Annotated in this window: 60 protein-coding genes and 1 other RNA gene (1 of these 61 cut by a window edge); 39 read left to right on the top strand and 22 right to left on the bottom strand. The window is 56.2% G+C overall.

The genetic code is table 11. The features are described from left to right. The 8 genes from C4885_RS01480 to C4885_RS01445 form a co-directional block, all read right to left on the bottom strand. Nucleotides 1-86, bottom strand: the 5' end (the start) of a protein-coding gene (locus C4885_RS01480) for a YodL domain-containing protein (RefSeq protein WP_113998726.1). 490 nt of this gene lie to the left of the window's left edge; 86 of the gene's 576 nt are visible here — the first part of the coding sequence; its start codon is at nucleotides 84-86; its stop codon lies off the left edge, out of view. After that, nucleotides 86-490 carry a hypothetical protein gene (locus C4885_RS01475; RefSeq protein WP_113998725.1) on the bottom strand — a complete coding sequence of 135 codons (405 nt, stop codon included), beginning with the start codon at nucleotides 488-490 and terminating at the stop codon, nucleotides 86-88. Before C4885_RS01475 ends, C4885_RS01480 begins: the two co-directional genes overlap by 1 nt. A 12-nt stretch (nucleotides 491-502) precedes the next feature. Next, nucleotides 503-1,438: a ParB/RepB/Spo0J family partition protein gene (locus C4885_RS01470; protein WP_113998724.1), complete on the bottom strand. Its 936-nt coding sequence runs from the start codon at nucleotides 1,436-1,438 to the stop codon at nucleotides 503-505. Continuing rightward, nucleotides 1,395-2,201, bottom strand: coding sequence for a ParA family protein (locus C4885_RS01465; RefSeq protein WP_113998723.1), 807 nt, complete (start codon nucleotides 2,199-2,201; stop codon nucleotides 1,395-1,397). The genes C4885_RS01470 and C4885_RS01465 overlap by 44 nt, the downstream gene beginning before the upstream one ends. 11 nt (nucleotides 2,202-2,212) lie before the next feature. Continuing rightward, entirely contained in the window at nucleotides 2,213-3,148 is a 936-nt protein-coding gene (locus C4885_RS01460; RefSeq protein WP_113998722.1) for a DUF3991 and TOPRIM domain-containing protein, read from the bottom strand. 817 nt (nucleotides 3,149-3,965) lie between these two features. Next, complete coding sequence (locus C4885_RS01455) at nucleotides 3,966-4,691, bottom strand: YggS family pyridoxal phosphate-dependent enzyme (RefSeq protein WP_199488063.1); 726 nt, start codon at nucleotides 4,689-4,691, stop codon at nucleotides 3,966-3,968. 3 nt (nucleotides 4,692-4,694) lie between these two features. Next, nucleotides 4,695-5,267, bottom strand: a complete 573-nt coding sequence (locus tag C4885_RS01450; protein WP_113998721.1) for a TIGR01440 family protein — start codon at nucleotides 5,265-5,267, stop codon at nucleotides 4,695-4,697. A 168-nt stretch (nucleotides 5,268-5,435) separates the two neighbouring features. Continuing rightward, nucleotides 5,436-6,524: a sugar kinase gene (locus C4885_RS01445; RefSeq protein WP_113998720.1), complete on the bottom strand. Its 1,089-nt coding sequence runs from the start codon at nucleotides 6,522-6,524 to the stop codon at nucleotides 5,436-5,438. Between the two features lie 361 nt (nucleotides 6,525-6,885). On the opposite strand from C4885_RS01445, the gene C4885_RS01440 reads away from it, so the two are divergent. The 10 genes from C4885_RS01440 to C4885_RS01395 all read left to right on the top strand — a co-directional run bounded on the left by C4885_RS01440 (nucleotide 6,886) and on the right by C4885_RS01395 (nucleotide 19,707). Further along, a complete protein-coding gene (locus C4885_RS01440; protein WP_113998719.1) occupies nucleotides 6,886-7,686 on the top strand; it encodes an ABC transporter permease in 801 nt (266 codons plus the stop codon). Nucleotides 7,687-7,699: 13 nt separating this feature from the next. Further along, nucleotides 7,700-8,446 (top strand): ABC transporter ATP-binding protein, encoded by a 747-nt coding sequence (locus tag C4885_RS01435; protein ID WP_113998718.1) that lies wholly within the window; start codon nucleotides 7,700-7,702, stop codon nucleotides 8,444-8,446. Next, nucleotides 8,446-9,465, top strand: a complete 1,020-nt coding sequence (locus tag C4885_RS01430; RefSeq protein WP_113998717.1) for a glycosyltransferase family 2 protein — start codon at nucleotides 8,446-8,448, stop codon at nucleotides 9,463-9,465. The genes C4885_RS01435 and C4885_RS01430 overlap by 1 nt, the downstream gene beginning before the upstream one ends. Before the next feature lie 66 nt (nucleotides 9,466-9,531). Then, nucleotides 9,532-11,337 carry a glycosyltransferase gene (locus tag C4885_RS01425; RefSeq protein WP_158538772.1) on the top strand — a complete coding sequence of 602 codons (1,806 nt, stop codon included), beginning with the start codon at nucleotides 9,532-9,534 and terminating at the stop codon, nucleotides 11,335-11,337. A gap of 48 nt (nucleotides 11,338-11,385) precedes the next feature. Further along, entirely contained in the window at nucleotides 11,386-13,143 is a 1,758-nt protein-coding gene (locus C4885_RS01420; protein ID WP_113998715.1) for a right-handed parallel beta-helix repeat-containing protein, read from the top strand. Nucleotides 13,144-13,160: 17 nt separating this feature from the next. Further along, nucleotides 13,161-15,476 carry a YfhO family protein gene (locus C4885_RS01415; RefSeq protein ID WP_158538771.1) on the top strand — a complete coding sequence of 772 codons (2,316 nt, stop codon included), beginning with the start codon at nucleotides 13,161-13,163 and terminating at the stop codon, nucleotides 15,474-15,476. A gap of 3 nt (nucleotides 15,477-15,479) precedes the next feature. Further along, the gene (locus C4885_RS01410) at nucleotides 15,480-16,457 is read left to right on the top strand and encodes a glycosyltransferase family 2 protein (RefSeq protein WP_113998713.1); all 978 of its coding nucleotides are present in this window, start codon (nucleotides 15,480-15,482) and stop codon (nucleotides 16,455-16,457) included. A gap of 368 nt (nucleotides 16,458-16,825) precedes the next feature. Further along, entirely contained in the window at nucleotides 16,826-17,242 is a 417-nt protein-coding gene (locus tag C4885_RS01405) for a metalloregulator ArsR/SmtB family transcription factor (RefSeq protein ID WP_199488062.1), read from the top strand. Between the two features lie 70 nt (nucleotides 17,243-17,312). Continuing rightward, nucleotides 17,313-17,528 carry a cation transporter gene (locus C4885_RS01400; protein ID WP_113998711.1) on the top strand — a complete coding sequence of 72 codons (216 nt, stop codon included), beginning with the start codon at nucleotides 17,313-17,315 and terminating at the stop codon, nucleotides 17,526-17,528. A gap of 316 nt (nucleotides 17,529-17,844) precedes the next feature. Beyond that, nucleotides 17,845-19,707 (top strand): heavy metal translocating P-type ATPase, encoded by a 1,863-nt coding sequence (locus tag C4885_RS01395; protein WP_113998710.1) that lies wholly within the window; start codon nucleotides 17,845-17,847, stop codon nucleotides 19,705-19,707. Nucleotides 19,708-19,806: 99 nt separating this feature from the next. On the opposite strand, the gene C4885_RS01390 is transcribed toward C4885_RS01395, so the two are convergent. Next, nucleotides 19,807-20,235, bottom strand: coding sequence for a hypothetical protein (locus C4885_RS01390; protein ID WP_113998709.1), 429 nt, complete (start codon nucleotides 20,233-20,235; stop codon nucleotides 19,807-19,809). A gap of 534 nt (nucleotides 20,236-20,769) precedes the next feature. On the opposite strand from C4885_RS01390, the gene C4885_RS01385 reads away from it, so the two are divergent. Then, complete coding sequence (locus tag C4885_RS01385) at nucleotides 20,770-22,005, top strand: 6-phosphofructokinase (protein WP_113998708.1); 1,236 nt, start codon at nucleotides 20,770-20,772, stop codon at nucleotides 22,003-22,005. Nucleotides 22,006-22,624: 619 nt separating this feature from the next. Here the strand turns inward: C4885_RS01385 and C4885_RS01380 are convergent. From C4885_RS01380 to C4885_RS01350, 7 genes are all read right to left on the bottom strand, one after another. Beyond that, nucleotides 22,625-25,624, bottom strand: a complete 3,000-nt coding sequence (locus C4885_RS01380) for a phospholipid carrier-dependent glycosyltransferase (protein ID WP_113998707.1) — start codon at nucleotides 25,622-25,624, stop codon at nucleotides 22,625-22,627. 119 nt (nucleotides 25,625-25,743) lie between these two features. After that, nucleotides 25,744-27,138: a cysteine--tRNA ligase gene (gene cysS / locus C4885_RS01375; protein ID WP_113998706.1), complete on the bottom strand. Its 1,395-nt coding sequence runs from the start codon at nucleotides 27,136-27,138 to the stop codon at nucleotides 25,744-25,746. Between the two features lie 105 nt (nucleotides 27,139-27,243). Then, nucleotides 27,244-27,819 (bottom strand): CDP-diacylglycerol--glycerol-3-phosphate 3-phosphatidyltransferase, encoded by a 576-nt coding sequence (gene pgsA, locus C4885_RS01370; RefSeq protein ID WP_113998705.1) that lies wholly within the window; start codon nucleotides 27,817-27,819, stop codon nucleotides 27,244-27,246. A 3-nt stretch (nucleotides 27,820-27,822) separates the two neighbouring features. Further along, entirely contained in the window at nucleotides 27,823-29,163 is a 1,341-nt protein-coding gene (gene rimO / locus C4885_RS01365; protein WP_113998704.1) for a 30S ribosomal protein S12 methylthiotransferase RimO, read from the bottom strand. Nucleotides 29,164-29,312: 149 nt separating this feature from the next. After that, a complete protein-coding gene (locus tag C4885_RS01360; protein ID WP_113998703.1) occupies nucleotides 29,313-29,954 on the bottom strand; it encodes a regulatory protein RecX in 642 nt (213 codons plus the stop codon). A gap of 73 nt (nucleotides 29,955-30,027) precedes the next feature. After that, nucleotides 30,028-31,098, bottom strand: coding sequence for a site-specific integrase (locus C4885_RS01355; protein ID WP_158538770.1), 1,071 nt, complete (start codon nucleotides 31,096-31,098; stop codon nucleotides 30,028-30,030). Between the two features lie 209 nt (nucleotides 31,099-31,307). Beyond that, a complete protein-coding gene (locus C4885_RS01350; RefSeq protein ID WP_113998701.1) occupies nucleotides 31,308-31,643 on the bottom strand; it encodes a helix-turn-helix domain-containing protein in 336 nt (111 codons plus the stop codon). A gap of 259 nt (nucleotides 31,644-31,902) precedes the next feature. Between C4885_RS01350 and C4885_RS01345 the strand changes: the two genes are divergently transcribed. The 28 genes from C4885_RS01345 to C4885_RS01220 all read left to right on the top strand — a co-directional run bounded on the left by C4885_RS01345 (nucleotide 31,903) and on the right by C4885_RS01220 (nucleotide 53,523). After that, nucleotides 31,903-32,088, top strand: a complete 186-nt coding sequence (locus tag C4885_RS01345; protein WP_113998700.1) for a helix-turn-helix domain-containing protein — start codon at nucleotides 31,903-31,905, stop codon at nucleotides 32,086-32,088. Between the two features lie 15 nt (nucleotides 32,089-32,103). Continuing rightward, on the top strand, nucleotides 32,104-32,319 hold the full coding sequence (locus C4885_RS01340) for a hypothetical protein (protein ID WP_113998699.1): 216 nt from the start codon (nucleotides 32,104-32,106) through the stop codon (nucleotides 32,317-32,319). Nucleotides 32,320-32,321: 2 nt separating this feature from the next. Continuing rightward, nucleotides 32,322-32,495: a hypothetical protein gene (locus tag C4885_RS16365; protein WP_158538769.1), complete on the top strand. Its 174-nt coding sequence runs from the start codon at nucleotides 32,322-32,324 to the stop codon at nucleotides 32,493-32,495. Then, nucleotides 32,470-32,691 carry a hypothetical protein gene (locus C4885_RS01335; RefSeq protein ID WP_113998698.1) on the top strand — a complete coding sequence of 74 codons (222 nt, stop codon included), beginning with the start codon at nucleotides 32,470-32,472 and terminating at the stop codon, nucleotides 32,689-32,691. Before C4885_RS16365 ends, C4885_RS01335 begins: the two co-directional genes overlap by 26 nt. Continuing rightward, nucleotides 32,691-33,089 (top strand): hypothetical protein, encoded by a 399-nt coding sequence (locus tag C4885_RS01330; protein WP_113998697.1) that lies wholly within the window; start codon nucleotides 32,691-32,693, stop codon nucleotides 33,087-33,089. The genes C4885_RS01335 and C4885_RS01330 overlap by 1 nt, the downstream gene beginning before the upstream one ends. Further along, nucleotides 33,082-33,531, top strand: coding sequence for a hypothetical protein (locus tag C4885_RS01325; RefSeq protein ID WP_113998696.1), 450 nt, complete (start codon nucleotides 33,082-33,084; stop codon nucleotides 33,529-33,531). The genes C4885_RS01330 and C4885_RS01325 overlap by 8 nt, the downstream gene beginning before the upstream one ends. After that, nucleotides 33,518-34,687: a DUF2800 domain-containing protein gene (locus tag C4885_RS01320; RefSeq protein ID WP_158538768.1), complete on the top strand. Its 1,170-nt coding sequence runs from the start codon at nucleotides 33,518-33,520 to the stop codon at nucleotides 34,685-34,687. Before C4885_RS01325 ends, C4885_RS01320 begins: the two co-directional genes overlap by 14 nt. A gap of 23 nt (nucleotides 34,688-34,710) precedes the next feature. Further along, a complete protein-coding gene (locus C4885_RS01315) occupies nucleotides 34,711-35,268 on the top strand; it encodes a DUF2815 family protein (RefSeq protein ID WP_158538767.1) in 558 nt (185 codons plus the stop codon). A 20-nt stretch (nucleotides 35,269-35,288) separates the two neighbouring features. Then, nucleotides 35,289-37,280: a DNA polymerase gene (locus tag C4885_RS01310; protein WP_113998693.1), complete on the top strand. Its 1,992-nt coding sequence runs from the start codon at nucleotides 35,289-35,291 to the stop codon at nucleotides 37,278-37,280. 663 nt (nucleotides 37,281-37,943) lie between these two features. Next, on the top strand, nucleotides 37,944-38,543 hold the full coding sequence (locus C4885_RS01300) for a hypothetical protein (protein WP_113998691.1): 600 nt from the start codon (nucleotides 37,944-37,946) through the stop codon (nucleotides 38,541-38,543). A 1-nt stretch (nucleotide 38,544) separates the two neighbouring features. Then, a complete protein-coding gene (locus C4885_RS01295; RefSeq protein WP_113998690.1) occupies nucleotides 38,545-38,805 on the top strand; it encodes a hypothetical protein in 261 nt (86 codons plus the stop codon). Then, nucleotides 38,802-38,966, top strand: coding sequence for a hypothetical protein (locus tag C4885_RS16360; protein ID WP_158538766.1), 165 nt, complete (start codon nucleotides 38,802-38,804; stop codon nucleotides 38,964-38,966). Before C4885_RS01295 ends, C4885_RS16360 begins: the two co-directional genes overlap by 4 nt. After that, nucleotides 38,963-39,292 (top strand): hypothetical protein, encoded by a 330-nt coding sequence (locus tag C4885_RS01290; protein WP_113998689.1) that lies wholly within the window; start codon nucleotides 38,963-38,965, stop codon nucleotides 39,290-39,292. The genes C4885_RS16360 and C4885_RS01290 overlap by 4 nt, the downstream gene beginning before the upstream one ends. Continuing rightward, the gene (locus tag C4885_RS01285; protein WP_113998688.1) at nucleotides 39,255-39,548 is read left to right on the top strand and encodes a hypothetical protein; all 294 of its coding nucleotides are present in this window, start codon (nucleotides 39,255-39,257) and stop codon (nucleotides 39,546-39,548) included. The genes C4885_RS01290 and C4885_RS01285 overlap by 38 nt, the downstream gene beginning before the upstream one ends. 12 nt (nucleotides 39,549-39,560) lie before the next feature. Beyond that, the gene (locus C4885_RS01280) at nucleotides 39,561-41,972 is read left to right on the top strand and encodes a virulence-associated E family protein (protein ID WP_113998687.1); all 2,412 of its coding nucleotides are present in this window, start codon (nucleotides 39,561-39,563) and stop codon (nucleotides 41,970-41,972) included. A gap of 234 nt (nucleotides 41,973-42,206) precedes the next feature. Then, nucleotides 42,207-42,533 carry a VRR-NUC domain-containing protein gene (locus C4885_RS01275; protein ID WP_199488061.1) on the top strand — a complete coding sequence of 109 codons (327 nt, stop codon included), beginning with the start codon at nucleotides 42,207-42,209 and terminating at the stop codon, nucleotides 42,531-42,533. After that, on the top strand, nucleotides 42,526-43,938 hold the full coding sequence (locus C4885_RS01270) for a DEAD/DEAH box helicase (protein WP_242979444.1): 1,413 nt from the start codon (nucleotides 42,526-42,528) through the stop codon (nucleotides 43,936-43,938). The genes C4885_RS01275 and C4885_RS01270 overlap by 8 nt, the downstream gene beginning before the upstream one ends. Beyond that, nucleotides 43,935-44,099 carry a hypothetical protein gene (locus C4885_RS16355; protein WP_158538765.1) on the top strand — a complete coding sequence of 55 codons (165 nt, stop codon included), beginning with the start codon at nucleotides 43,935-43,937 and terminating at the stop codon, nucleotides 44,097-44,099. Before C4885_RS01270 ends, C4885_RS16355 begins: the two co-directional genes overlap by 4 nt. Nucleotides 44,100-44,519: 420 nt before the next feature. Continuing rightward, entirely contained in the window at nucleotides 44,520-45,251 is a 732-nt protein-coding gene (locus tag C4885_RS01260) for a DUF4417 domain-containing protein (RefSeq protein WP_113998684.1), read from the top strand. A 78-nt stretch (nucleotides 45,252-45,329) separates the two neighbouring features. Continuing rightward, a complete protein-coding gene (locus C4885_RS01255) occupies nucleotides 45,330-45,827 on the top strand; it encodes a macro domain-containing protein (RefSeq protein WP_113998683.1) in 498 nt (165 codons plus the stop codon). A gap of 66 nt (nucleotides 45,828-45,893) precedes the next feature. Further along, nucleotides 45,894-46,595: a hypothetical protein gene (locus C4885_RS01250; RefSeq protein ID WP_113998682.1), complete on the top strand. Its 702-nt coding sequence runs from the start codon at nucleotides 45,894-45,896 to the stop codon at nucleotides 46,593-46,595. Next, nucleotides 46,595-46,891 (top strand): hypothetical protein, encoded by a 297-nt coding sequence (locus C4885_RS01245; RefSeq protein WP_113998681.1) that lies wholly within the window; start codon nucleotides 46,595-46,597, stop codon nucleotides 46,889-46,891. The genes C4885_RS01250 and C4885_RS01245 overlap by 1 nt, the downstream gene beginning before the upstream one ends. Further along, complete coding sequence (locus tag C4885_RS16350; RefSeq protein ID WP_158538764.1) at nucleotides 46,888-47,046, top strand: hypothetical protein; 159 nt, start codon at nucleotides 46,888-46,890, stop codon at nucleotides 47,044-47,046. The genes C4885_RS01245 and C4885_RS16350 overlap by 4 nt, the downstream gene beginning before the upstream one ends. 208 nt (nucleotides 47,047-47,254) lie before the next feature. Further along, complete coding sequence (locus tag C4885_RS01240) at nucleotides 47,255-48,508, top strand: DNA modification methylase (protein WP_113998680.1); 1,254 nt, start codon at nucleotides 47,255-47,257, stop codon at nucleotides 48,506-48,508. Between the two features lie 65 nt (nucleotides 48,509-48,573). Further along, nucleotides 48,574-49,017 carry a hypothetical protein gene (locus tag C4885_RS01235; RefSeq protein WP_113998679.1) on the top strand — a complete coding sequence of 148 codons (444 nt, stop codon included), beginning with the start codon at nucleotides 48,574-48,576 and terminating at the stop codon, nucleotides 49,015-49,017. Further along, entirely contained in the window at nucleotides 48,935-50,236 is a 1,302-nt protein-coding gene (locus C4885_RS01230) for a PBSX family phage terminase large subunit (RefSeq protein WP_113998678.1), read from the top strand. The genes C4885_RS01235 and C4885_RS01230 overlap by 83 nt, the downstream gene beginning before the upstream one ends. Further along, nucleotides 50,233-51,813, top strand: a complete 1,581-nt coding sequence (locus C4885_RS01225; protein WP_158538763.1) for a phage portal protein — start codon at nucleotides 50,233-50,235, stop codon at nucleotides 51,811-51,813. The genes C4885_RS01230 and C4885_RS01225 overlap by 4 nt, the downstream gene beginning before the upstream one ends. Nucleotides 51,814-51,939: 126 nt before the next feature. Continuing rightward, a complete protein-coding gene (locus C4885_RS01220) occupies nucleotides 51,940-53,523 on the top strand; it encodes a phage minor capsid protein (protein ID WP_113998676.1) in 1,584 nt (527 codons plus the stop codon). Between the two features lie 231 nt (nucleotides 53,524-53,754). On the opposite strand, the gene C4885_RS01210 is transcribed toward C4885_RS01220, so the two are convergent. From C4885_RS01210 to C4885_RS01185, 6 genes are all read right to left on the bottom strand, one after another. After that, nucleotides 53,755-54,663 (bottom strand): ADP-ribosylglycohydrolase family protein, encoded by a 909-nt coding sequence (locus tag C4885_RS01210; protein WP_113998674.1) that lies wholly within the window; start codon nucleotides 54,661-54,663, stop codon nucleotides 53,755-53,757. 24 nt (nucleotides 54,664-54,687) lie between these two features. Then, nucleotides 54,688-55,155: a gamma-glutamylcyclotransferase family protein gene (locus C4885_RS01205; protein WP_158538762.1), complete on the bottom strand. Its 468-nt coding sequence runs from the start codon at nucleotides 55,153-55,155 to the stop codon at nucleotides 54,688-54,690. A 2-nt stretch (nucleotides 55,156-55,157) separates the two neighbouring features. Next, entirely contained in the window at nucleotides 55,158-55,394 is a 237-nt protein-coding gene (locus tag C4885_RS01200) for a hypothetical protein (RefSeq protein WP_113998672.1), read from the bottom strand. 19 nt (nucleotides 55,395-55,413) lie between these two features. After that, nucleotides 55,414-55,478: hammerhead ribozyme type II (locus C4885_RS01195), an RNA gene on the bottom strand. Continuing rightward, nucleotides 55,478-55,693, bottom strand: a complete 216-nt coding sequence (locus tag C4885_RS01190; protein ID WP_113998671.1) for a hypothetical protein — start codon at nucleotides 55,691-55,693, stop codon at nucleotides 55,478-55,480. Before C4885_RS01190 ends, C4885_RS01195 begins: the two co-directional genes overlap by 1 nt. Nucleotides 55,694-55,811: 118 nt before the next feature. Continuing rightward, on the bottom strand, nucleotides 55,812-56,135 hold the full coding sequence (locus C4885_RS01185; protein ID WP_113998670.1) for a hypothetical protein: 324 nt from the start codon (nucleotides 56,133-56,135) through the stop codon (nucleotides 55,812-55,814). Nucleotides 56,136-56,269 lie beyond the last annotated feature (134 nt).

Genomic DNA, 56,269 nt, shown 5'->3' with positions numbered 1-56,269 from the left:
CTTGTGTAAGGAACGATTTCACCGATCATCCCGCCTGCACCGAGATATTCGATGTAGCCGACTACTTTATCTGTCTTTTCTTCCATTATCTTTCCAACCTTTCCCAAAAAGATAGTTTGTTCCCGTAGCGTTCATCCTGCGGGCGTACCTTTGCGGCGGGCAGTTCACCGCTTGCCATATCTTCGACTTGCGGTAGAAAAAGTAGACGGCTGTATCGGTCTGCTTGGTCTTTGGATAAGCCCACGACTTTATCACCATTTAGCCCGCAGATGAGAAATCGCCCGCGCACGGTAATTCCCTCGTCATTGACCTGTCTGTTATATTTCAGCTGGCTTTGCGATTTACTACATATCAGCCCGATGCGAGGTGTGCCAAACGGTTTTAGAATTTGGCTTTCACCCTCGATTACCTCGGAAACCGCAGTCGCCGCACTGGAAAAACCCGCTTGATAAGGGCAGTAGCTGGGTTCAACAACTAATAATCTCGTCATCAGTGTCCCCCCTCATCTGCTGCCGTGCTGGTGGGCGCGGGCATAGTTTTCCAGCAGTTTTACGATAACCTGCTGCATCTGGTCGCTCGTAAATCCTTTGGGAAAATAGCGCTCAACTTTAGCAACTGGAATCATAAGCTGCGGGTCACGCGGCTTTACACTTGGCGGTTTGGCGGCCATAATATGCTGGATTTTTTCTGGTGTCAGTACGCTTTCTTTGCTGGCTTCTTTGAGCTTTTGCGCCTGTGACAGCGATGGTGTGCAACCCTCGGATTCCATATAAGAGAGGAAGTCCTCTTGTTCTTCTGGGGTAAGGTAGCTAAGTTCCACGGCGGGAGTGGTTTTTAGCTTGCCATCATCCACCATTTTCATAAGTTCGGGGGTGAGTTTGTTCAGACGGATGAAGCGCTGGACTTGCCGCCCGCTTTCGCCGCTTGCTTGACCGACTAAATCGGCGCTTTCAAAATCCCCGACAACTTGTCGGGAATTTTCTTTTGACGGTCTACCGGCTTTTCTACGAATAGCTTCCAACTTCATTTCATAGGCTTTCGCCTTTTCGCTCGGCAAAATATGCTCTCGTTGGCAGTTACTGTCCACCATCAGAATAATAGCAGTATCGTCGTCCATATCCCGTACAATGCAGGGCATGGTCTCCACGCCCGCCCGCTGACTGGCATGGCAGCGACGGTGGCCCGCTACAATTTCATACCCACCATCTTTCCGAGGGCGGACAATGGCAGGGGTCATGACACCGTATTCCTTGACACTGTCCACCATTTTGTCCATCTCGTCATCGTCACGAACTTGAAAAGGGTGATTCCGAAAGGGATGTAATTCCGTCAGCGGCAAAATTTGGATTTTCTCTAATTTTGCATCCTGCCGTTCCTGCTCACTCGAAAACAGATTATCGAGCGAGGGCAGATTGATGTTGCTGCCGTACTCTCTCATTCTCCGTCACCTCCTTGGCAAGCGCTTTGTATGCCAAACTGGCCGGGCCGTTGGCATCGTAGGTCAGCACGCTATGTGTACTGGCGGCGCTTTCTGCTGTGCGCGTACTGACCGGGATTTCTGCACGGTAAATTTTCAGCGCGTGACCGTAGGCGCTGCGCAGGGCAGCACACACATCTTTGGAAAGGTTGGTGCGCTTGTCCACCATCGTCAGCACAATGCCGTCAATATCCAGCCGGGAATTGATACGGCGCTTCACTTGGTTGACGGATTTGAACAGGGACACCAGACCTTTGAGGGCGAAATGCTGCGCCTGCACAGGAATCAACACCCTGTCAGCCGCAACAAGCGATGCTACGGTGATGATGCCCAGCGAGGGCATACAGTCGATCAAGCAGTAGTCGTATTTATCCTTGAACGGCTCCAATGCCTGTTCCATGATTTTCTCGTGCGCCATAACGTTTACAAGGCTCACTTCCATATCGGACAGACCAATGTCGGAAGGAATGAAATCCACCTTTTCTTCATGGTGAATTACTACTTCTGGCGGCTTTTCGTCCTTGATAACCGATTCCATTAGGTCGCTGATTGTTGCGCCGTTTTCGGTGCCCTCATAGCCGAGATAGCTGCTCAAATCGCCCTGCGGGTCGGCGTCCACCAACAGCACCTTGTAGCCCATAGCCGCAAGTGCTGTGCCGAGGTTTACTGTGGTGGTCGTTTTGCCCACACCGCCTTTTTGGTTTGCAACTGCAATAGTTTTCATGTTCCACTCCTTTACCGTTCCATGCTGATAAGTCTACGAGCCGCCAGCAGATAGTCGTTATAATCCTTGCCTATGGCTGGGGGCGTGTCCTGTACGATATATCCGCGTTCTGCAAGCCGTTTCGCAACAATTTTTGTGAAGTTCCGTCCGGGGTCGTCACGGTCAAAGCAAAGCGACACGCGCTTTACTTCTGGATGCTGCTGCAAAAAGTAGTCAATCGGCTGATGGTTCAACCCGCCCAGCGCCAAGTAGTGGACGCTGCGCCACGGGGAATCATGTTTGTACTGCCGCAGCGTTGCGCCGGACATGGCATCAATAGGAGCTTCGTAGATCTCAACGGTATCGCAGTTTTCCGATTCGGCGGGAATCAGAAAGCCATACTGTTTTTGGCTGCCCGCGACATCTCCGCGAAAGCTGCCTTGACAGCCGCGCTGAAAAGCAGAGCGCGGTACGCCGTTTTCATCTTTGCCCACAAAAACGCAGTTGCGATAGTTGCCGCGCGTAGTTTGGTATAGGATTCCACTACCCACACAGTAGCGCAGCACTTTCGGGCTGATACCGCGCCGCATCAGATAGGCCGTTGCAGCTTCGGCGTTCCTGTCCGCAGGCGGCAGCACAAAGGGGCGGGATGTCTGCTGCTGCACAGGTGCTGCCTTAGCCGTCTGAACAGAGACCGGCATCGGTGTCATTTCGTTCAGCAACCGTACCGCTGAGACAAAATCCATGCCCTCGACCTTTACCAGATAGTCGAGTGCATTGTTGCCACCCTTGCTCTGCGAAAACCAGTGAAACAGCCCATTTGCGGGCGTGATAACAAGGCTGCTGTGCGTCTTGGTGCAATACTCCTTGTCCGTTTTGCGAACCAGTTCGCCGGGGTGATAGGCTTGAAGATACTGCATCACGCTGATACGCCGCGCAGCTTCGATATTTTTCTGATATTTGCCCATGATGACCTCCGATTTTTGAAATAAAAAAGCACCTTGCCTGTGTGACAGGTAAGATGCTTACAAGAGCCGATATTCTCTTTTTCAGTTGGCTGCTTCTTCAGCCAGCTGGAGAGGGGGTGTGGGGGAGAGGAACGCGCCGCAGCCCATTCCTATAAAAAGATACAGTTTCCCCTTGGATAGTTTTGACAAGTGTAACAAAGTGGCAGAATGACAGTTTTTGAATAATAGCGGGTCGCCAAACCGTTAGATAGTAGAAAAATGTCCGCTATTGGGTACTGCCGTTTTTTATGTGCCTCTACTTTCCGAATGCGGTGGTTTTTAGTCTGCCATTTTTGAAAGATTGTCCACAAAGCGAGAGTGATTTCTCAACTACGTTGGTCTGCCAGATTTCCAATCGTAAGTACGTCCGAAAATCAAAAATTGTATCGTGGATAGGTGCTTTTTCACTAAAAAGGGCAGGAAATAAGTTCCTTGAAATTCCTAAAAAATCCACCAAGTTCTTCTCACTTGGGCCGACTCAAAATCCGTTGGTGGTGACACCGTGTGGGTTCGACCCCCACCACCGGCACTGATATAAAACCCCAAAAGGCGCAGAGCTTTTTGGGGTCTTTTTTTGGCATGGTCATGGGGGGCGAACAGGGCGGCACGGCTAAGCCGCGCACAAAAGTCTCCGGTGGAGACTTTTGAGGCCCACGCCCCCACCACCGCTTAACAAAACAGCCCGGAACTGCCGCCTGCATTTGCGGTGGTTCCGGGCTGTTGCTTTACCTATTCACCTTGCAGCTGTCAACGTGCAGGTATGGGTTCCTGGAATGCCTTATGCCTTTTTGCTGTAATCGCGTGCGCCGTAAATGGCGGTGCCGATGCGCACAATGGTGGCACCCTCGCGGATGGCATCGGGGTAATCTCCGCTCATGCCCATGGAAAGGATATCCATTTTGGCGTTCTCATAATGGCGGTCAGCAGCTTTTGCCAGCAGTTCCCGCATTTGGGCAAAGAACGCGCGGGTCTCATCCGGGGTTGCAGCTGCCGGCGGGATGGCCATCAGGCCGCGCAGGCGGATATGCGGCTGTGCGGCTGCCATATCCAGCAGGGGCCACAGGCTTTCGGCAGAAATGCCAGACTTGCTCTCTTCCCCGCCGATGTTGATCTCGATCAAAATTTCCTGGGTCAGGTTTGCGGCGGCAGCGGCGCGCTCCACCTTTTGCAGCAGATGCTCGCTGTCCACGCTTTCAATCAAAGCAGCACGGCCCACCACTTTGTTGACCTTGTTGGTCTGCAAATGGCCGATAAAATGCCCCGGCTTACCGCAATAAGCGTTGGCGTCGGTCTTTTCCACCAGTTCCTGCACATGATTTTCGCCAAACAGGTCAATGGGCAGAACGGCGCTGGCAATCACCTCTTCCACGGTGCGGGTCTTGCAGGCGGCGCACAGCAGAATATCTGCCGGGTCGCGGCCGGCTTCACGCGCAGCGGCAGCCATATTTTCACGGATGCGGGCCACATTTTCGGCCATCATTGTCAGTTGTTCCTGTGTCAGCATGGTTCACATCTCCTGGTAAACGGCGCGGCTGCCGCCGATGTATTTGGGGCGGGTGCGGGCGCAGATGATGGGCGCAGCGCCGATCTGCTTGATGGTCAGGCGCACCGGCACGGCCACGCGCTTTAAGTGCATGCCAATCAGCGTACCGCCGATATCAATTCCGGCAGCAGCACGCACTTCCTCCACCAGAACCGGATGTTCAAACGCCTGCCAGCAGTTGGTTGCCCAGCTGCCGCCCGCATGGGGCTGCGGCACGGCGTTCACCTGTTCATAACCATACTTTTCGGCAGCTTCCTGCTCGATGACAATGGCGCGATTCAGGTGTTCGCAGCACTGGGCCGCCAGATAGACGCCCTGCGCTTTGAGCACCGGCAGAATACCCGCCAGCACAGCCGCGGCGGCTTCCATGCTGCTGTCCTTGCCAATATGCCCGCCAACGATCTCGCTGGAAGAGCAGCCGACCACAAAAATATCCCCGGCGCGCAGGTGTGCAGCCGCCAGCAGTTCTTCCGCTGCCTGGCGTGCCTGCGCCGTAATGGCGGCGCAATCCGGTTTTTGAACGGTGTTTTGTTCCATAATCTACCCACCTTTTTCATTTACTGATTCGGCATTATTATAACACGGGATGCAAGGTTTGTACATTCTTAAACGGTTCTAAACCAATCTTACCCCCATACAAAAACGGTGCAGCAAAGCCGCAGCCTGCTGCACCGTTTTGGGGCACTGCTGAAAACAAACTTATTCTCAGCGCTTGATATCGTAATTCATGTCCATCAGGTTGCGGATGGTGGAAACATCATCGGTGATGTTGGCATCGCCATGGATGGTGTGCTTGATGGCGGAGCTTGCCACCGCAAAGTTGACCATATCCATCGGCTTGTAGTTGTGCAGCATGGCGTAAATCAGGCCGCTGGCAAATGCATCACCGCCGCCTACACGGTCCAGAATATTAAAGGTAAACAGCTTGCTTTCAAAGGTATGGTCCTCATACCACATAAAGGCTTTCAGGCTGTTCTCGGAGCCGGAATGGGCATAACGCACATGGCGGGCAATGCACTTGATGTTGGGGTAACGCTCCACAAAGCGCTGGAAGATCTCATCCTGCTGTTCATAGCTGGGCTGTAGGGGCACGCCGTCTTTCCAGTCGCCCTGGGCGTGGTCGGCATCGTCTTTCCACAGGTGGTAAGGCTCAATGCCAAACAGAACATCCACATAGGGCAGGCACTTGGTGCAGTAGTCACGGGCTTCTTCCCAAGTCCACAGGGTGGAGCGGAAGTTGCCGTCGAAGCTGACGGTCAGGCCCTTTTCCTTGGCTTTTTTCAGGCAGGCCATCACAAAATCGGCGCAGTTCTGGCCCAAAGCCGGGGTAATGCCGGAAAGATGCAGCCAGTCAAAGCCGTCCAGCAGGGCGTCCAGATTCACTTTGGAAAGGTCATACTCCGTAAAAGCGGAGTGCTTGCGGTCGTAAGTAACCTTGCTGGGGCGGATGCCGTAACCGGTTTCCAGGTAATAGGTGCCCAGACGGTGGGTCGGGGTTTCCTCCGGGGTGGAAAGGATCATCGGGGTACAGTGCACATCATTGGAGCGCAGCCAGCGCACCGCACTTTTGCCCAAAGAGTTGTTGGGCACCACGCTGAAAAACGTGCTGTCCACACCCAGGTTGGCAAGAGCCAGGGCAATGTTGGCCTCGCTGCCTCCATAGCTGGCTTCAAAGTTGGAAGCCATACGGATCTTTTCATAGTTCGGCGGGGTCAGGCGCAGCATGACCTCACCAATCGTAATAAATTTAGCCGGGCTGTCGTTATGCAGGAGCAGGGGGTTAAAATGTTCCATAACATCTACCTCTCTTTTCTGGCCCCACGGGCAAAACCAGGTCATGGCCCGCCGCAGAGTTTGTTATGTCATATTTATTGTACCGTATTTTCGTCCCGGTTTCAACGATTTTTACACAAACTGCGCTCATATTTTGCGTTCCTTTTCACTGTTGCACAAAAAGGGCGGTACCGGGCGGCAAAAAACATCGCACACCCATGATTTTTTGCTGCCCGGTTCGAATTGCATTTTAATGTCTTTTATTGTATAATAGTAGAAATTGTGCCCTGGCGGCGGCTGCCGCGCGGGGTGTTGATACAAGTGCCGCACAAAACAGCGTTCTGACGTTTTATGCGGGCCATAAATCTGGAGGGAGCCAAACATGGCCGAAACAATGCAGGTCTCCGCGCAGCGCGCCTGGACCCACCTGAAAAAATACCAACCGCTGATCCATGAACTTGTCAGCCGCGATCTGAAAGTCAAATACCGCCGCAGCTTTCTGGGTTACATCTGGAGCATTTTGAACCCGCTGCTGATGATGCTGCTGCAAAGCATCATCTTTTCGTACATGTTCCGCAACGATATCCCAAACTTCCCGCTTTACCTGATCTGCGGCAACACTCTGTTTACCTTTTTCAATGAGACCACCAGCATGGGCCTGACTTCTGTTATTCAGAACGCCCCGCTGATCAAAAAGGTGTACATTCCCAAGTTCATCTTCCCCATCAGCCAGGCGGTTTCCCGCTTTGTCACCATGCTGTTCAGCTTTGGTGCGGTTCTGCTGGTCATGATCTTTACCCGTGCCACCTTCTATTGGACCATCTTTTTGAGCTGGCTGCCACTGGTGCTGCTCTTCTTTTTCAGCTGCGGGCTGGGGCTGCTGCTTTCCGCGCTGGCGGTGTATTTCCGTGATATGATGCACCTGTACAGTATCCTTACCATGGGTTGGATGTACGCCACCCCGCTGTTCTACCCCATCACCGCCCTGCCGGAAACCCTGCAGAAACTGATGAAGCTGAACCCGCTGTACCACTACATCAACCTGTTCCGCAACCTGATGATGTACGGCAACATTCCCGGCCCCAACACCTGGATTGCCTGCATTTTTTGCGCCGTTGCCTCTATGGCTATTGGCCTGTTGGTGTTCCGCAAGCTGCAAAAGAACTTTATCCTGTATATCTGACGTGAGGTAACGTATGGACGAGATTATTAAAGTCAATGACGTTTCCATGCGCTTTAACCTTGCGCAGGAAAAAACTGAGACCCTGAAAGAATACACCGTAAAACTGCTGACCCACAAGCTGTTTTTTAACGAATTTTACGCACTGAAACATGTTTCTTTTAGCATGAAGCGCGGCGAATCCCTGGCGCTGATCGGGCGCAACGGCAGCGGCAAAAGCACCATGCTGAAAGTGATTTCCGGCGTGATGTACCCTTCCGGCGGCAGCGTTGCCGTCAACGGCGAAATTGCCCCCATGATCGAGCTGGGCGCCGGTTTTGACATGGATCTGACCGCGCGGGAAAACATTTTCCTGAACGGCGCGGTGCTTGGCCACGACCGGGACTATATGATGGAGCATTTTGACCGCATCATTGAATTTTCGGAGCTGAAAGATTTTGTGGATGTTCCGGTCAAAAACTTTTCCAGCGGCATGATCGCTCGTTTGGGCTTTTCCATTGCCACTGAAGTACAGGCCGACATTCTGGTTTGTGACGAAGTGCTGGCCGTTGGCGACTTTATGTTCCAGCAGAAATGCCACCGCCGCATGGAAGAGATGCTTTCCAACGGCACCACGCTGCTGTTCGTCAGCCATGATATCAACCAGGTGCAGCAGCTGTGCCAGCGCTCCATCTGGTTGGATCACGGTGTTCTGCGCGGGGATGGGCCATCGCGTGAAGTCTGCGCGGACTATGTGCGCGCTATGGAGGCCGGTGAAACCTGATGGAAAAGCTGCTGACGGTTTCGGTTGCCGCCTATAACGGCGCTGCCACGCTGCAAAAAGCGCTTGAATCCTGCCTGGTGGCGGATGAAAGCCTGCAGGCGCTGCTGGATGTGATCATTATTGATGATGGCTCCACCGATGGCACCGCCGCGCTGGCGCAGGCCTTTGTGCAGGCACACCCCGGCAGTTTCCGACTGGTGAGCAAGGTGAACGGCGGGTACGGCTCCACGCTGAATACCGCGGTAGAGCTGGCCTCCGGGCGGTACTTTCGCACGCTGGACTGCGATGACTGGTTTGACACCAATGCTTTGCAGACCCTTTTGCGCCGCCTGCAAAGCTGCACGGCGGATGCGGTATACACCAACTACCGCACCGTGCAGGAAAACGGCAGCGGAAAGGCCTTTGATGTCTGCTGCAAATTTGATACAAACCGTGTGTATGCTGTGGGTGAAGTGCAGCAGGCCACACCTGATTTGTGCATGGAGATGCACGCGCTGACCCTCTGCACCAAAACTCTGCGCGCCGCATGGCGCCCCATGCCGGAGCATTGCAGCTACACGGATATGGGCTATACGTTTGTTGGCATGGCTGCGGCGCAGACCATCTGCTTTGTGCCGGTGGTTCTGTACCAGTACCGCCTGGGGCGGGATGGCCAGAGCGTGAGCATGGCCAGCTACCGCGCCCACACGCAGGATTACATCCGCGTAGCGCGCATTCTGTTGGATGCTGCCGAACCGCTGGCCGCACAGCCTGCCCCCGCCGGGCGGGACCTGCTGCTGGTGCAGCGGGCGCGGGATGTGGCGCAGTACCTGATTGAGCTGTACCTGCGCTTTCCCCCCGACCGTGAAACCGGCCTGGCCCTGCGCCGGTATGACGAGATGCTGTGCCAGACTTACCCACACATCGCTGCCATGATGACCAACAAAAACACCCGTCTGCTGCGGGCCGGGCGTTACCTGCCCTACCGCACATTGAGCGCATGGGCGCGCGGAAAACAATCCAACGGCGGCATTTTATAATGCTGTGCCGGATACTTGAATACTTTGCCGGATATGATAAGGCAAAAAGTGAAAGGAGAATACCGTATGCTGCTGCAAAAGCTGCTTTGGCCCCGCGTGGGCATATGCACCGAGGACCGACTGTATTACCGTATGAAAGCCCCCAGCTTCCGCGATGAGGGGGATATCCTGCGCATTGAGCAGGGCGAACGTGTCTGCTTTGATACCTACTTTAACAGCGTCAGCGCAGACAAATGGCGCCGCTACACCGCCGCGCAGAATTTTTCGCTGCGGCTGAAACTGAGCGGCAAGCTGCGCGTTGTGCTGTGCAGCCGCCATTTCATCAACAGCCAGAGCGTGCGCGCCGTGCTGGCCGAAAAAGTAGTGCAGGCGGATTCCGTGCAGGAATTCTGCTTCGATTTTCCCAAGGGCGCTGACGGCATGCTGTTTTTTGAGCTGCAGGCCCTGAGCGGCAATGCCGCCTATTGCGGCGGCGCTTATGAGTGCGATGCCGCTGAAAAGGATGTGCAGCCCGTCAAAATCGGCGTGGATATCTGCACCTTCCGCCGGGAGCCGTTCGTTATGGGCAACATTGCCCGCATGCGCAGCGATATTTTGGAAAACGCCGCCAGCCCGCTGCACAACCACCTGGAAGTGTTTGTTTCCGATAACGGCCAGACGCTGGATTACGATAAGCTGAACAGCGATACCGTGCATGTTGTGCCCAACGCCAATGTGGGCGGTGCCGGCGGCTTTACCCGCGGCATGATCGAGATCCTGAAAGCCAACGAAAATGGCGCAGGCGTTACCCATGTACTGGTCATGGATGATGACATTGTGCTGGATACCGATGTGCTGCTGCGCACCTACACCCTGCTGAGCCTGCGCAAGCCGGAATATGCGGACGTATTTGTCGGCGGTGCCATGCTGCGGCTGGACCGCCCTAACATTCAGGTAGAAAACGGCGCCGCCTGGAACCAGGGCCAGTTGATCAGCCACAAAGCCAACTTTGATCTGACCAAGGTTGACCTGTGCGTTGCCAATGAGCTGGAAGAACGCCATGAGTATAACGCCTGGTGGTATTGCTGCATCCCCATTGCCGTTGTGCGGCCGGACAACCTGCCCATGCCCATCTTTATCCGCGGCGATGACATTGAATACGGCCTACGCAACTGCAAACGCCTGGTCACCCTGAACGGCATCTGCGTATGGCATGAGCCGTTTGAGAGCAAGTATTCTTCCTCGATGTACTACTACATCCTGCGCAACCAGTGCATTGACAACAGCATGCACTGCCCCGGCTATGATGCCAACGCCCTGAAAGCCGACCTGCGCAGCCAGGTGATGGGTGAAGTGAACCGCTACCGCTATAAGAATGCTGACCTGCTGATCCGCGGCGTGCGCGACTTTTTGAAAGGCATTGACTGGCTGGAACAGACCGATGCCGAAGCCCTGCACAAAGAGATTATGGCATATGGCTACAAAGCCCAGCCGGTGGACCAGCTGGATGTTCCGTTTGATTATTCCCGCTACCTGTACGCCACCAAAGAGGAAGAAAAAAACAAGGGCAAGCTGAAAAACCTCAAGGTCAAGCTGACCCGCAACGGCTGGCTGGTGCCCCCCACCCGCGAAAACACCGTTGTGAGCATGATGCACATGACCGCCTACAATGCTTACCGCGTGCAGAAGGTGCTGAACTATGATTCCAACTCCCAGAAAGGCTTTGTGACCGAGCGCAGCAAGGAAGAATACAGCCGCTGCGTGCGCGAGATGAAAGCCTGCATGAAGGAGATCGACGCCCAGTTTGACGCTGCCGCCCAGAGCTACCGCGAGCGCTGCGGCGAAGTGCGCAGTCTGGACTTCTGGAAAAAGTATCTGAACCTGGACAAATAATTTTACCGGGCCTATCCCCGGTTTTCCCTGGAAAGGAATCTTACACTTATGGCCAAAAAAAAGGCAAATTCGTTTGTTCTTACCATTGCGGGCATTGCTGCTGCCACCGTGATCGGCGTGGTCGGGGTCAAGCTGACCCCTGCCCCGCATGTGATTTTCAGCCTGGCCCCCAGCGCAGAACCACAGGCTACCGCTGAGCCGGAGCCCATCAGCTGCGTGCTGGCCGGTACCGGGCAGGTTGTGGATTTTGCGGATCCCGGCGCAGAGGAATATGTTTCCCTGCTGGATACCGACAGCCAGAGCCTGACCGAGCGCTATGCCCTGCCCGCTTTGGAGCGGATGACCCAGTCCGACACCGAAAGCCTGATTGCCCCTTTGCAGGTCATCCAGCGCATTCAGACCCTCGGTATTGACCCTGCCACCTTTGATACCCCGGAGGCCAACTGGAAAAACCTGTACAACTCTGTCATGACCCAGCTGGCCCCCCTGGCCATCGCCGAAACCGCCCAGGCTGTGAATTTTACCGGTTCCAGCCTGGCAGAACTGAATGACTTTCTGGCAGCCAACCCCGGCAGCACGGTGGAGGTCATCTCCCCTGCTCTGGTGATGGATGCCACCCTGGTGGTCCCCACTGGTACGATCCTGCACGGCAACGGCGCAGTGCTGACCCCCGACAATGAAACGCTGGACAAAGCCATTGTTCTGGACCAGGCGGAAAATACCGCCGTGACCGGCTTTGTCATCAACGGCGGGTGCAATTACGGTGTGTATGTCAAGAATTCCAGCAGTTTCTATCTGGCTGACCTTGACATCAGCAATGTTTCCTTCAAGGGCCTTTGCGTTATGGGGGAGAACACCAGCTTTGCACTGGTCAATAACAGCATCCATGAAAACCAGAATGGTGCCATCTTCCTGAACGGCGGGATCAGCAATGGCGTGATCGAGGGCAACCGCATTGAAAATAACTCTGGTGCCCGCAACCTGACCGCCGGGCTGGTGCTCTGCTCCATGCCCATTGAGGACATTGAGACCGCCTACAATCCGTTCCCAGATGAAATGCTGTACGATATTTTACAGTCTCCCCATCAGCTGGTTGTGCGCGGCAACACGGTTGCGCAGAACCATTCCTCCGGCATTTATTCGGAAAGCGGCTACCTGAACTATTATGTAGAGAACACGATCTACAAGAACGAAAAAGAGGGCATGTGCCTGGATTACGGCTCCTTCGGCAACTACATTACCGGATGTGAGATCCGCCAGAACGGCGGCCGCAACCGCATGAGTGATGAGGATCTGGAAGCTGACTTTATTCTGGAGCAGGGCCGCATGGCGGATGGTTCCTCCCCCGCCAAGCTGCCCGGCATCTCGCTGGATAACACCGCCTACAACACCATTTACGGCAACATTGTGCGGGACAATTACGGTTCCGGCATCAAGGCTGTGCGCTCGGCGTTCAGCAACACCATTCTGTGCAACCAGATCATTGACAACAACCGGGGTGCCAGCGATACCTTCCACTTCTTTGGTATTGAGCTCAGCACTGACCTGAACGCGGATGAAGCCGTGCAGGGCCTGGATTTTACCCCCTGCTATGAGAACATCATTGCCCGCAACACCATTTCCGGCGGGCATTACGCCGGGGTGTTTATGGGCGAAGATGCGTTCATGAATGATATTTTTGACAATACCTTTATGGACTGCACTGACTGGGCTATGGAATCCCTGAGTGAAAAATACAACTCTACCCTGAACAATATGGCAAACATGCCCACCCGCGGGATCGAACTTTCTAACGGTCAGGGCTGATGCCGCGAGGCTGCTACATGAAACAAACACTGCAAAACCGTTTCCCGCGCTGGTGGCTGCTGCTGGCTTTTGTGCTGAACTTTGCCATTGCCGCGGCTGCACTGCTGCCCTACATGATACGGGACGGCGGCCTGCTGTTGGTTGCGGCGGATTTTGACGCAGAACAGCTCTCCTACAACATGCTGTGCAACAACGCCATCAAAAGCGGCGAGGTGCTGTGGAACTGGCGCATTGATATTGGTTCGGACTTTGTATCCTCGTTCAGCTTTTACACCCTTGGCAGCCCGTTTTTCTGGCTGAGCTTCCTCTTCCCTGCCAGCGCGTTTCCCTATCTGGTCGGCTGGATCTATATGCTCAAATATGCTGTTGCCGGGCTGACCTCGTTTGCCTACTTCCGCCGCAGTGCCAGCGAGAAAAGCGCCCTGCTTGGCAGTGTGTTGTATGCATTTTCCGGTTTTTCCTGCATCAACGTGGTGTTCTATCACTTCCATGATGTGATTGCCCTGTTCCCGCTTTTGATGCTGGGGCTGGACAAACGCATGCAGGAGGGCAAAAAAGCTCCGTTCCTGTTTGCCGTTACCATCAACGCGCTGGTCAACTATTACTTCTTTATCGGGGAAGTTTTCTTCCTGGTGTTTTACTATATTACGCGGTATCTTTTTGGCGGCGAGGACGCACGCCCCGGGGCGGATCTGCGCAAAAATGCCCGCAAAATTCCGGCCTGCATCCTGGAAGGCTGTCTGGGCGTCGGCATGGCGGGGGTACTGTTCATCCCCTCCATTGCGGCGGTGCTCAATAATCCCCGCGTATCGGATCACATCAGCTTGAGCCAACTGACCTTTGACTGGCCCAATTACCTGCAAATGCTGCGGGCGCTCTTCTTCCCGGCGGAGAATATGTTCAATTTTTCCGCTGTGGTGCATGATAACTGGTATTCCATCGCGGCGTACCTGCCCTTGGTAGGCGTCTGCCTGGTTCTGGCTTATCTGCTGCGCTGGAAGTGGGACTGGCTGCATGTGCTGCTGGTGGGGCTGTTCCTTGTAGCAGCCAGCCCGGTCAGCAACAGTCTGTTCGTCATGTTCACCAGCGAGCCGTACCGCCGCTGGTATTACATGCTGGTGTTCCTGCTGGTACTGGCCACCATCAAGGTGCTGGACCATCTGCAGGACTACCCTTGGCGTGCGGGCTGCGGTATTTCGGCTGCAGTCATCGCCGCTATCACGCTGTATCTGTACGTCAAGCGCGATACCATAGTGTACCGCAAATACTGGCTGGTTGTGTTGACATTGATTGCCATCGGCGGCGTGGTTCTGCTGTTTGCTGCCCTGGGCGGGGTGCGGCGGCTGCGCCTGCGCCGCCCCATGGCTGCCCTGACGGCCTGCACTGCTCTGGTTGCTGCACTGACCACCGGTTTTACCGTGGGCACCTATCAGCGTGCCTACACCCAGACGATCGGCCTGACCACCACAGAAATTTATGGTGACGTTATCCACAGCGGCGACGGCTTGCCTGATGCCCTGCCCTACCGCTATTATTTCTGGGAGCCGTATTCCAACCGCGGCATGGCGGCTTACCTGCCGGACCGTACCTCCTTTTTGAGCACGCTTTCCCCCTCCATCTTTACACTGTATGATGCCCTGGGGGACGAGCGCCACGCCATTACCCCCGCCGGGCCGGAGGGCACCAACGAGCTGCTTTCCGTTGGGTATTATATCCGCAACAACTCCGACTGGCCGGATGAAATCTACACCAGTTTTTCCAACGGTCACGAGCAGATCAACGTCTATCAGGATTCCCACGCCCTGCCCATCGGCTTCTGCTATGATACCTACATGACCCGCAGTGAGTTTGACGAGATTGACCCCGCCGAGCGCGCCCACTCCATGTTAAAGACCCTTGTGGTGGCAGACGAGGACGAAGCCACGGTTTCCACCATACTGCGCCACTATGATGCCGCGCTGGATGGTAAGATCAGCCAGGAAAACAAGTATGCCGACATGGACAAGCGCCGCGAAGCCTGCACCGATGTGTTTGATTATGGCACAGACTATTTTTATTCCGAAATCACATCCGGCAGCGAGCAGTACGCATTTTTCAGTGTTCCCTATGACAAGGCGTGGAGCGCCACGGTCAACGGCGAATCTGCAGAGATCCTGAACATCAACGGCCTGATGGCCGTCAAGGTGAATGCCGGTAAAAACTGCATTCGTTTCCACTATTCCCCCACCCCGCTCTGGTGCGGGATCGGGGTCAGCGCCATTAGCATTCTGCTGACGGCAATTTACCTGCTGGCCGGGCGGCGCAGCAGAAAAAGCAAAAAAGAGGTGCTGTAAACCATGAAGGCTACCCGCGAAAATCCGATCCTGTACATCGTGATCCCCTGCTATAACGAGCAGGAGGTTCTGCCCATTACCAGCAAGCTGTTTTTGAAAAAGATCACCGACCTGGTTGCCGCCGGTAAAATCAGCGATGACAGCCGCGTGCTGTTTGTCAACGATGGCTCCAAGGACAAAACCTGGTCCATCATCTGCGACCTGGCCAAGAGCGACAAGCACTACATCGGCATCAGCCAGAGCCGCAACCGCGGTCACCAGAACGCAGTGCTGGCCGGTTTGATGGAAGCCAAGGACAAGTGCGATATCACCATCTCCATTGACTGCGACGGTCAGGACGATATCAACGCCATGGACGCCATGGTAGATGCCTATGTGAACGATGGCTGCGAAGTTGTGTACGGCGTGCGCTCCAAGCGCGATACGGATACCTTCTTCAAGCGCTTTACGGCAGAAAGCTTCTACAAGCTGCTGAACGCCATGGGGGCCGAGGTTGTTTACAACCACGCGGACTACCGCCTGATGAGCGCCCGCGTGCTGCATGAGTTTGCCAATTTCAAGGAGGTCAACCTGTTCCTGCGCGGCATGGTGCCGCTGGTGGGCTTTAAATCCACCAGCGTTGCTTACGAGCGCCACGAGCGCATTGCGGGTGAAAGCCACTATCCCCTGTCCAAAATGCTGTCCCTTGCGTTTGACGGCATCACCAGCCTTTCCGTCAAGCCCATCCGGTTCATTACCGGGTTTGGCGTTATTGTGGCGCTCATCAGCTTTATCGGCGTGATCTGGGCCATTGTGGAAGCGCTGCTGGGTGCCACCGTATCCGGCTGGGCCAGCATGACCAGCATCATCTGCTTTGTTTCCGGCGTACAGCTGATCTGCCTGGGTGTGATCGGCGAGTACATCGGCAAGATCTACATGGAAACCAAGCGCCGCCCCCGCTATATCATCAGTGACCGCACGTGGGATGAGGATGAGAAGTAATCGGCTGGGCAGAGTTACGCCTGTTTGCTTTACCTAATATAGCACCAACAAAATAAATTTGTGCCGCGCGTTTTGCCCCTTGTATGGGGGGGGACGCGCGGCTTTTTTGTTGTTTCGGAGGTTTCCATGCTCACGGTTGACTCATTTTGCAGGAGAGTATTTGCGCCGCGGCCCACCGACATGATTCTTTATTATTTATTCATTCTTCTTTCTCATCCCCCACCCCCGGCCCCTCTCCTTCCATAAAAAATTTCCCGATATTTTTTGCCTTCCCTTATTGACAAACGCCCCTGTCGGCAGTATTATAATGTTAACATATGAGCAATCATTCATATGATAAAATGTTTGATACCGAGGTGATACTCCCAATGCCTGATACCAAAAAGTTCCCGCAGCCCGCCACAGCACCGGATGGCTTAGCCAACGCCCTGCCTGATGTTCCGGTATGTGACCCAGACTGCCACGGTGAGCCGGATATCGTTGCCAGGCTGCGCAGCGATCTGCCGGACGACGAGGTTCTGTATGACCTTTCGGAGCTATTCCGTGTGTTTGGGGATACCACCCGCATCAAGATCCTGTACGCGCTGTTTGAGAGCGAGCTGTGCGTAGGCGATTTGGCCCAGCTGCTGGATGTTTCCCAAAGCGCCGTCAGCCACCAGCTGCGGCTGCTGAAAGCCAGCAAACTGGTCAAGTTCCGCCGGGACGGAAAAACGGTGTTCTATTCCCTAGATGATGATCATGTGCGCAGCATGATTGCGCTTGGCATGGAGCATGTGGAGGAATAAAACGCCCCCAACTCTTGTTACCCCTTATTTTTCAAAAAATATTGATCATAAAACCAAAGGAGATATTATCATGCAGAAGAAATTCAAAATCGAAGTTGATTGTGCAAACTGCGCCGCCAAAATTGAAGATGCCGTTAAAAAGCTGCCCGGCGTGAACAGCGCTTCCGTCAGCTTTATGACCCAAAAGATGGTTCTGGATGTCGATGATGATAAGTTCGATGCCGTGCTGAAGGATGTTGTTAAGACCGCCAAGCGTGTTGAGCCGGACTTTGAGATCGAGCTGTAAGCTCCTTGCATCAGCATTTTCGGACGGTTTCCAACCGCCTGAAAGTTTCGGAATCCATTCCAAGCGGCGGACATGTGCCGACGCTTGGAATACCTTGCAAGCAAAAAAGCAGGTCCGAGTGCCGTCCAGGCATGAGAACATGCTTCTTTGCGGCAAGGTGGTTCCAAAGGAGGGGTGCAGGAGCGTGGCGCAGCCACACTGCGGCGAACCCCACCTTTGTAGCGTGGAGCTTTTGTGACACGCTCAGGGCGGTTTCCAACCGCCCTTATTTTTGCCCCTTTTTCCTGACGAACACCCAAAAGAGAGGTCTTATCTTATGACAAAGAAGCAGAAAAAGACGCTGAAACGTATCATTATTTCAGCGGTGCTGTATCTGGCCATTATTCTGGCTTCCAAACTGGTGGCTATCCCCTGGTATCTGGAGCTGGTGCTCTTCCTGGTGCCGTACTTCATCATTGGCCACGATGTGCTGCGCAAAGCTGTGCTGGGCATTGTTCACGGCGAAGTTTTTGACGAAAACTTTTTGATGGCCGTTGCCACTGTGGGAGCGCTCTGCCTGGGTGAGTTCAGTGAGAGCGTTGCCGTTATGCTGTTCTACCAGATTGGCGAACTGTTCCAGAGTTACGCCGTCGGCAAAAGCCGCAAGAGCATCAGCGATTTGATGGATATCCGCCCCGACAGCGCCAACCTGGAAACTGCCGACGGCACGGTAAGTACCGTTGATCCCGACGATGTGCCCATCGGCTCTGTGCTGGTCGTGCGCCCCGGCGAGAAAGTTCCCATTGACGGCGAGGTCATTTCTGGCGAAAGCACGCTGAACACCGCCGCCCTTACCGGCGAAAGCAAGCCTCGCTTTGTGCATCCCGGCAGCGAGATCATCAGCGGCTGCGTGAACGGCGACGGCCTGCTGAAGCTGCGCACCACCAAGCTGTACGGTGAATCCACCGTTGCCAAGATCCTGGACATGGTGGAAAATTCCAGCCTGAAAAAGGCCCGCGCTGAAAACTTTATTACCAAGTTTGCCCATTATTACACCCCCGCCGTCTGCATCGGCGCTTTGGTACTTGCCATTTTACCACCGCTGGTGCTGGGCGGCGGCTGGCTGACCTGGATCAGCCGTGCGCTCACCTTCCTGGTTATCAGCTGTCCCTGCGCGCTGGTCATCAGCATTCCTCTGAGCTTCTTCGGCGGCATCGGCGGCGCTTCCCGCTGCGGCATCCTCATCAAGGGCGGTAACTATCTTGAAGCACTTGCCAACACCTCCATTGCTGTGTTTGATAAAACCGGCACCCTGACCAAGGGCGTTTTTGCCGTCAGCCAGGTCAGCCCGGCCAACGGCTGCACCGAAAAAGAGTTGCTGGAACAGGCTGCTTTGGCCGAAAGCTTTTCCAGCCATCCCATCAGCAAGAGTCTGCGCGAAGCCTGCGGCGAGCTGGATGCCCGCCGTGCGACCGATGCTCAGGAAATTGCTGGCCACGGTGTCCGCACTATGGTAGACGGCCATGTGGTGCTGGCAGGCAACGCCCGCATGATGGACGACAGCAAGATTACCTACACCAAAAATACCGGCACCGGTACTGTGGTTTATGTGGCGCGTGACGGCCAGTTCCTTGGCTCTGTTCTGATCGCGGACGAAGTGAAGGAACACTCCAAACAGGCCATTGCCGCCCTGAAAGCCCAGGGCGTGCGTACCATCATGCTGACCGGCGACAGTGAAGCCGTTGCCAGCGAGATCAGCGGCCAGCTGGGGCTGGATGAATACCATGCCCAGCTGCTGCCCGCCGATAAAGTCAACCGCGTAGAAGAACTGCTGGCCACCAAGGGCAAGAACGATATCCTGACCTTTGCCGGTGATGGCATCAACGACGCCCCCGTGTTGATGCGCGCCGATGTCGGCATCGCGATGGGCGCCATGGGAAGTGACGCTGCTATTGAGGCCGCTGATGTTGTTCTGATGGATGACGACCCGGCCAAGATCAGCCTGGCTATGAAGATTTCCCGCAAGTGCATGAGCATTGTGTACCAGAACATTGTATTCGCCCTTGCCGTCAAAACCATCTTCCTGCTGCTGGGTGCCTTGGGCATTGCCAACATGTGGTGGGCTGTTTTTGCCGACGTTGGCGTTATGATTCTTGCCGTGCTGAACGCCATGCGTATGCTGATTGTTGAAAAGAACTAATTTCTCCTTGCCGCTGTCATGATAAAAACATCCCGGAATGGTTTAACCGCCTGCTGCAGTTCCCGTCCCAGGATGTTTTTTGTTGTAATATATTACTATCTATTCTTTTGGAGAAATCCCATTAGCTTCCTTGATTACTCCATCTAGGTAATCGGTTGCTGCTTCCAACCCTCCACATGCTTGGGCCAGCCGAATCGCACCAGCAATATCCTCTTCACTGAATCCAGCTTCCTTCATTTTCTTTCTTAGTTCTTTATATTCCTCATTATCTTCATTCTCCTCTTCCTCATCCAAAATTCCTGCATGTAAAAGCGCCTCCACATCATTTCCCGCACAAGAAAAACAGAGATCTTTTAATTCCAGTGCTTTTTTCGTGTCACAGCCAATCTTCTGCGCAAAATCAACAAAAAATGCCGCCATCCCATAACAAAAATCCTGAATATTTTCCGATAGTTCATTTTCCAAATCTTCATCTGAAAAAGTCAATTTTATGGTTTCCATATCTTCTGTGTCAAGTTGGAATTTCATAACGTTCTTCTCCTTTTTGTCAATTTATTTTATACCATATACAAATTATTTATATATTTTAGAATAAGTTACTCGTCTAAAAAAGTCAACCATTTAGATAAAATCCTAACATAAAAATCAATTTCAATTCATAAAATCAACTCCCGTTGTACCATCACATACAAATTTTGCACTTATTACGGTATAAAAAGTGTTCTTTCCGCCTGCCGTTTTTTCGTTATTTTTACACGTATATGCAATTTTTGCAATGTTTTTAGGCGTTTTCTCGCAGTTACTTTTTTCACAAGGCTATGTAATTCCGCTGTATGGAATCATTTTCCTCAATACGGAAAGCGCAACGCTTTGCAGGTTCCGGCAAGCGGAACAAAAATAGTGCTAAATATTCTTTCTTATTTTTGTCAACCCCTGCAATGGTATCCCATATTAAAAATATGTTACACTAACTATGACATAATTGTGCATAGGGCGGCCCGCCTGCCGCACGGCACACAAACAGCAGTGCGCACGGCACTGCCGAAGAGAAGGAGATATTTTATGGCAAAAAATGCGATCGTCGGTCAATCCGGCGGCCCCACCTCAGTCATCAATTCCAGCCTGGCCGGCGTTTATGAAAGCTGCAAGCGCCGCGGTGCAGGTAAGGTGTACGGCATGATGCACGGCGTGGCCGGCCTGTTGGAGCGCCGCGTCTGCGTACTGGATGACAAGTTGAAAAGTGCCATGGACATTGAGCTGCTCAAGCGCACACCGTCCAGCTATCTGGGCAGCTGCCGCTACAAGCTGCCCGACTGGCACACCGCCGAGGGCGAAGCCGTATACCGGAAGCTGTTCGAGATCCTGGGCGAACTGGATATCGGCTATTTCTTCTACATCGGCGGCAATGACAGCATGGATACCATCGGCAAGCTGGCTGATTACGGTGCCCATATTGGCAGCGATATCCGCTTTATGGGCGTTCCCAAGACGATTGACAATGACCTGATGGTGACCGACCATACTCCCGGTTACGGCAGCGCCGCCAAGTACATTGGCGTTGTGATGAAGGAAATCATCCGCGATGCCACCGTATATGGCACCAAGTACGTTACCATTGTGGAGATTATGGGCCGCAATGCCGGCTGGCTGACCGCCGCTGCCTCCCTGGCAAAGGGTGAGGACTGCGAGGGCGTGGATATGATCTGTCTGCCCGAAGTTCCCTTTAATGTAGACCGCTTTGTGGAAAAAGTGGAGCGGATGCAGAAAGAAAAGCCTTCCATCGTGATTGCTGTTTCCGAAGGCGTTAAACTGGCTGATGGCCGCTATGTCTGCGAGCTGGCCGACGATGTGCACGCAGTTGACGCGTTCGGCCACAAAGCCCTGACCGGCACGGCACGCTTTTTGGCCAACACCGTTGCCCGCCGTCTGGACACCAAGACCCGCTGCATCGAGCTTTCCACCCTGCAGCGCTGCGCTGGCCACCTGACCAGCCGTACCGATATCACCGAGGCATACCAGGTGGGCGGTGCTGCCGCCAAGGCCGCTTTTGAGGGCCACACCGGCGAAATGGTCGCACTGGACCGCATTTCCAACGCACCGTACCAGTGTACCACCAGCCTGCACCCCATCAGCGAGGTTGCCAACCTGGAAAAGAAAGTTCCGCTGGATTGGGTCAACGCCGACCACACTGCCATGCTGCCGGAGTTCCTGGCTTATGCTATGCCGCTGATCCAGGCCGAGCTGACCCCCATCTATGTTGAGGGCTTGCCCCACCATATCTACCTGCCGGAAACCTGATTTTTGCCGCGTAAGCCTCTACCTTGCGTGAAGATCGGTACTTATCGCATATAGAATATTGATTGGCCGCCGCCCTGATTGGGGCGGCGGTTTTTGTTTGGGGGATCTTCTAAAGTGTCAGTAGGGCGGCCAAGTCGGAGCGCCAGGTTAGAGATGCACTCTAAAAATATTTCTTTTTCTTCAAATTCGCCTGCACACAAAAATGTGCGGCCCCGCTGCATTCACCGCCCGGAGCCGCACATTTATTTTATATAGGCAACACCGCACAATTCCCGCCTAGCGGCTTAAGCACCGCTTCGGCGGCTGCGGCACGGCATCTGCGTTGCCAAAATGCTCGATAATGTCGGGTTGCGGTACCCGCATCGTGCTTCGGGGGCAAAAGCCCCTCGCACTCTGCGACCGCTGCCCCTGCTTCGGTTCGCTGTTTCCGCCACTGGCGGCGCTCACCTTTGCAGCATCCAGTATTATCTGCGCTTTTGGCTTAGCAGCTGCCGCACCTTGCTCGCCGTATCGGCACTTAGAATTATGCGGTATTGCCTATAATGCAATTCGTGAAAATAATTAAAGTTTTTCGCCAGGCCTTTTTTCAAAAAGGCCGAAAAGACTCCCCGTAACTGCCTTAATAGAACCCGTAACTCGGCAAAATCTTGGTGCTCTGCGCCCACAGGGTCGGCACGGGCAAGCCGGACAGAACGGGATAGAACCAGGCAAAGCACACCAGCGCCGCAATGCACAGCCCCGCGCCAATCTTTTTGGCGCGGTCCTGCCGCTTCATCTGCGTTAAAACCAGCACAATGGCCGTCAACGCAAAGACCGAACTGGGGAAGTAATGGTACATGAAAGTGCAGCGCGATACCAGCATCCAGGAAAGCAGCTGGCTGGCGTACAAGATCAGAACGCCCGCTCCCTTTGCCGTGCCGCGAGCCGAAACCTGGCGCCACAGCAGCAGCAAAATGCAGAACAGCCCCGCCCAGCAAATGATCGGGTTATAAAAACCCGCAATGCTGCCCTGAAGCCCAGCTTCCAGGTAAGAATTTTTGTAATACCACACTGGGCGCAGGTCCAGCAGCCAGGTGTACCAGCGGCTTTCAAACGGGTGGGTTGCTTTCAGGGTGGAATGGTACCAGTACATGTAGGTTTGGCAATCCCACCAATCCCGCAAACCAAAGGTAGGGTCTTTCCACCAATAAGGCAGGTAGGATGCAAGATAGATCAGGAACGGCACAACGATGTAAAACGCCACACCGCCCACAGCAGCTATCCGGAATTCTTTCCAGAAGCCCGGCTGTTTTTGCTTCCAGCGGGCATACAGCACACCCAGGTACAATACCGCAAGCCCTGCCCCGGCATAAATTCCGGTCCACTTGGATGCACACCCAAGCCCAAATGCCACGCCGCCCAGCGCCATGGGCAGCAGCGAGCCGTTTACGCCGTTTTGCAGCACGCTCTGGCAATACCATACCATAAAATATGCGCCTAACAGGATAAAGAACGTACCGTAAATATCGATTGTGGCAATGCGGCTTTGGGAAAATCGCATGAACCCAGCGGCAATCAGCGCACCTGCCATGGCCCCGGCCCAGCGTTTGTGGGTCAGACGGCGGGCAAAGCACCACATCAGCGGCACCAGCATCACGCCGAACAGCGTTCCGGCACAGCGCCAGCCAAAGGCTGTCATTCCAAAAATAGCAATGCCCAGCATGATAAAATCTTTGCCCAGCGGCGGGTGGGTGGTTTCGTATGCCGTCATGCGGTGCAGCATTTCGTACCCAGTACGGCCATGATAGATTTCATCGAAATACATGCTGTTCAGCTGGCTGATGGTATCTGGCACTTCGCTCTGCTCATCAAACAGGGCATCGCCGCCCGTTACCGGCACCAGCGCACCGGTGGCATCCCACAGGGCCAGTTCAAACATCTGCGCATTTTCAATCGTTGCGGTCAGGGTCTGCCCTGCCGGAGCCGTGATGGCCGTTTTGGTCCAGCAGAACGGCGTTGCATAGCTCAGTTCCTTCTGGTACAGCTCATTGCCCGCTGCATCCGTGATGCGCAGGCTGCCGCCGGTGGAAATGCCGGGGTACACCCAGATTTCCACCGCGTCCTGCTGCGGGGTAAAGTCGCTGGTTGCCGTGCTGTCCGTAGCATCCACAGGGTTCTGCGGTGCTTTCATGCTGCCAAGGTAGGCAAAGCTCACCACAGCAACGATCAACGTCAGCGTTGCCAAGGCTTTCTTCTCTTTAGCCGTCCAGGCAGGCTGCGGATCAATGCACAGGGTGCACAGTTCCAGCTTTTTCTGCACTGTTTTTGTTTTATCTTTTTCGATGGTTTCCACTTTTGCCAGTGGAGAAATCGCTCCATGGCGGCAGATGGCCCACGCGGTGAAAGCCAGCAGCACAAAGGCTGCCGTTTCGGCAAAGCCGACTGCCATGGCAAACTCGCGGCTGGTATCGCTGCTGAGCCACTCGTCATCGCTGCCTACCAGAGTATACACAGTTTCCAGGTTCAAGAAGCCCGTTATCGACAGACCAAACCCGGCGCCATACAGACGGATGTCATTCCAGCGCGCCGCGGCAAGCAGTACCAGCAGCATGCCCAGCACCAGGTAACGCTCGTGCATGCAATGGGCAAAGGTAAAAATCCCCACCGTGTAAAACGCTGCCAGCAGCAGTGGGGAAAACTGCCGCGCCCGCCAGCTGATGACCGCCAGCACCACAAGCAGCACCGTGATAACAGCGATGTTGAAAATGCCCAGCACTTTCCAGCTCAGGTTAAACACCGGGCAAGCATCCAGCGCCTGCCAGTTGCCGCCCAGCGCTGCAAACCAGTTGAACGCATTGATGGTGGCATACTGGTAGCCAGACGCCGTGGTGATGTACTTATCGATCAAGGACGGCACCAGATTTTTTGCCCCGTAAAACGGCAGGCCCGCCAGCAGCGGCGGCAGCAAAGCCAGCGCAGCACCGCCAAAAATCTGGCCGACCGATTTCAGCGGGCTTTTGCCATCCCGCACGGCATCCGCAATAGCCACCAAAAAGCAGACGGCCAGCACCGGCCCAGCCAACAGTGCCTGCGGCTTGATGGCCAGCGCCACGCCGTACAGCACCGCAGCGAGCAGGTAGCGGCGCTCTTCCAGCAGCCAGAAGCAGAGCAGCAACGGCAGCGCAAAAGCCCCATCAATCTGCTTCCAGATGCCGGTATCAAACAAGGTCAGCGGGCAGAACGCCGCAAACAGCACCAGGCAGCGCTGTGCCCTGCCCTGCCCCATATACCGGCGGCTGATATGGTCCAGCAGCACCACGGCGGCACAATCACAGATTGCGGGGATCAGTGCCAGCAAAAAATAGGTCCAACGGGATTCATAGCTCAGTTGGAGCGCCTTGCGCACCAGGCTGACCAGCCCCAGCACAAGGATGTAGCCGGGCGGGTAGTCCGCAAAATAATCGGCGCTGTAAAAGGCCGCAGGACCTTCGCTGGCCAGCTTATCCCCCCAGGCCACAAAGCAGCTCATATCATAGGTGTAGCCTTCAGTAACAAGGGCCAGCAGCAGGCGCGCGGCAAGCGCTGCGGCCAATATAATATACAGCGTTCGCTCTTTCTGTTTGGTTCTGGTATTTGTCATTCTGAACTCTCCAGATAATGCAGCGTATTTGCCGCTGCAATAAAATAAGGAACTGGAAGCAGAGGCAGATGCTTCCCTGTTTCCAATTCCTTTGTTTTGCCGTGATAGTGCAGTAATAATTATAGCTTGGTCAGCTGCGGGCCCTTGGCGGTGTCCATCACATTCCAGCCCAGCTCAGTGATTTTGGCGCGCAGAGCATCGGCGCGGGCAAAGTCCTTGGCCTTTTTGGCTGCGGCGCGCTCTTCCACCAGCTGCTTCACTTCGTCGGGGGCTTCCTCGGCCTTGCGGTTGTACATCAGGCCCAGCACACCGGTCAGCTCGTCAAACGTGGCGGCGGCCTTTTCCAACGTAGCCTTATCGGCAGCATCGGACATGGTGTTGATGTCCTTGACGAACTCAAAAATGGCGGCCAGAGCATCGGGGGTGTTCAGGTCGTCATCCATGGCGGTCTTGAACTTTTTGCGTGCTTCTTCGCACTTTTCAGTCAGGGCAGTGTCAGTGCCATGGGCATTACGGATGGCAAAATCCAGGTTATCGCGGCAGGTGTACAGGCGCTCCAAGCTGTTCTTGCAGCTCTCGATCAGGTCCACCGTATAGTTCAGCGGCATGCGGTAACCAGCGGTGAGCATAAAATAACGGATCGGCTCATAGCCGTACTTATCGGCAATTTCACGCACGGTAAAGAAGTTGTTGGCGCTCTTGGACATCTTCTGGTTGTTGATGTTCAAAAAGCCGTTGTGCATCCAGTAATGGCTGAAGGTGCAGCCGTTGGCGCACTCCGACTGTGCAATCTCGTTTTCGTGATGGGGGAAGATCAGGTCCTGGCCGCCTGCATGCAGGTCGATGGTCTTGCCCAGGTGCTTACGGGCCATGGCGCTGCACTCAATGTGCCAGCCCGGACGGCCCTGGCCCCAGGGGCTGTTCCAAGAAGGCTCGCCCGGCTTGGCGGCTTTCCAGACAGCAAAATCTGCGGGGTCTTCTTTCAGGTCGTCATCCATCTGGCTGCGCAGTTCGCGGTTGCCGCTTTCCAGATCGTCCAGGTTCAGGTGGCTCAGCTTGCCGTAACCGGGATCAGACTTAACGCGGAAGTAGACATCGCCGTTGTGGGCAACGTAAGCATGTCCGGATTCGACCAGGTCCTTGACGATCTTGATGATCTCACCGATATGCTCGGTTGCGCGGGGGCGCACGGTGGGGGTCTTAACGTTCAGGCCCTCGGAATCTTTGATGTACTCGGCCTCGAACTTGCGGGCAACCTCCTGCATGGTGGTGCCGTTCTCCTGGCCTTTTTTGATCAGTTTATCGTCAATATCGGTGATATTGGAGACATACAGCACCTTGTTGCCAAGGTACTCCAGATAGCGGCGCAGCGTGTCAAACACGATCATGGGGCGCGCATTGCCGATATGGATATAGTTATACACCGTAGGGCCGCAGACGTAAATGCGATAAACGCCCGGCTCCTGCGGGATAAAATCTTCCTTTTTGCGGGTCATGGTATTAAAAATCTGCATGGACAGGAACTTCCTTTCCCAACTTTGCTGGTACGGCGCGGCTAAACCTGCAAACCGTTCAGATTTATTATAGCCGCCCTGATAAGCGGTTGCAAGGGGGCAGCATCATTTTGCCTGCATAAAGCAGGAACGATTCTGCCACAGGTAGATGCAGCCGGAAAGTGCGGTAACGGCAGCAACGGCCCAACACAGCACCTGGGTGGTAAAGCTGATAACCCCAACGCCGTCCGCCGGGGCGAGCGCCATGGCAAAGTAATAGAAGATGATGGTGACCATCTGCAGCACGGTTTTGACCTTGCCCCACATGTTTGCGGCAATGACGGTACCGGACTCTGCCGCAATCATGCGCACACCGGCCACAGCAAACTCGCGGAACATGATGATGGCCAGCACCACGGGGGAGCAGACACCGTCCACCACCATATAAATAATGGCGGCGGTGGTGAGCATTTTATCAGCCAGCGGATCCATAAACTTGCCAAAGTCCGTTACCAGGTGGTTTTTGCGGGCCAGGTAGCCATCCAGGAAATCCGTAAAGCTGGCCACAGCAAACAGAATGCCCGCTATCAAGGCATACGTTGCGTTGAACCGGAGCGTGCCCATATGGCTCATGGCAGCAAATACCATAAAGAACGGCACCATGATGACACGCATCATCGTTAATTTGTTAGGCAGATTCATGGTTTATTCCTCCACTTTGCTTTCCGCATAACCATAAAGATCATAAGTATCGGCATCGGTGATGGTAACGTTATAGAACGCGCCGGCTTCCAGCGGGGTATCTGCCGGGGTCATGATGCTGCCATCAATTTCCGGGCAGTCTGCTGCGGAGCGCAGCAGGTACATGCCGGTTTCATCGTCCACGCCATCGCAGATGCACTCATAGGTCTTGCCGACCTTTTCTGCTTCCTTTTCCGCGCTGATCTCGGCCTGCAGCTCCATAATGTGGTCTGCGCGGCGCTGCTTGACTTCCTCGTCAATCTGGTTGTCCATCTTGGCGGCCACGGTGTTTTCCTCGGCGGAATAGGCAAAGCAGCCCAGGCGGTCAAACTTGACGGTTTTGACAAAGTCGCACAGCTCGCTGTACTGTTCCTCGGTCTCACCAGGGAAACCTGCAATCAGGGTGGTGCGCAGCGTGATGTTGGGGATGGCCGCGCGCAGGCGGCGGATGGCATCTTCAATTTCTTTGCGGCCGCCGCGGCGGTTCATGTTTTTCAGCACCTCGTCATCGCAGTGCTGGATGGGCAGATCGAGATACGGCACAACTTTATTGTTGCGCACAAGGGCTGCGATGAATTCATCGGAGATACGCTCCGGGTAGGCGTACAGCACACGGATCCAGCGGATGCCCTCAATGGTGTTCAGCTTATCCAACAGTTCGCAAACTGCGCCGGGTTTGCCCCAGTCCTCGCCGTAAGCGGTGGGGTCTTGCGCCACCAGGATCAGCTCTTTCACGCCCTCCCCGGCCAGCCAGCGAGCTTCGGCAACACAATCGTCAATGGGGCGGCTGCGCAGCGGGCCGCGGATGAGCGGGATGGCACAGTAATGGCAGCGGTTGTTGCAGCCTTCGGCAATTTTCAGGTAAGCATAGTGGCGCGGCGTGCTGATAACACGGGCACCGCCCAGCTCCATATCGCATTTGGGGCCATAGCTTTCCACCTGGCCCGCGCCGTTGGCGGTCAGGCGCTCCACAATGGCGGGCAGAGCGGCGTTGGAGCCAATGCCCACAACGGCGTCCACTTCCGGCATTTCGCTCACAATCTGGGTTTTATAGCGCTCAGCCAGGCAGCCGGTCACGATCACCTTCAGGTTGGGGTTCTGCTGCTTATACTGGCAGGCCATCAAAATGTTTTCAATGGCTTCCTCTTTAGCGGACTGGATAAAGCCGCAGGTGTTGACAATAATAATGTCCGCCTGTTCGGGGTCCGCAACCGTCTGGTGGCCCGCCTTGATCAGCGCGTGGCAGAATACATCAGCATCGACCTGGTTTTTGGGGCATCCAAGGGAAATAATTGCAATATTCATGTATGGTTGTTCCTGTCTCTCTTTTCAGTATGTTATGTTGGGCTCTGCCGCTTGCTTGGGCAAAATTCAGGCAAAGTTATCCGTTCGGTGCATTGATACCACAATGCCGCAGGAGCATTTTTTGCCCCTGCGGTGTGTACTTTTTTGTGTTACGCTTCGGTTTCTTCTGTCTCGGCATCTGCCAATGCCTGGCGGATCACGCTGTGGGAGAACCCGCGCCGTGCCAAAGCGGCAGCTACCTGCTGCCATTTGCCCTGTGCCAGCTTTGCGGCATAGTGGCGTTCCACCAGTGCACGGGCATTGGCCAGCTCCGGGTTTTCCTCCCCGTCCTCCTCGCTTTGGGCAAACAGAGCTTCCACCGCTTCGGCGGCCGCGCCGCGGTCAATGCCTTTGGCGTGCAGATCATCCAAAATTGCACGGCGGCTCTTGCGCTTGCGCAGCAGCTCCGCCGCACGGCGGCGGGCAAAACCGGCGTCATCCAGCAGGTTCAGCTCCTGCATTTTTGCCACGGCGGCGGCAGCGCTGTGGGGGTCAAAGCTGCGGCAGAGCTTTTGATAAAGCTCCCCGGCTGCATGGTCCCGCAGGGCCAGCAGGTCCATGGCTTTATCCACAGCCTTGCGGGTGTCGCTTTTGGTCTGCAGGTCATGGATCTGCCATTCTTCCAGCTCATCCCCGGTATGCAGCCCCGCCATGGCAAAGGTGTCCTCGTCCAGCGAAAAGGCAAACTCGCCGTCAAAGAACAGCGCATAGCGGCCTCTTTTTGTTTCTTTTACCTGTGTCAGCTTCGGCATCGCTTACTCGTCAACCATTATTTTAATAACGTTGTATCGGTTCATTTTCAGTACCTCACGACCTTTATACGACCTACGACCCGGTCGAGATAAAATCATTCAAGCGGTCAGCAGCCGCAGAAAGCTGGGCTTGCCGCAGGTGGGTATACACCTCATGGGTGGTGGTGATGGATGCGTGACCAAGAATTCTCTGCGCTTCCATTTCGCCAACGCCCGCAGCATACAGGGTGGAAGCCATACCGTGGCGGAACTGATGCGCAGACACATCCGCATCCCACGCCCCAGAGCCGTCCGAATGATAATAGCCCAGGGAGCGCCAATATGCGGCCCATCTGCGGCGATACTCAGACGAGGTAAAGGGCGTGGCCCGCCCAGAGGTAACATAGTCCGTGGGCGCTCCCTGATGCTCTAGCAGCAAGGGGCGCAGCACAGCGAGAATAGGCACATCACGAATGGCATTCTTGGTTTTGGGGGTGGTAATAACTGGGTTGCAGTTGCGCCACCATACAGATTTTGTGATATGGATAACCCCTGCATCAAAGTCCACGTCCTGCCATTGCAGCGCCATGCACTCACCCAAACGAATACCCGTATACATGAGAAGCCAGGCCACAAAACCAAAGCCCTCCGGGTGTGCTCTTACTGCGGCAAGCTGCGCGTCAGTGGGTGGCATGCGCACTTTCGTGGAGAGGTTACGCGGCACATCAACATAAGGGCAAGGATTAAAGTCGCCGCCAAAGTAGACAATCCAATGCCGGAACACGCTGGCAAGGATATCCTGATGGTTGCGCACGGTGCCCTTTGCATAGCCCTGATCCCCCAAGCGCTGATACCAGGCGGCAATGCGCGTTGGCGTTATTTCTTTCATTCGGTAGTCTGCCCATTCCTCCCGCGTGCGGGCGCAGGCTGCGAAGGAGCAGTACAGCGTGGAGGGTTTAATCTGCGTGCGGCGGAGTTTCATCCAGTCATCGTAGACGACCGAGAATTTCTCACCCTGGGCTTTCGTTTCAACCAGGGCGGCTTTGTAGTCGTCAATTTTTTGTTCAACCTCGGCCAAAGTATGCCCGTAAAAATGCACGACCTTGCCGTCAATGGTTCGCTTGCGTTCCAACAGGCCATCGGCCCGGCGTTTACGCTGTCCCATACAGACACCTCCCGTCATACAATAACTCGGACTTTTAAGCACATCTTTCCTGATTTGTGCAAATTGCTAATTGAATTACAACCATAGGTTTTGTATAGTTGTATCAAAACAACCGATTCACACCAAAAAGGGAGCGGATATCATGCAAAAACTCACCGACCAAGAAATAGTGGAATTGCTACACAAGCTACCAAATAAAGCAGAATACCTCAAGTATTTGCAAGACCTCGAAGCATCGCAATCGCCGCAGAATATTTCTCCGGCGGGAGATGATGAATAATATCCAAGATTTCCGCGTCCGCTTTATCCAGCCCACCGGCCACAGTGCCGGTGGGCTTTTCTTTTTCGTCGGTTTCCCCCAGCAGATAGGCCGGAGTTGTATCCAGTAAATCTGCGACGATAGCAAGATTCTCCGGCGAGAGCCTATCCGCGCCACCCGCACAGTTAGACAAGTAATTCTTTTCACGGCCCAACTGGTCGCACAGGTATTTATACGTGCGTCCTTTTTCTTTTGCGCGGGATTTCAAACGTGCAAAATCTACCAATTTCTACCCTCCTATCTTGTGCAAAACGTAAAAGCTGAACTTTTATTCAGAAATCGCTTGCTTTCTGAATAAAGGTTCAGTAGAATAGAAGGCGTTCCAAGACCAAACAAGACGAAATAAGGCACAAGGAACAAGAACAGGACGCAATGCAGCCTTGTAAAGCATCACAGAACCTATTCAGACCTAGACACACTGAATATAACATAGTTTTCCCTGCTTTGCAAGTCCGCGTTGCCCTTAATAAGGAAGGAGGGCGCAAATGGAACTGATTGAAAGCCGGGTCTACACCCGTGAGCAAGCGGCGGACGTTTTGCAGGTAAGCATTGCAAGCATCGACCGCTACATCCGAGAGGGCCGGCTGCCCGCCGCCAACCTTGGCGACGGACGAACCATCCGAATCACAGGCAAAGACATTGCAGCTTTCATCGAAAGCTGCAAGCAGTAAAAGGAGGACACCGAAATGCGAGAGCCCGAGGGTTACAGAGATGCGCTGGAGCGCGTCCGCCGGGAGGCAAAAGGCGAGCTAGTAACCATCACCGAAGCAGCAGCCATTACCGGGCTGCCCGTCAAGCGGGTCAGCTACGTCATCAGCGGCTGGATCGGTGAACACAGGGGCCGCGTCATTCCGGCAACAACGCTGGCCCGACAGTTGGTCAGCACAGAGCGGAGGTACTAACGATGGCACACATTCTCAAGCTGGCGGGCACCGCAACCCTGGTTTACGGGATTGCATCGCTCGGATCCCTGAACATTCCCGGCGTGATTGCCGCCGCGTTGGCCCTGAACGTCATCTGCGGTGCGCTGCTCAAAACAACGGAGGTCAAAAATGGAAAAGTTCATTCTGAAAAATAAGAACGGTCGTCCGGTATTCATCCAGCAGAAAGGCAACCTGACGAAGCCGACAGTCCGGCTCACCCCCACGACATTCCAGTGGATCAAGATGCTTTCGAGCATGGCCGACACCGACATGGGCGACATTGTCGAACAGTGCGTCGCCTACGCCATCAGCAACATGGCCGCGCTTGACGAGAACGAGGAGGTACAGTGATGGAAATTTGCATCAGCATCAGCGCAAGCACCCCGGCAGAGTACCAGGATGCCCTGAACGCCCTGAACGCAGGCATTCAGGCTCCGGCAGTTCCCGCCAAGCCCTCCCCTGCCCCGCAGGCAGCCCCCGTACAGGCACATGTGCCCACGGACGGAGAGATTCCCTTCACCAAACCGCAGGCCCCACAGCAGCCCGCTGCGGCCCCCAAGGAAGAAACCGCCGCTAAGCCGGTAACCCTGGAAGACTTGCAGACCACGGGCCGCAAGCTCGCACTGGCGGGCAAGCAGGATAAGCTCGGAGAGATTCTGGGCAAGTACAGCGTCCGCAAGCTTTCTGACATCCCCAGCGAACACTGGGCTGAAGCACTGAACGAAATGGAGGTAAACCTCAATGGTTAAGACCGGAGATCGCGTCCGCGTAGCGGACAACAAAAACACCCGGATGATGCACGAAGTGATGCCTGAGTTTTACCCGGAGCCGGGCAGCCTCGGCACGGTAGATAAGCTGGCCTCCACCAACAACGACATCTACTGGGTCAAGTGGGACAACCTCCAGGATGATCACCCCTGGGCTTTCCCCGAGCGCTGGCTTGAGGTGGTGGAAGAAGAGCTTCCCGTCATCACCGCAACCGTAAAGATCACCCGCGACAAGAAACGCACACGAGTGGAGGTCGATGGCGAATGCGGGGAGGTTTTGAAAGCACTCGCTTTTGCCACTGTAAGCGCTATCCGCAACAGTACACTTACTAATGTTGGCCCCGACTTCTTACTGGGCTACTTCAAAGCCGCGCTGACGGATGCGTTCGCAGACACGCAGGAGGCATACGATGGCACCAAGTAAACACGCTTTGCTGGGACCCTCCAGCAGCGCCATGTGGCTGGGCTGCCCGCCCAGTGCAAGGCTTACCGAGCACATGCCCCACGAAACCAGCGTCTACGCGGAGGAGGGCACCAAGGCCCACTACCTATGCGAGCAGCTGGTCCGCCGCAGCGTTCCCGCCTGGATGGGGCTGCCAGCAGCACCCACGCAGGACCTGCTGGACAACCCGGAGTACCCCACCGAGATGAAAAACACCGCGGAACTGTACGCGGACTTCATCCACACCCTCTGGGTTGGCTTCCCCCACACACCCACGGTATGTGTAGAACAGCACGTCAAGATGACCCGCTGGGTCCCGGAGTGCTTCGGCACCTGCGACTGCCTGCTGATCGGCGACGGCCTGCTCCATGTAGTGGATTTCAAGTACGGCGCAGGGGTTCCGGTCAGCCCGGTGGAAAACACCCAGATGATGCTGTACGCCCTGGGGGCATGGCAGCTCTTCCAGAGCACCGATGACATTCAGACCGTGCGCATGACCATCGTACAGCCTCGCATCCAGAGCGAGCCAGAGACCTGGGAGACCAGCGCGGAAAGCTTGCTCGACTGGGCCGAGAACACCCTGCGACCAACGGCTAAGCTGGCGTGGGAGGGCAAGGGAGAGCTGAACCCCGGCGAGAAGCAATGCCGCTGGTGCCGGGCGAAGGCACAATGCCGGGCATGGAGGGACAAGTACGGCCCGCTGGCTGACTTCATGACCCAGACCCCCGAGGCCAGAGACCCGCGTCTGCTGACTGATGAGGAAGTCGGAATGTGGCTGATCGCGGCACAGGGTATTGCGGAGTATGTGAAATGTCTGGAGGAGTATGCCCAAAAGCAGCTGCAGCAGGGACACGCAGTCCCTGGCTGGAAGCTGGTCGAGGGACGCAGCACCCGCCGGTTCACCGACCAGGATGCCGCATTCAAGGCCATCGAGGCCGATGGCATCAGCGAGGCCATGCTGTACGAGCGCAGTCCCATCAGCCTGACGGCAGCCGAGAGGCTGCTGGGCAGGAAACGTTTTGCAGAGGTCTGTGGCAACTGGGTGGAGAAGCCCAAAGGCAAGCCCACACTGGCCCCGGAGAGCGATAATCGGCCCGCCTATGATGCCGCTGAAGGATTCACCCCCGCCAACGAATGAAAAGAAAGAAAGGACAAAACACCATGAACTCGAACGAAATTATTCTCCCCTGCCGCCTGAGCTACGCCAACATTTGGGAAGCCCGCCAGAGCATGGAGGGCGACAAGATGCAGTACAGCTGCTGCCTGCTGATCCCCAAGACGGACACTGCCACCATCCAGCGCCTCCAGAAGCTGATGACCAAGATCGAGAGCGAGGCAATCACAACCAAGTGGGGTGGCAAGAAGCCCGCCAGCTACGCGCACCCCCTGCTCCGCGATGGCGACACTGATCCGACCAAGGGCGGCGATTCCAACTACGCTGGCTGCTACTTCCTCAACGCCAAGGCCAATGCCGACCACCCGCCTAAGATCATCGATGCCCGCTGCAACCCGGTCATGGACCGCGACGAAGTGTACAGCGGCTGCTACGCCAACGTCAAGGTGAGCATTTATGCCTACAACAACCCCAAAGGCGGCAAGGGCATCTCGGCGGGTCTGGTAGCTATCCAGAAAACCAAGGATGGCCCGCGCCTGGGCGGCGACACTGGCACGGACGGTTTCGAGCCGCTCTCCCCGGAGGTTGAGGACATGCTGGGCTAATACCCGGCACGGAGGCAAGTATGATACTTACGATTGACTTGGAGACCTATAGTCCTCAGGACATCGGCAAGGTAGGCGCATACCGCTACGCCCAGGACCCGGACTTTGAAATTCTGCTTTGCGGCCTTGCCGTGGACGATGGCAAGGTGCGGATTTACGACCCCGCCTACGCGGAAAGCTGGTTCGAGCTGAAAAATCTCCAGAACATATTCTTTGACCCGCGCTACACCAAGCGAGCCTGGAACGCCGCCTTTGAATGGTGGTGCCTTAGCGAATACTTCCACCTGACCCAACAGCAGCGTGAAGATTGGCTGGAACAGTGGGAAGACAGCATGGTTCACGCCATGTACTGCGGCCTGCCCGCCAGCCTGAAAGACGCTGGCAAGGCCCTCCAGCTGCCCGACGATAAAGCCAAAATGCGGGAGGGCAAGGCTCTGATTCGCTACTTCTGCTGCCCCTGCAAGCCGACCAAGGCCAACGGTGGCCGCACCCGCAACCAGCCGTGGCACAACCCCGACAAGTGGCAGATTTTCAGGCAGTATAACATCCGCGACGTTGAGACCGAAAGACACATCGACCACCTACTGGAGCCTTTCAAGGTGCCGGATTTCATCTGGCGGCAGTGGCGGGACGACGTGCGGATGAACAGCCGCGGGATTGCCACCGACCATGAGCTGACCAGCGGCGCACTTTGGTGCGGTGCCCAGTATGGCTCAGAGCTGTACCAGGAAGCCAAGCAGATCACCAACCTGGGCAATCCCAACAGCCCCGCGCAGCTCCTGGGCTGGCTGGAAGGCAACGGCGCAAAGCTGCCAGACCTGCAAAAAGCTACAGTGGCCGAAGCCCTGAAAGCCCCCCAGCCCGCGAACGTGCGCCGGGTTTTGGAGCTTCGACAAGCCCTGGGGAAATCCTCCCTCAAGAAATATGATGCAATCCAGACGGCCACAGGCCCCGATGGGCGCATTCGAGGAACGCTGCAGTTCTACGGCGCCACCCGGACAGGGCGCTGGGCAGGCAGACTGCTCCAAGTGCAAAACCTGCCCCGGACTTACCTCAAGCACCAGGATGAAGTGCGCGAGCTCATCAAGGCCAAAAACCTGACCGCGCTGGAGATGATCTACGGCGACGTCAGCGACGTATTGAGCCAGATGATCCGCACCGCACTGATTCCAGAGCCGGGCAAGGTATTCATCGACGCAGACTTCTCCGCCATCGAAGCCCGGCTCATTGCCTGGGAGGCCAGGGAAGAATGGGTGCTGGATGTGTTCAGAACCACGGGCAAAATTTACGAAACCACAGCAGCAAAAATGTTCGGTATTCCGGTGGAAACCATCGTCAAAGGCAATCCGAACTACAGCTACCGGCAACGCGGCAAGGTAGCCACCCTGGCCCTGGGATACCAGGGAGGGGTTGGTGCCATGAGGCGGATGGACACCAGCGGCGCATTGAAGGATCTGCCCGATGAGGAAATACAGGACATGGTCACCCGCTGGCGGCAGCAGAACCCGCGCATCGTCCAGCTCTGGAGGACCATGGAGCACGCGGCTAAATTTGTCATCAACAGCAAACGCGGCTGCCTGGCTATCCCTGGCGTCACCTTCCGCATGGAGGCTAGCACGACCTGCCCCTTCCCCTTCTTGACCATGAGCCTGCCGAGCGGCAGAAAGCTCTACTACGCAGACCCGCGCATCACCGATGACGGACACATCCACTACCGCGAACAGACCAATGCAGGCTGGCAGGACAGCGAGACCTACGGAGGCAAGCTCACCGAGAACCTGACACAGGCCATAGGGCGGGACTGCCTAGAGTTTGCCCTCGACAACTTGAAAGCGGCTGGGTACAAGGTAGTCTTCCATATTCACGATGAAGTGGTGGTGGAACACGGCACCGAAAACCCGGAAGCTGATCTCCAACGCATCCGAACCATTATGAGCCAGCCTGCACCCTGGGCAAAGGGCCTGCCCCTCAATGCAGAGGGCTGGGTCGGACAGTTCTTCACCAAGGACTGAACGGCGCAGGCAATGGTCCGAGCGGATAAGCGCCGGAGGAGCCGAACGGATAAGCGCCGGAACCGCAACGATTTGACTGGTCCCGCCGCGCGTGGGCAAAGCAGTACATGGCTTTGGCACCGTTCGCTTAGTGAGGGCAAAGCGGGGCAGTGCAAAGCAATGAAATGCCCCGGAATAGCAGCGCGACGTTCCGCACCGGAAAAGCTTGGACCAGCGAAGCTGAGGATACGCCTTGAGAAGCATAGCTGCGGCAATGCTTGTACCCGCAACGCGCCGGAAAAGCAAAGCCCTGTGCGGCTAAGGCATGGATATGCCAGGATTTGCATGGGAAACGCCACGCCTGCCCAGGCACCGCAACGCGCCGGATTGGCACAGAAAGGCAAGGGCAAGGGCTGCATAGCAAAGGCGAAGCAGGGCAAAGCCGTGGCGAAGAAGTGCAGTGCAAAGCACTGGAATAGCAGAGTATGGAGACGCTGTGGCGTGGCGATGATATGAGCTGCACCGGAAAAGCTACGCCTGCCCCGGACATGCATAGGCGAAGCATGGCTGAGCCAATCGTTGCTCCGCCAAGAGCATTATTAGAAATGCACTGAAAATCCCGGCTACGAACCGCAAGGGCAATGCACAGCAACCGATTTTACAAAAAAAAGGAGACAAATAAAAATGAAAGTACGTATTAAATTGTTGGAAGAAGCCCTGGGCAGCAGCCCCAGCAACGAAGACCTGATGGGCACTTACATCGCCAGCAAAGCCCCCACGGCGGACCTTACCTCGGAGGAAATCGACAACATCAAGGCCCAGAACGCCGAGGACCGCATCACAGTATTTCCCAAGCAGGCGGATGGCACACCGTTCATTTATGACTACCAGATCAAGGGAATGCTCAAGGATTCCTGCAAGGCGCTGGCGGCAGCTGGCAAGGCTGGGTACCCCGGCGGCAAGGCCTGCGCGGGCCTGAAAGCCTACAAAAAAGCCATCGACGGCCTGATTTTTGTGTACCCCCGCGAGATTCCCTACGACCTTCACGGCCTCAAGATGGGCTACTGCGAGCGCCCGCTCCGGGCCAGCACCCCGCAGGGCGAGCGTGTCAGCATCGCCAAGAGTGAGAGCGTGCCCGCAGGCAGCACCGCAGAGTTTGAGATTGAGTGCCTGGATCCCGGCCTGGAAGCTATGGTGCGCGAATGCCTGAACTACGGCACCAAGCGCGGACTGGGCCAGTGGCGCAACTCCGGCAAAGGCCGCTACGAGTGGGAGGAACTGTAAAATGACGAAACTTCCTGAAATCCATCCTTGCATCTGCGGCCAAACAGCCGGCCCTTTGCTGAACTGGGTACACCCTGTACATACCAAGGGATACCTGGTCGCCTGCACCCGCTGCGGGCGGGCCGGACACCTGGGCACCACCAAGGCACAGGCCATTGAGCGCTGGAACGCTGCAACTGACCCGGATAATACCGATAAACCCTGGCCCCATTTTGAAGATTTCCCGTTCCTGTATGAGGCCTACGAGGAGGACGGCAAATGACCTGGCAAGACTTCGCACGAATCGCTACAGCCCTTTACAACGAGTTACGCAAGCGCGGCTTCCATGAAAGTGACATCTGGACTTTGATCAATTTGTACTTCACCAGCGACGCATATCGCAATGTGCCGGAACCCAAGCCCGGCGAGGAGGACGACGCATGAACATAGTCGAAACCATCGGCACCGCCGCGGTGTTGGAACAGCTGGCGGAGGAATCCGCCGAGCTGGCCCAGGCGGCCCTTAAACTGGCCCGCAAGCTGCGCGGGGTTAACCCTACCCCAAAGACCGAGCAGGAATGCTGGAACGCTCTTCTTGAAGAAATAGCAGACGTTCAGGTTGCCGTGGAACAGCTCCAGCTCAAAGGAAGCCAAGCCTTTGCTATTGAAGAGACGGTCCGGGCAAAAACTCGTCGCTGGAAACAGCGCCTGCTGGCAAGGGAGGAAAACAACGATGAAAGCACATATCCCGGTAAACCGGAAAACCCGTGATGAACTGGAGGCCATCGGCCAAAAAGCCGTTGAACGCGAACGGCAGGACATTGCCACGCGGTGCCTGTACATTGTTTTGCTGGCCTGCTGGCAGACCGGACTAGCCCCGCGCACCATGCGCCGGATCAAGGACGCCATCCCAGTAGTTACCGAGAAATTCGCAGCCTACCGCACGGAGCAGCTGGCGGACCTCTGGGCCAAGACATTGCTGGACGACGCAGGGGTAGACGTACCGGAGACCACAGAGCCGTTATAGGAGGAACACAGCATGCGATTGAGCATCGGCACAAGCCGAACAGATAAAGTATGGAAGCAGGTGGACTGGACCTGGCCACGGTTCATCGAGGAGGCCCGCAGGCACCGCACCGTGGGCACCGAGACCCATGCAGAGTACATGGCCATGCCCCGCTCCAAGCAGGACCTGCTCAAGGACAACGGCGGCTTTGTGGCCGCTGCCTTGGCAGAGGGCCGCCGCAAGCGCGGCTGCTGCCAGACGCGCAGCATGGTAACCCTGGATATCGATAACGCCCCCAGTGGCACCACAGAGGAGCTGTGCCAGACCGTGGCGGGGCTCGGCTGCGACTACCTGATCTACAGCACCCGCAAGCACAGCCCGCAGCACCCGCGCATCCGGGTCATCATTCCCATCGACCGCCCGGTCAGCGCCGATGAATACCAGCCCATTGCCAGAGCAGCGGCGCAGACCATCGACCCGCTGATGAGCACACTGGACCCGACAACCTTTGAAGCTGAGCGCCTTATGTACTGGCCAAGCGCCAGCAGTGACAGTGAAACGGTCTTTCTCGGCGCCAGCCAGGGCAAGGCGTTGCCTGCGGATGCCCTGCTCGCTACCTACGCGGACTGGCACGATGCCGCCACTTGGCCCCTGTGCCCCTCTGAGCGCACGCCAAAGCGGCCAGGCGGCAAGCAGGCCGACCCCACCCAGAAACAAGGCCTGGTGGGGGCTTTCTGCCGGGTTTACGACGTGCCTGCGGCGATGGACAAGTTTCTGCCGGACACCTACGCCGAAGCCTCCTCCGGGCGGTACACCTACACCAAAGGCAGCACCACCGGCGGCGCGATTCTGTACGATGACGGCAAATTCCTGTACAGCCACCACAGCACAGATCCCGCGGGTGGCAAGCTGGTTAATGCCTGGGACCTGGTCCGTATCCATTTGTTTGGCGAGCAAGACCTCGACGCGCAGCCGGATACCCCCGTGACCCGGCTGCCCAGCTACGCTGCTATGGCTGAACTGGCCATGCACGATCCGGTCGTCTACGGCACGCTATCCGAGGAAAATCTCCAACATGCCATGGAGGGATTCACGCCGGTGGAAGATGACGAGGCGGAGGATTGGCACAGCAGGCTGGAGGTAAACGCCAAAGGCCAGCTGCTCTGCACCAGCCAGAACATGCGATTGCTGATCCACAATGACCCGTTGCTGGCAGGCAAGGTCTGGGATGATTTGTTTGCCCAGAGACGCAAATGCACCGGTCCCCTGCCCTGGGACAAGAACGCCGAGGAACGCTGGTGGACGGACAACGACGATGCCGGGCTGCGGTGGTACTTTGAGAGTGTGCACCATCTCACCGGCACGGCCAAGATTGCGGACGCCATCGCGCTGGAAGCGTCAGCGGCAGCTCGGGACCCGGTGGTTGATTACCTCAACAACCTGCGCTGGGATGGAATCCCCCGCGTGGAAACCTTGTTCATTGACTACCTGGGCGCAGAGGACACCCCCTACACCCGCGCCGTGGCCCGCAAATGCCTGGCCGCAGCCGTGACCAGAGCGTTCCATCCAGGGGCAAAATACGACCAAGTAGTTATCTTTTCGGGCCCTCAAGGGATCGGTAAAAGCACTTTAGTGGCCCATTTGGGGCAAAAATGGTTCTCTGACAGTCTAACTTGCTTCGGAACCAAGGACGCCAGAGAGAGCATCCGCGGGGTTTGGCTGGTCGAATTGGGCGAGCTGACAGCGCTGGACAAAAGCGAGAACGAAGCCGCCAAGCAGTTCATCAGCCAGCGCGAAGACGTCTACCGCCCCAGTTATGGCCGGAATACAGTCAATTACCCACGCCGGTGCATTTTCTTTGGCACCAGCAACAAGATCGAATTTTTACGTGACCCGACGGGCAATCGCCGATTCTGGCCCATTGATACCTACAAGCACACCCCAGAGTACGACATCAAGGTTCTGGGCGAGGATCACTGGCTGCCGCAGACCGCCGTGGACCAGATCTGGGCGGAGGCAGTCGAGCTTTACCGGCAGGGCGAGCCGCTGTACTTTAAAGGCGAACAGGTCGAACAGGCGCAGGAAGTGCAACAGGAACACATGGAAGCCGACCCCTGGCAGGCCAAAATTCAGGCTTTTCTGGAAGCCAAGGTGCCCGTCGATTGGCGCACCGGATGGAATGCCGAGAGGCGTGAGCAGTGGTATGCAGGTACTCTCGTGGACAAGGCTTCGATCAACACGGCACCGAGAGATTATACCTGCGTGGCAGAAATCTGGGAGGAATGCTTAAACGGTCGGATCGAACGAATCACCACACGGGAGCAAAGACGCATCACGGCCAGCCTGGAGGCCCTGCCAGAATGGGAGAAAACCAACACAGTACAGCGCTTTGCCCCCTATGGCAGGCAGAAAGCATGGCACAAAAATCCATATTCCGTCGGTTGACGCGGAGGGGTCAAAAGTTGGTTGACATGGTTGACGCGGTTGACGCACTCGGTTGACGCAAATTTTACGATTTATCGTTCTTATATTACTATGTCAACTATGTCAACTAAATATTACTATAAAATATAAATAATAAATTAAAGAAGGATTATACCCGCGTATACACACGTATAGGGTCTAATAGGGAAACTGGTTGCCACGGTTGACAAAATACCGAGGGAGAAAGAAAAACACATGCGAGAAAACGTCATAGAGCGAGCGCTCCGGGATGCCATCAAGAAGCAAGGCGGATGGTGCCTGAAATTCGTTTCACCAGGCACAGCAGGGGTGCCTGACCGAATTTGCCTGCTGCCCGGTGGGGTGATTGCCTTTGCGGAGCTCAAGGCCCCCGGCAAGCACATCAAGGATGGCAGCCTGCAAGAGTTCTGGGGCAAAGAGCTGGACCGAATGGATTTCCACTGGTGCGAAATCAACACCACGGAGGATGCCAAAGCTCTGGCCCGGTACCTTGGCAATTTGTCAAGGCTGCGCACCGGAAAGGAGGTCAGCCGGCGTGAATAACTTTATCCCCCACCCTTACCAGCAGGACTGCATCAACGCGGTCATTGAGCGCCCCGGCGTGGCGCTTTGGCTGGAAATGGGCCTGGGCAAGACGGTGGTCACCCTAACCGCCATAGCCACGCTGCTGCAACTGGGCGAGGTCAGCAAAGTGCTGATTGTTGCCCCCAAGAAAGTGGCAGAAGCAACCTGGCAGGACGAAATCAAGAAATGGGAGCACCTGCAATGGCTGCGGACAAGCACAGTACTGGGGACAGCACAGCAGCGCGAGCGGGCCTTGTTAAAAAGAGCCGACATCTACATAACCAACCGGGACAGCGTCGTCTGGCTGGCGACGCGCTACGGCAGGCGATGGCCCTTTGACATGGTAGTCCTGGATGAAGCGTCGAGCTTCAAGCACCACAGCACGCAGCGGTTCAAAGCCCTGCGCAAGGTTCGGCCATTCATCCACCGGGTGGTGGAGCTCACTGGCACCCCCGCGCCGAAAGACTACATGGACTTGTGGGCGCAGGTGTACTTGCTGGACCAGGGACAGCGGCTAGGCCAGCGCTTCACCCAGTACCGGGACAATTACTTTCAGCCGGACAAGCGCAACGGGATGCAGGTGTACAGCTGGCGGCCCCGCAAAGGTGCCGAGGAGGTCATCCAGGCAAAGCTGGCGGACATTGCAATCAGCATCCAGGCAGCTGACCACCTGCACCTGCCGGACAAAATCATTGAGGATATCCCGGTGGTCTTCCCCGACAAGGACTGGCAGACCTACCAGGAGATGCAGACCGCCAAGCTGCTGGAAGTGAACAGCGAAACCATCACCGCGATGCAGGCGGCCACCCTGACCGGCAAGCTGCTCCAGTTGTGCAACGGCGCAATGTATGACGCGGAAAAGCAGGTCCACCAGCTGAACCACTGCAAGCTGGATGCCTTCATGGAGCTCATCGACGCGCTGGACGGGCAGAAAGCCCTCGTTTTTTACGGTTTTGACTTTGACCGGGAACTTTTACAGTCAGAGCTGAAAACGCGCGAGAGGAGCCTCAGATTTGCCGTGCTGGCAGGCCGTGAGGAAGCTGATGCCTGGAACCGCGGCGAACTGGACATCCTGCTGGCCCAGCCTGCCAGCTGCGCCTACGGGCTGAACCTCCAGGCAGGTGGGCACCACCTGATCTGGTACAGCCTGCCGTGGAACCTGGAACTGTACGAGCAGGGCAACGCGCGGCTGTACAGACAGGGGCAGCAGCACCCCGTCATCATCCATCGGCTGCTGGTCAAGAACGGTGCGGATGAATTGGTAGCCAGAGCGCTGGAGCGCAAGAGCGCCTGCCAGCAGGGGTTGATTCAGGGCATCAAGGCTCTGGCAGAGGAGGCGCGTCGCCCGAGCAACGCACCCGCAGAGAAAGGTGGTGGTGATTGATGGATATCCTGCTCTCGATCATCGGCAGCGCCATTCTGGCTGCGCTGCTGTCTGCCGCCTACACCGCCGGGGTCTGCGCCGGGAAAGCTGCTGCCCACCTGGAAGAGGACGACGAACCGAAAATCTACATGGATCATACGCATGGAGGAGAGGACGCATGACAATACGCCAGTTCCGGCGGTTAAGCCGAGCGCGTCGCCGCCAAATCATTGATAGCATAGAGGATCCGCTCACCCAGCGGGTCCTCCGCTGCGCTTTTCTGGGGCCTGGCAAGCGCAGCTGGGTGCAGGTAGCCCTCATCATCGGCGGAGACAACACGCCGAACACGGTCTGCCAGATTGCCCACAGAGGGCTGAACTCTGTCACATTTGCCCGCGAAAATCATGATACAATAGAACCATAGGTCCGACCACGTCTCTGGCAGAGCACTCCCCACTCCCCCAAGCGTACCATGGCGGGCCACTCTCCCGGCAGCCTCTCAACGATGCGCAACCGCCGGGCGTTTTGATAACGAAACCCGGCGAGCCTACCAACGGTGCGTAACCTGCCGGGTGCTTTGAGATTTACGGAGGAGAGCACTCATGGCAAACGGAGGCAAGGACAACGGGCGGTTCAGGACCGCCACGCTGGTGAACTGGCACCTGCTGCCGGAGGTCGAGCTCACACCGGGCGGATTTGCCAAGATGCAGGCGGCCCCATGGCCGGAGGGCGTGGATACCATGGTGCGGTTTAAGGACGCACTCAGCTGCGACTTCCGGGAAGCCCAGGGCCTGCACTTTTACAGTGACGATTACCAGTTTGAACGGATCTGGACAAAGCCGGAGGTGTACCTGGAACTGCTGGAGCAATTCGCCTTCGTGGTCGAGCCGGACTTCTCCATGTACCTGGATTTCCCGGAGCCACTCCAGAAATGGAACCACTACCGCAACCAGCTGCTGGGGGCCTGGTGGCAGGCACGCGGGCTGAACGTGATCCCCAGTGCCAGCTGGGCAGACAAAGCAAGCTTTGCCTGGACCTTTGAGGGACTGCCGGAGCACAGCACCGTGGCAATCAGCACGGTAGGCTGCGTCAAGGGCCGGGAGCTGTACGGCTACTTCATGGATGGTGTACGCGAGCTTTTCCACCAGAAGCAGCCCACCGGCCTGCTGGTGTATGGCAAGCTCACACCAGACATCGAGCAGGTGTGCAAGGACGCAGGCATCCAGTACAAGAACTTCCCGCACACGATGATGGGTGCGAGGTTCCTGACCAAGCAGTACGCCGGGAAGCTGGCGCAGGCGGATAAAAACAGACGTAACTGTGCGCAAGATTGACTTGTCCGCCAGAACGTGGTATAGTGAAGCCAGTCTGGTGAACCCGCAGCGGTTCCCAAAGAAAGCGAAGTGAAGCACATGGCAAAAATCAGCGTCCTGCGCGGTAGCGTAGTCTACGCCGACACCGACGCCATCGTGAACGCCGCCAACGCGCAGCTGGTTGGCGGCAACGGGGTATGCGGTGCCATTTTCACCGAGGCAGGCTGGGATGACATGCAGCGCGCCTGCGACCGCATCGGCGGGTGCCCCACCGGGCAGGCCGTCGTCACCCCAGGGTTCCGGCTCAAAGCCAAGTACGTCATTCACACGGTCGGCCCGATTTATTCAGGCACAACGAAAGACGCAGAACTCCTACGCAGCGCCTATCGCAGCTGCCTGAAACGGGCAGAAGAACTGGGCCTGCGCAGCATCGGATTCTGCTCCATCAGTACTGGCATCTACGGCTACCCGCTGAATGAAGCAGTGAAGATTGCAGCGGATACCCTGCGCAGTTTTCCAACCAAAAACCTGACTGATATCCGCGTCTACTGCTACGGCGAGCGCGAGTACCAGGCATTCACCAAAGAGCTCGGATAAACCTGTCACATTTGCCCCTAAAAACCATGATACGATGAACCCAGTAACTAACTGGGAGGGTCGATCATGGGCAGAGGGTCACTGGGAGCACAGCAGGGCATGCGGGCGGCTACCGCAACGCAAGCGGAGGAAGCCGCACTGCGGAACCACCCGGAAACAACCACCCACATTGCCGACCACGAGCTGACAGGTAAACAAAAACGCGCCTGGGTAAGAATGGCCTGCCCCGGACTGACCGATGCAGAACAGACAGCAGCGGTTAAAGCGCTGGAGCATTACTCAGAGCTGGGCTTCCACGCAATTCATAACAACAACCCCGACAACAGCCCAAAAGTAGCGAGAGAAATCGAGCTCATTGACCGGGTGCTGAGCGGAAAGAACGCCCCTATCTACAAGGGCGCAATTTACCGTGGAGTTAAATGGGGCAACGGCGAAAAAGCCCTAAAGAACCTAATATCAAATGGCACCTGGACCGAAAAGGGCGTCACCAGTATGTCCAGCAACCCAGAGGTAGCCCGTGAATTTTCAGGTTTAACTGCAAACTACGGCGATTTCATCTCCGTCATTCTCCGCGAGGCTCCGGGCAAAAACATTTCTGGTGTGCCTTTCAGACATCTGTCAAAGATTTCTAGTGAGCATGAGGTTTTACTGCCCTCCTCGATCAATCGTCGAGGATTCAGCATTAAAAAAGCCACCTGGACCAAGAACAACCACGGTGCCACGGTTGTCTACCTTGACGTTGAAGAAAACCTACGGAGGAAAAAGTAATGGATTTGTATAGACCTCTTTGCGAAATCAGCGATAATGATTTGCTTTCTCGCCTGAAAGCGCTGAGCGCACAAGGGATGACAGAAGACGAAATCGCCAAAACCCAAGAGGGGCAGGAGCGTTACTTCCGCTCGCTGACAGACATGCAGATTATCGACATTTGCAACCAGAAAATGAGCCAACCGGGGATGACGCTCTCTGACATTCCCGAATTCAGCGAGCGTGTACGTCGTCGCAACCTCCCCTATGAGGAGGCCTGTGCGCAGCTTTTCAACAAGCAGGAGGATGAAGAATGAACCACAAACCTACCCGTGCAGAGTTCGAAGCTAACGTGCGGATGAAGGGCGAGGGCCCCAGCAAAGCAGATCTTGCCAAGCTGTACCCGGATTTGTTCGGCTCCAAAACCAAGAAAAAGAAGCCCGCCGCAAAGGCTAAGAAGAAAACCAAATAAACCTGTCACATTCTCCACTCACCCGGATGGTATGATTATACCGCCGGGTGATTTTTCATTTTTGCGCCCTGCACCTCCGTTTTATGGCCCCGTGGTTTTCGGCCTCCCTTTCCCACGGGGCCGCTTTTTTATGCCCAAAAATCCCGTCACATTTGATGCTTGAAACCATGGTACGATAGAGGGAGAACCTATAAGCGGAGGACAAAACATGGAAGTTCAAACCTGGAAAATTGGTGACGTACACCCCTACAAGAACAACCCGCGCAACAACACCGCGGCAGTCAAGCCGGTAGCCAACAGCATCAAAGAATTTGGCTTTCAGCAGCCTATCGTAGTGGACAAGGACGGCGTGATCATCGTCGGGCACACCCGCTACAAGGCCGCCAAGATGCTCAAGCTGAAAGAGGTTCCGGTCGTGGTGGCGGCCAACCTTACCCCTGACCAGGTCAAGGCATACCGCGTGGCCGACAATTCCACCGGTGAGGTAGCGGTCTGGGACATTCCCCTGCTGAACGCAGAAATCCAGGGCCTGGACTATGACTTCGCCGATTTTGGCCTGAACGTTGCTGTACAGCAGGTGGACGGTGACGCCGAGGATGACGACTACGACATGGAGCTGCCGGAGGAGCCCACCTGCCGCGTTGGCGACATCTGGCAGCTGGGCAACCACCGCCTGATGGTCGGCGACAGCACCGACCCTCGGTACGTCAACGCGCTCATGGGCAGCGAACAGGCGGATCTGCTGGTCACCGACCCGCCCTACAACGTGGACTACGAGGGCAGCAACGGCAAGAAAATCCAGAACGACAGTATGGACGAAAGCCAGTTCCGGCAATTTCTGCTCCAGGCATATTGCTGCGCTTACGATGCCTGCCGCACCGGCGCAGCCGCGTACATCTTCCACGCAGACACCGAGGGCGAAGCCTTCCGTGCCATGTTCCGGGAGGCAGGCTGGGAGCTGCACGGCTGCCTGATCTGGGTCAAGAACAGCCTGGTGCTGGGCCGCGCCGACTACCAGTACCAGCACGAACCCTGCCTGTATGGCTGGAAGCCGGGTGCAGGCCATTACTTCATCAACGACCGCACCAACACCACTGTCATTGATGACGCCAAGCCGGAGGACCTCAAGAAGATGAAGAAAGAGGATCTGCTGGCATGGGCCACACGTGTGCAGGAATACCTGCAAAAGGAGCAGACGACCGTGCTGCGCTACGACAAGCCCGCCGCCAACAAAGAGCACCCCACCATGAAGCCGGTGCCCCTGGTCGGCCACCTCATCAAGAACAGCTCCAAGCCGGGACAAATCGTTCTGGACTTGTTCGGCGGCAGTGGCAGCACGCTGATCGCCTGCGAGCAGATGAACCGCCGCTGCTTTACGATGGAGTTTGACCCGCAGTACGCCGACGTCATCATCGACCGCTGGCAGCAGTTCACGGGCCGTGAGGCGGTCAAACTGAACTGATGCGACAAGTTACCCGCAGAAACACTAAGACCCCACAGAACGCCGCTACGGAGGAGGTGTGAGCATTGCCGAAAAAACGCCCAAAGGCCGAGGACTGGACTGACCCCACGGGCCTTCTGCTCCTCCAGAGCTGGGCGCAGCAGGGGTTATCGCAGGAAGAAATCTGCACCAATATGGAACGTCTGCGCGGCGTGCCCATCGCCCCACGAACCCTGCGGCGCTGGATTGCCAAGTACCCGGCTACCATCGGGGTTGCGTTCAACAATGGTCGGGAAGCCTCCATCGCCATCGTGGAGAACGCGCTTTTTCAGAAAGCATCCAAGGGCGACCTGGGCGCGATCTGTTTTTATCTCAAAAATAAGTGCCCTGATCGCTGGAGTGAGCACCCAGAGCTGCGGGGCATGAGCGGAAAGGTGGTATTCATCGATGACATACCAGCAACGAAACCGCCGGACACTGCCGATCAGCAGCAATCCGGAGGTACGGCTGACCAGCCTGATCATTCCTGAGTACTACGCTGCCCACACTGCGGTATGGAGTGGCAATTACACCGAGTACCTAGGCGACGGTGGGCGTGGTTCGCTCAAGTCCACCTTTGCCGCAACCGAGCACATCCTGCTCATTATGCGGGTGCCGGACATCCACGGCATCGTCCTGCGTAAGGTTGCCAACACCATCGTGACCTCCGTCTGGCCGGAATACAACCGCGTCATTGACCGCATGGGCATCCGCCACCTCTGGAAGCAGACCAAGAAGCCCTACACCCTGGAGTACCTGCCCACCGGGCAGACCATCCAGTTCTACGGCCTGGACGACCCCGGCAAGCTGAAATCCCTGGCCGCACCGTTTGGCTACTTTGGCGTGGCCCACTTTGAGGAATTCGACCAGTACGACGGAGAGGAAGAAATCCGAAACGTCGAACAGTCTGTATTCCGCGGCGGCCCCTTCGCCTTTGCTTTCAAGACCTTCAACTCCCCTGCTATGGCCCGCCATTGGGTCAACCGCTACAAGCGGGAGCCCAAGCCCCGGCAGTTCCGGCATCATACCACCTACCTGACCACCCCCGCAGACTGGCTGGGTCCGAAGTTCTTTGACGAAGCCGAGGTCCTAAAACAGCGGGACCCCATCGCCTACGCGCATGAATACCTGGGCGAGGTGGTTGGGTGCGGCACACAGGTATTTGATAACCTGGAAATCCGGGAAATTTCGCGCGAAGAAATCTCGCAGTTTGACCGGACCTACTGCGGCCTGGACTGGGGCTGGTACCCGGACCCGAACCACTTCGGCGAGATGGCCTACAGCAGCCCCAAGCGGACCCTGTACATTTTTGCCGAGCACCGCGCCACCCGCGAAAAGGATGAAGACCTGGCCCGCGTTCTGGAACCGTGGAAGAACAAGGAAATCATTGCTGACAGCGCAGGCAACAAAAGCATTGCAACCCTGCGGGACCTGGGCTTTCGCGGTCTGCGCGGCTGCCATAAGTACAGCGCCCATGGCGGTACCAGCGTAACGGACGGCATGAAATGGCTGCAAAGCCGCGCCAAAATTGTCATTGACCCCGTGCGCTGCCCGCATACCGCGCGGGAATTCAGCGAGTACGAGTATCCCATCGATAAGAAAACCCAGGAAGTCCAAAACACCTACATCGACGCGGACAACCACAGCATCGACATGGTACGCTACGCCATGGAACCGATATGGCAGAAACGAGGAGTGCGAAACGCATGATTGACTTTAACCAGATTGAACAAGAGCTCGGCGTGCAGACCCTCATGACCGACAAGCAGCAGGCCGCCATCGAGAACTGGTACCGCGTGGCCATCAAGGGAGAAGCCTGCGACCGGAACCCGGATACCAAAGCCCTGGGCCTGCCTGCTGCAATCTGTACAGAGCTTGCCCGGCTTACCACGCTGGAGCTGGAAATCAACGTCCAGGGCAGCCAGCGCGCGGACTGGATCAACCGCAAAATGCAAAAGGTCATGAGCCCCCGCAGGCGCAGAATCCTGTCCGTGGCCCTGGCCCTGGGCAGCGGCGCCTGGAAGCCCTACCAGGCCGGAAACGACATCGGGGTGAGCTTTGTAAGTGCCGACAGCATCTACCCGATCAGCACCAACACCGACGGCGAGCTGACGGAAGTGGTATTCGTCAACCGCATTCAGGATAGCAAGAACGTGTACAACCGCCTGGAGTGGATGCACGTCCTGCTCGGCCCGGAGGACTACCACGACAAGGAGCGCGACATCCTGGAAGCCCGCGACGTTGCGGCTGCGGCAGAATACCCCTGTGTACAGGTTATCAACCTGGCTTTTATGGGAAGCACCCACAACGAGCTGGGCACCGCCATCGGGCTGGATGCCCGTCCAGAGTGGAAAGACGTAGAACCCATCGCCTACCTGCCCGGGCTGGATAAAGTGCCCTGCGGTTATTTCGTCACACCCATTGTCAATACAGTGGATCCCAACAATGAGCTGGGCGCGGCCATTTTTGCGCCAGGCATCCCGGAGATTATCGATGCCGACGTCCAGTTCACTCGCCTGGATTGGGAATACGAGGGCGGCGAACTTGGTGTAGACGTTGATGAAAACTACCTCGTCCCCATCGGCGAAAACGGTGCCCCTATCTCCGACGAAGAAAGCCTGCGCCGCTTTGGCGTTCCCGCCCAGGCGCTCAACGAACGCGCTCCGGAACATGCCCAGCGTTTGTTCCGCGGCATGAACATCAACACGGGCATTGCAGACGGCGGAACCTTTTACCAGATTTTCGCCCCCAGCCTGCGCGATGGCAACTATCTGAGTGGCCTGAACCAGTATCTGCGGCATGTTGAGAGTAAATGCGGCTTGAGCTTCGGCGTTCTCTCCCAAGTCGCCGAGACCGAAAAGACCGCAACCGAAATCATCAGCAGCCGCCAAAAGCTGTACGCGACCGTCAGCGATATTCAGGCCGCGCTGGAGGACGCACTGCGTGGGTTGATTGCCGCCCTTGACTTCTGGGCAGATCAGCTGGATACCGTGCCTGCCGGAGCAGGTGCGCCTGAAATTTCTTTCAAGTGGGACGATTCCATCATCATCGATCGGCAGACCGAAATGGTGCAGTGGCAGTCAGAGCTCCAGCTCGGCCTGCGCAGCAAGGTAGAATACCGCCAGCATTTCTATGGCGAGGATGAAGCCACTGCGCAGCAGGCCATTGCCGCCATTCAGCAGGAATCCATGGCGACCGACATTTTACAGGGGGTGCTTACCAATGGCAGCAGCCAAAACGACCAAAAATCCAGCTCCGGCAAAAAGAGCAGCGGAAAAGCTCGATGAGCTCCGACTGAATGCGGGGGTTGCCCGCAGCATGACCGCCTGGGGCCGCTATGAGGGCGCGTGCGACGCTTTACGGTGGTTAGGGTATAAGATTACCATCGAGGGCGGCAAGCACCGTGTGGAGCCTTGCTGAGGCCAGAGCAGGTCGAGGATTACGCCCAGCGGTGCGCGGCAGCGTTTGACGACCTGGAGCTGGGCATCCTCCTGGACATAGCACGCCGAATTGCCAATGCCAACTACATGACCGAGGGGGCCCAGTGGCAGGCCGAGCGAGCACAGGCTCTCGGTGCCAGCCGCAAACACCTGGCAGAGCGCATGGAGCAGCTCATGGCGGACGCAGCACCCCAGGTAGCTGCCATTTTCGCCCAGGCCATGCTGGAAGCCGAGGAGCAGGACAACCGCTTCTACCGCGCCGCATGGCAGCCAGAGCCGGAGGGCATCGGCACAAGCGCCGTGGCCCAGCAGCTGGCGCAGAGCGGATACCGCCGCACCATGAATACGCTGTACAACCTGACCCAGACACGCGCCCTAATGGGAAACCATAACCTACCGGTTGCTGTACAGGAACAGCTGGGCCGGCTTCTCGATCAGGGGCATCTGAGCGTAGCCAGCGGCGCGTTCAGCTATGACCAGGTCGTCCGCCGGAGCATCAAGGAGCTTGCGGCTTCTGGGGTTGATGCGATCACCTACCCCAGCGGTCACACGGATAAGCTAGAGACCGTAGTGCTTCGCGCCATGCGCACGGGCATCAACCAGACCGCCATGGATATCAGTCAGCATAACGCAGAGAGCATGGACGTGGACGTCATGGAGCTGACTGCCCACGGCGGTGCTCGAACAGGCGACGGCAAGGCTGACTTCACCAACCACAGCTGGTGGCAGGGTAAGCTGGTCAGCCTTTCCGGCCAACCCGGCTATCTGACGCTGGACGACATCGGCTACGGCGACGTGCGCGGTTTTGCAGGGGCCAACTGCCGTCACAACTGGCACCCGTTCTGGCCGGGGGTCAGCAAGCCTGCATACACCCAGGAGACGCTGGACGAATACAACCGCCCGAAGTTCCCGTACAACGGCCAGCTGCTGACCGAGGAGCAAGCTGACCGACGCCAGCGCGCCCTGGAGCGCCAGATCCGGCGCTGGAAGCGCGAGTACGTCCTCGCCAAGGAAACTAATCAGGCTGACCTGCAAAGCGCCGCAGCGGGCCGCCTGGCCGCCGCCAGGGGCAGGCTGGCGGACTTCCTGCAGCAAACCGGGCGACACAAGCAGCAGCTGCGGGAGACCGTGCCCGGCTTCGGACGCAGCGAGGCCAGCAGCGCTGTGTGGGCAGCAAGGCGCTTGCAGGCCGAACAAAATAATGCTATACTGATAGAAAATTTGCGAACCGCAGGAAATCTGCCACAAAAAGCACAGATTCATCTGACACCCAAAGAGCTGGACTTGGCAGAGCTTTCATTTGACGACACCCATGTCAATCAGGAGAGGCAGCACCACATAAGCGAAGCACAGGCTAAAGAGTTCATTCAACAGGCCGCGATCTCGGTTACGGTATGGAACGGGCGCTTCGAGCGTTACTACAGCCAAAACGGTGTAGCTTACGTAGACCTGCTAAAGAAAGAAATACGAACAGCGTATGGCAAAGCCGAATACGATGCCAGTACACAAGCACTAATGGAGGCACTTGAACAAAATGGCTTATTTAGGGAATATTGAATATGAGCCCGACGAATTCGGTGTCGCGGTGCGCGTTAAGTGCCCCCTCGTGGACACATGGATAGATCCTGTCGATTGCATGGAAAACCAGGGAAACAATGAAGCGGCCATCCCGGAGCGCTTCAAACACAAACAAGGCTGGCAGGAAATCTGCAAGCAGTGTCCATTTAGGGACTACTGATTTACACGCGGCACAAAGGCCCGGAGCTATAAAGCTCCGGGCCTTGTTTGTTATTTTCGGTTGCTATAGGCCAGCTTGGCCAGCTTGTCCAGTTCGGCATGCAGTGCCGGGTCAAGCGCAGCTACCCATCGCTTAGGAATGGCTTTGAAGCCGTACTTTGCGCCTGCTAGACCGCCAGCAATGGCCCCCACGGTATCAGCGTCGCCACCAAAATTTACCGCAGTGACAAGAGTTTGCTCAAAAGTCGGTTCCTGCATCGCCAGGATGACCGCGCGCATCGTATCCACAACATAGCCGGAGGGCGACCAATCGCGGGACACGGGATCCGCAGCTACCGGGCAATCGGATAGCAGCGGTTCAAAGGCCCCACAAGTGTACATCCAGATGATCATAGCATACCACGCACAGATAGCCGCGCTCTGCGGTCCGGAATGGGTCAGGTGAGCTTGCAGTCTCGCTGCATGGACGGCGGATTCACTGTCCGGATACCACAGCCCGGGGTATACGCAGCGCATCAAGGCTCCGTTGCCCTCCTGGTTAGGGCCGAGGGATTCTGCCGCCCGCAGCCATGCCTGAGCGGGCTTTAACCCCTTCGACAAATTGCGGTCTGCACGGAGGATAGCGCTCCGGCAGGTCGCACCCACATCCGGCGGATCGCTGCGCAGCCATCCGATGAAGCGCTCCCCAATCTGATGGGTGAGTTCATCATCGCTTGCGCTGCCATCCTTTGCGGCAGTTTCTGCCGCAGCAATTCCTTCCGCCACGCAAAGGGCCATTGCAGTATCGTCGGTGGTTTCGCCGGGTTTCAAGTTCAGCCAACCACCGCCAACCATGTCACGCAGCCCGTCAGGATAAGCCCTGTGGACAGCCTCGCGGGACATGAACTCCAGAGGCCCACCGAGTGCATCACCAACAGCCACGCCGTACAGTGCGCCCTTGATACGGTCAAAAACTGCCATAGTTACACACCTCCTAGTTACAGCTTACGCCATCCCCGCACGGCTGTCAAATAGGGCCTTTTCCAGATGGCGCAGGGCAAAGTGAAAATCACGGTAGCCCTGCTTGCAGACCTTCCAGTAGTACGTAGAGGGAAGCCCCAGACGGTGATCGGTGGGCATTGTGTAGATCATGGCGTCGATGTCCCGCAGCACGACTTCCTTCGTGCCGACAGCCATGACCTCCGGGACGTGCAGCGTTTGCTTCTGGTAAAACACCGGGTAGCCTTCATAGTGGTCGAGCGCCAGCTCGTCATCATCCTGGATGGCGAACACCCCGCAGGGAACACTGGCAGCTTCGTCCGGCTCGACCGTCAGGTAGCTGCCGGTTTTCGAGCCGCGAAACACCAGCCGCATATCAGACAGGGACGTGTGCCCGATGACGCGGGCGTGCGGGCAGCGGTGGAACATCTGGATAAGGTTCAGATTAGAACCATAAGCAAGATAGTATTTCATTTTCAGCATCCTCCTTTTGAGGTCTTTTCATGGACAGACAGCAGCTTCATGGCGCAGTGGTTTTTATCCACATACTCCTGAGCTAGGGTCTGGGCCTCGCGCACCGAGGATGCCCAGAAGTCACGGCGGACCTTGCGGCCACCACCTGGGAGCTGCTTATCCGCCTGGAAATAGATAGCGCGGTAGCACCGGTCACGAGAGACGACGCCTTCCTCGTCAACATGAAAAACAACTAACATTTCAAAACCATCCTTTCATTGCAGCCTGCCATCATCAGCGCCGGGCGGCTGGCCCCGACGGACGCCCAGGTGGGCGTTTCGGCTCAATCAATGGCCGGGAGGGTTTCGCCTCCCTGCCACATTTGGGTGTAGGTTCCGTCCAGATTAAATCTGACCTGCACCCCTTTACGCACGTTCACCACGAACACCGGTTTCTGGAGAGTAGAAAGCAGATAGCGGGCTGCCTTTCTATAATCCCTGGAGTCATCAAAACCACCGAGCAAAACATCATCTACATACATCATATAACGAGCGTTCATCTCTATTTACCTCCGTTCATTTTCCTTGGAACGTGTGTATATTAACTCTGGTGTGCCCATAGTGCAAGGGGCTAAGGTGTACAATCTTAGCCCCTTGCCTTTGTTCAGTTTTGTGGGGTTACGCAACCGCGGCCACCGCAGCCTGGCTAGGGCGGCCATTGCGCCATGCCGTATCGCCGGAAAGCCGGTTTGTGAACACCCCACGGGCGGTGGCAAATTCATCCCCGATGAAGCCCAGGCGCAGCAGCCAGCAGCGCATGGTGTAGCGCTGGTTATCGCTCTGCAAAGGCTGGTACTTGGCTGCGCGGGTATGCAGCGCGCGGTAGTTCATCGCCAGGCAAAGCTGAACATATGCCTTAAGCTGCCCCGCATGCAGGCCGCCTTTTTTGCCCACCGGCGCGTCCGGGTTGAAATTGTCGAACTGGAACAGCCGGAACTCCACGCCCTTGCCCTCAAAGAAGCTATGCAGGTTTAAGGCATTATGTTGAGCTCAACATAAGGCTTGTTATGCGCAGAAAAAAGTTATGCGGAGAATCTTTTAGAACAGACGTTACTTCGAGACTGTTCACCAGAAAT

This window comes from Subdoligranulum sp. APC924/74 (assembly GCF_003324125.1).
GTDB classification, from domain to species: Bacteria; Bacillota; Clostridia; order Oscillospirales; family Ruminococcaceae; genus Gemmiger; species Gemmiger qucibialis.
The sequence above is the reverse complement of the archived record's forward strand: the minus strand, read 5'-3'. Positions and strand labels throughout refer to the sequence as shown.

Excerpts from the sequence above, each read along its gene's own strand:
- C4885_RS01475 (WP_113998725.1), bottom strand. The coding sequence starts at position 490 with ATGACGAGATTATTAGTTGTTGAACCCAGCTACTGCCCTTATCAAGCG.
- C4885_RS01470 (WP_113998724.1), bottom strand. The coding sequence starts at position 1,438 with ATGAGAGAGTACGGCAGCAACATCAATCTGCCCTCGCTCGATAATCTG.
- C4885_RS01465 (WP_113998723.1), bottom strand. The coding sequence starts at position 2,201 with ATGAAAACTATTGCAGTTGCAAACCAAAAAGGCGGTGTGGGCAAAACG.
- C4885_RS01460 (WP_113998722.1), bottom strand. The coding sequence starts at position 3,148 with ATGGGCAAATATCAGAAAAATATCGAAGCTGCGCGGCGTATCAGCGTG.
- C4885_RS01455 (WP_199488063.1), bottom strand. The coding sequence starts at position 4,691 with ATGCTGACACAGGAACAACTGACAATGATGGCCGAAAATGTGGCCCGC.
- C4885_RS01450 (WP_113998721.1), bottom strand. The coding sequence starts at position 5,267 with ATGGAACAAAACACCGTTCAAAAACCGGATTGCGCCGCCATTACGGCG.
- C4885_RS01445 (WP_113998720.1), bottom strand. The coding sequence starts at position 6,524 with ATGGAACATTTTAACCCCCTGCTCCTGCATAACGACAGCCCGGCTAAA.
- C4885_RS01440 (WP_113998719.1), top strand. The coding sequence starts at position 6,886 with ATGGCCGAAACAATGCAGGTCTCCGCGCAGCGCGCCTGGACCCACCTG.
- C4885_RS01435 (WP_113998718.1), top strand. The coding sequence starts at position 7,700 with ATGGACGAGATTATTAAAGTCAATGACGTTTCCATGCGCTTTAACCTT.
- C4885_RS01430 (WP_113998717.1), top strand. The coding sequence starts at position 8,446 with ATGGAAAAGCTGCTGACGGTTTCGGTTGCCGCCTATAACGGCGCTGCC.
- C4885_RS01425 (WP_158538772.1), top strand. The coding sequence starts at position 9,532 with ATGCTGCTGCAAAAGCTGCTTTGGCCCCGCGTGGGCATATGCACCGAG.
- C4885_RS01420 (WP_113998715.1), top strand. The coding sequence starts at position 11,386 with ATGGCCAAAAAAAAGGCAAATTCGTTTGTTCTTACCATTGCGGGCATT.
- C4885_RS01415 (WP_158538771.1), top strand. The coding sequence starts at position 13,161 with ATGAAACAAACACTGCAAAACCGTTTCCCGCGCTGGTGGCTGCTGCTG.
- C4885_RS01410 (WP_113998713.1), top strand. The coding sequence starts at position 15,480 with ATGAAGGCTACCCGCGAAAATCCGATCCTGTACATCGTGATCCCCTGC.
- C4885_RS01405 (WP_199488062.1), top strand. The coding sequence starts at position 16,826 with ATGCCTGATACCAAAAAGTTCCCGCAGCCCGCCACAGCACCGGATGGC.
- C4885_RS01400 (WP_113998711.1), top strand. The coding sequence starts at position 17,313 with ATGCAGAAGAAATTCAAAATCGAAGTTGATTGTGCAAACTGCGCCGCC.
- C4885_RS01395 (WP_113998710.1), top strand. The coding sequence starts at position 17,845 with ATGACAAAGAAGCAGAAAAAGACGCTGAAACGTATCATTATTTCAGCG.
- C4885_RS01390 (WP_113998709.1), bottom strand. The coding sequence starts at position 20,235 with ATGAAATTCCAACTTGACACAGAAGATATGGAAACCATAAAATTGACT.
- C4885_RS01385 (WP_113998708.1), top strand. The coding sequence starts at position 20,770 with ATGGCAAAAAATGCGATCGTCGGTCAATCCGGCGGCCCCACCTCAGTC.
- C4885_RS01380 (WP_113998707.1), bottom strand. The coding sequence starts at position 25,624 with ATGACAAATACCAGAACCAAACAGAAAGAGCGAACGCTGTATATTATA.
- cysS (WP_113998706.1), bottom strand. The coding sequence starts at position 27,138 with ATGCAGATTTTTAATACCATGACCCGCAAAAAGGAAGATTTTATCCCG.
- pgsA (WP_113998705.1), bottom strand. The coding sequence starts at position 27,819 with ATGAATCTGCCTAACAAATTAACGATGATGCGTGTCATCATGGTGCCG.
- rimO (WP_113998704.1), bottom strand. The coding sequence starts at position 29,163 with ATGAATATTGCAATTATTTCCCTTGGATGCCCCAAAAACCAGGTCGAT.
- C4885_RS01360 (WP_113998703.1), bottom strand. The coding sequence starts at position 29,954 with ATGCCGAAGCTGACACAGGTAAAAGAAACAAAAAGAGGCCGCTATGCG.
- C4885_RS01355 (WP_158538770.1), bottom strand. The coding sequence starts at position 31,098 with ATGGGACAGCGTAAACGCCGGGCCGATGGCCTGTTGGAACGCAAGCGA.
- C4885_RS01345 (WP_113998700.1), top strand. The coding sequence starts at position 31,903 with ATGGAACTGATTGAAAGCCGGGTCTACACCCGTGAGCAAGCGGCGGAC.
- C4885_RS01340 (WP_113998699.1), top strand. The coding sequence starts at position 32,104 with ATGCGAGAGCCCGAGGGTTACAGAGATGCGCTGGAGCGCGTCCGCCGG.
- C4885_RS16365 (WP_158538769.1), top strand. The coding sequence starts at position 32,322 with ATGGCACACATTCTCAAGCTGGCGGGCACCGCAACCCTGGTTTACGGG.
- C4885_RS01335 (WP_113998698.1), top strand. The coding sequence starts at position 32,470 with ATGGAAAAGTTCATTCTGAAAAATAAGAACGGTCGTCCGGTATTCATC.
- C4885_RS01330 (WP_113998697.1), top strand. The coding sequence starts at position 32,691 with ATGGAAATTTGCATCAGCATCAGCGCAAGCACCCCGGCAGAGTACCAG.
- C4885_RS01325 (WP_113998696.1), top strand. The coding sequence starts at position 33,082 with ATGGTTAAGACCGGAGATCGCGTCCGCGTAGCGGACAACAAAAACACC.
- C4885_RS01320 (WP_158538768.1), top strand. The coding sequence starts at position 33,518 with ATGGCACCAAGTAAACACGCTTTGCTGGGACCCTCCAGCAGCGCCATG.
- C4885_RS01315 (WP_158538767.1), top strand. The coding sequence starts at position 34,711 with ATGAACTCGAACGAAATTATTCTCCCCTGCCGCCTGAGCTACGCCAAC.
- C4885_RS01310 (WP_113998693.1), top strand. The coding sequence starts at position 35,289 with ATGATACTTACGATTGACTTGGAGACCTATAGTCCTCAGGACATCGGC.
- C4885_RS01300 (WP_113998691.1), top strand. The coding sequence starts at position 37,944 with ATGAAAGTACGTATTAAATTGTTGGAAGAAGCCCTGGGCAGCAGCCCC.
- C4885_RS01295 (WP_113998690.1), top strand. The coding sequence starts at position 38,545 with ATGACGAAACTTCCTGAAATCCATCCTTGCATCTGCGGCCAAACAGCC.
- C4885_RS16360 (WP_158538766.1), top strand. The coding sequence starts at position 38,802 with ATGACCTGGCAAGACTTCGCACGAATCGCTACAGCCCTTTACAACGAG.
- C4885_RS01290 (WP_113998689.1), top strand. The coding sequence starts at position 38,963 with ATGAACATAGTCGAAACCATCGGCACCGCCGCGGTGTTGGAACAGCTG.
- C4885_RS01285 (WP_113998688.1), top strand. The coding sequence starts at position 39,255 with ATGAAAGCACATATCCCGGTAAACCGGAAAACCCGTGATGAACTGGAG.
- C4885_RS01280 (WP_113998687.1), top strand. The coding sequence starts at position 39,561 with ATGCGATTGAGCATCGGCACAAGCCGAACAGATAAAGTATGGAAGCAG.
- C4885_RS01275 (WP_199488061.1), top strand. The coding sequence starts at position 42,207 with ATGCGAGAAAACGTCATAGAGCGAGCGCTCCGGGATGCCATCAAGAAG.
- C4885_RS01260 (WP_113998684.1), top strand. The coding sequence starts at position 44,520 with ATGGCAAACGGAGGCAAGGACAACGGGCGGTTCAGGACCGCCACGCTG.
- C4885_RS01255 (WP_113998683.1), top strand. The coding sequence starts at position 45,330 with ATGGCAAAAATCAGCGTCCTGCGCGGTAGCGTAGTCTACGCCGACACC.
- C4885_RS01250 (WP_113998682.1), top strand. The coding sequence starts at position 45,894 with ATGGGCAGAGGGTCACTGGGAGCACAGCAGGGCATGCGGGCGGCTACC.
- C4885_RS01245 (WP_113998681.1), top strand. The coding sequence starts at position 46,595 with ATGGATTTGTATAGACCTCTTTGCGAAATCAGCGATAATGATTTGCTT.
- C4885_RS16350 (WP_158538764.1), top strand. The coding sequence starts at position 46,888 with ATGAACCACAAACCTACCCGTGCAGAGTTCGAAGCTAACGTGCGGATG.
- C4885_RS01240 (WP_113998680.1), top strand. The coding sequence starts at position 47,255 with ATGGAAGTTCAAACCTGGAAAATTGGTGACGTACACCCCTACAAGAAC.
- C4885_RS01230 (WP_113998678.1), top strand. The coding sequence starts at position 48,935 with ATGACATACCAGCAACGAAACCGCCGGACACTGCCGATCAGCAGCAAT.
- C4885_RS01225 (WP_158538763.1), top strand. The coding sequence starts at position 50,233 with ATGATTGACTTTAACCAGATTGAACAAGAGCTCGGCGTGCAGACCCTC.
- C4885_RS01210 (WP_113998674.1), bottom strand. The coding sequence starts at position 54,663 with ATGGCAGTTTTTGACCGTATCAAGGGCGCACTGTACGGCGTGGCTGTT.
- C4885_RS01205 (WP_158538762.1), bottom strand. The coding sequence starts at position 55,155 with ATGAAATACTATCTTGCTTATGGTTCTAATCTGAACCTTATCCAGATG.
- C4885_RS01200 (WP_113998672.1), bottom strand. The coding sequence starts at position 55,394 with ATGTTAGTTGTTTTTCATGTTGACGAGGAAGGCGTCGTCTCTCGTGAC.
- C4885_RS01190 (WP_113998671.1), bottom strand. The coding sequence starts at position 55,693 with ATGAACGCTCGTTATATGATGTATGTAGATGATGTTTTGCTCGGTGGT.